The sequence below is a fragment of the Bradyrhizobium sp. UNPA324 genome (assembly GCF_006658635.1).
Taxonomy (GTDB): Bacteria; Pseudomonadota; Alphaproteobacteria; order Rhizobiales; family Xanthobacteraceae; genus Bradyrhizobium; species Bradyrhizobium nanningense.
This window is the reverse complement of record NZ_LFJD01000004.1, coordinates 2,107,638-2,162,214: the sequence shown is the minus strand read 5'-3', so window position 1 is coordinate 2,162,214 and position 54,577 is coordinate 2,107,638. Positions and strand designations below refer to the sequence as shown.

General features: G+C 65.5%; 53 protein-coding genes, 1 other RNA gene, 1 pseudogene and 1 riboswitch. Of the genes and pseudogenes, 24 read left to right on the top strand and 31 right to left on the bottom strand.

Annotation, left to right across the window (positions count from 1 at the left end; all coding sequences use genetic code 11):
- The 9 genes from UNPA324_RS10500 to UNPA324_RS10460 form a co-directional block, all read right to left on the bottom strand.
- Nucleotides 1–468 (bottom strand): glutathione S-transferase family protein (locus UNPA324_RS10500; protein ID WP_181769655.1); only part of this gene is annotated, 468 nt, incomplete at its 3' end.
- A gap of 260 nt (nt 469–728) precedes the next feature.
- Nucleotides 729–1,241, bottom strand: a complete 513-nt coding sequence (locus tag UNPA324_RS10495) for a mismatch-specific DNA-glycosylase (protein WP_181769351.1) — start codon at nt 1,239–1,241, stop codon at nt 729–731.
- 88 nt (nt 1,242–1,329) lie between these two features.
- Complete coding sequence (locus tag UNPA324_RS10490) at nt 1,330–1,896, bottom strand: hypothetical protein (protein ID WP_210246761.1); 567 nt, start codon at nt 1,894–1,896, stop codon at nt 1,330–1,332.
- A 218-nt stretch (nt 1,897–2,114) separates the two neighbouring features.
- Complete coding sequence (gene thiC, locus UNPA324_RS10485) at nt 2,115–4,013, bottom strand: phosphomethylpyrimidine synthase ThiC (protein ID WP_141934630.1); 1,899 nt, start codon at nt 4,011–4,013, stop codon at nt 2,115–2,117.
- A 186-nt stretch (nt 4,014–4,199) separates the two neighbouring features.
- Entirely contained in the window at nt 4,200–4,808 is a 609-nt protein-coding gene (locus tag UNPA324_RS10480) for a thiamine phosphate synthase (RefSeq protein ID WP_141934629.1), read from the bottom strand.
- Nucleotides 4,795–5,577: a thiazole synthase gene (locus tag UNPA324_RS10475; RefSeq protein WP_141934628.1), complete on the bottom strand. Its 783-nt coding sequence runs from the start codon at nt 5,575–5,577 to the stop codon at nt 4,795–4,797. Before UNPA324_RS10475 ends, UNPA324_RS10480 begins: the two co-directional genes overlap by 14 nt.
- Before the next feature lie 178 nt (nt 5,578–5,755).
- Entirely contained in the window at nt 5,756–5,953 is a 198-nt protein-coding gene (gene thiS / locus UNPA324_RS10470; protein WP_128917328.1) for a sulfur carrier protein ThiS, read from the bottom strand.
- Nucleotides 5,944–6,954, bottom strand: a complete 1,011-nt coding sequence (locus UNPA324_RS10465) for an FAD-dependent oxidoreductase (protein ID WP_141934627.1) — start codon at nt 6,952–6,954, stop codon at nt 5,944–5,946. Before UNPA324_RS10465 ends, thiS begins: the two co-directional genes overlap by 10 nt.
- A riboswitch (TPP riboswitch) is annotated at nt 6,942–7,070 on the bottom strand. (Overlaps the previous gene by 13 nt.)
- Nucleotides 7,071–7,295: 225 nt before the next feature.
- The gene (locus UNPA324_RS10460) at nt 7,296–7,853 is read right to left on the bottom strand and encodes a lytic transglycosylase domain-containing protein (RefSeq protein WP_141934626.1); all 558 of its coding nucleotides are present in this window, start codon (nt 7,851–7,853) and stop codon (nt 7,296–7,298) included.
- Between the two features lie 237 nt (nt 7,854–8,090).
- Between UNPA324_RS10460 and UNPA324_RS10455 the strand changes: the two genes are divergently transcribed.
- On the top strand, nt 8,091–8,291 hold the full coding sequence (locus UNPA324_RS10455) for a hypothetical protein (RefSeq protein WP_128917325.1): 201 nt from the start codon (nt 8,091–8,093) through the stop codon (nt 8,289–8,291).
- Nucleotides 8,292–8,300: 9 nt separating this feature from the next.
- On the opposite strand, the gene UNPA324_RS10450 is transcribed toward UNPA324_RS10455, so the two are convergent.
- On the bottom strand, nt 8,301–9,626 hold the full coding sequence (locus UNPA324_RS10450; RefSeq protein ID WP_141934625.1) for an ATP-binding protein: 1,326 nt from the start codon (nt 9,624–9,626) through the stop codon (nt 8,301–8,303).
- Nucleotides 9,627–9,640: 14 nt separating this feature from the next.
- Entirely contained in the window at nt 9,641–10,441 is an 801-nt protein-coding gene (locus UNPA324_RS10445) for a response regulator (protein ID WP_141934624.1), read from the bottom strand.
- Between the two features lie 181 nt (nt 10,442–10,622).
- Between UNPA324_RS10445 and UNPA324_RS10440 the strand changes: the two genes are divergently transcribed.
- Nucleotides 10,623–11,195, top strand: coding sequence for a hypothetical protein (locus UNPA324_RS10440; protein WP_141934623.1), 573 nt, complete (start codon nt 10,623–10,625; stop codon nt 11,193–11,195).
- Nucleotides 11,196–11,423: 228 nt separating this feature from the next.
- On the top strand, nt 11,424–11,951 hold the full coding sequence (locus UNPA324_RS10435) for a PRC-barrel domain-containing protein (RefSeq protein WP_128917321.1): 528 nt from the start codon (nt 11,424–11,426) through the stop codon (nt 11,949–11,951).
- 119 nt (nt 11,952–12,070) lie between these two features.
- Here the strand turns inward: UNPA324_RS10435 and UNPA324_RS10430 are convergent, their stop codons facing one another.
- From UNPA324_RS10430 to UNPA324_RS10400, 7 genes are all read right to left on the bottom strand, one after another.
- Nucleotides 12,071–12,898, bottom strand: coding sequence for an ABC transporter permease (locus tag UNPA324_RS10430; RefSeq protein WP_164935966.1), 828 nt, complete (start codon nt 12,896–12,898; stop codon nt 12,071–12,073).
- On the bottom strand, nt 12,895–14,157 hold the full coding sequence (locus tag UNPA324_RS10425; RefSeq protein ID WP_141934622.1) for an ABC transporter permease: 1,263 nt from the start codon (nt 14,155–14,157) through the stop codon (nt 12,895–12,897). Before UNPA324_RS10425 ends, UNPA324_RS10430 begins: the two co-directional genes overlap by 4 nt.
- Nucleotides 14,158–14,415: 258 nt before the next feature.
- Nucleotides 14,416–15,474, bottom strand: a complete 1,059-nt coding sequence (locus UNPA324_RS10420) for an ABC transporter substrate-binding protein (RefSeq protein WP_141938806.1) — start codon at nt 15,472–15,474, stop codon at nt 14,416–14,418.
- A gap of 67 nt (nt 15,475–15,541) precedes the next feature.
- Nucleotides 15,542–16,651: an ABC transporter ATP-binding protein gene (locus UNPA324_RS10415; protein WP_141934621.1), complete on the bottom strand. Its 1,110-nt coding sequence runs from the start codon at nt 16,649–16,651 to the stop codon at nt 15,542–15,544.
- Nucleotides 16,652–16,989: 338 nt separating this feature from the next.
- Entirely contained in the window at nt 16,990–18,558 is a 1,569-nt protein-coding gene (locus UNPA324_RS10410) for a DUF4403 family protein (protein ID WP_128917318.1), read from the bottom strand.
- A gap of 345 nt (nt 18,559–18,903) precedes the next feature.
- Nucleotides 18,904–19,542 carry a Vgb family protein gene (locus tag UNPA324_RS10405; RefSeq protein WP_128917317.1) on the bottom strand — a complete coding sequence of 213 codons (639 nt, stop codon included), beginning with the start codon at nt 19,540–19,542 and terminating at the stop codon, nt 18,904–18,906.
- Nucleotides 19,543–19,567: 25 nt separating this feature from the next.
- A complete protein-coding gene (locus UNPA324_RS10400) occupies nt 19,568–20,788 on the bottom strand; it encodes a helix-turn-helix domain-containing protein (RefSeq protein ID WP_141934620.1) in 1,221 nt (406 codons plus the stop codon).
- Nucleotides 20,789–20,930: 142 nt separating this feature from the next.
- On the opposite strand from UNPA324_RS10400, the gene UNPA324_RS10395 reads away from it, so the two are divergent.
- Both UNPA324_RS10395 and UNPA324_RS10390 read left to right on the top strand, forming a co-directional pair.
- Nucleotides 20,931–21,722, top strand: coding sequence for a DUF899 domain-containing protein (locus UNPA324_RS10395; protein WP_430641899.1), 792 nt, complete (start codon nt 20,931–20,933; stop codon nt 21,720–21,722).
- Nucleotides 21,715–22,038, top strand: coding sequence for a hypothetical protein (locus UNPA324_RS10390; protein WP_141934619.1), 324 nt, complete (start codon nt 21,715–21,717; stop codon nt 22,036–22,038). Before UNPA324_RS10395 ends, UNPA324_RS10390 begins: the two co-directional genes overlap by 8 nt.
- A gap of 43 nt (nt 22,039–22,081) precedes the next feature.
- Here UNPA324_RS10390 and UNPA324_RS10385 read toward each other — a convergent pair.
- The 3 genes and pseudogenes from UNPA324_RS10385 to UNPA324_RS10375 all read right to left on the bottom strand — a co-directional run bounded on the left by UNPA324_RS10385 (nt 22,082) and on the right by UNPA324_RS10375 (nt 23,870).
- Nucleotides 22,082–22,419: pseudogene (locus UNPA324_RS10385) on the bottom strand (GIY-YIG nuclease family protein).
- A gap of 200 nt (nt 22,420–22,619) precedes the next feature.
- Entirely contained in the window at nt 22,620–23,051 is a 432-nt protein-coding gene (locus UNPA324_RS10380; RefSeq protein WP_128917313.1) for a c-type cytochrome, read from the bottom strand.
- Nucleotides 23,052–23,153: 102 nt separating this feature from the next.
- Complete coding sequence (locus tag UNPA324_RS10375; RefSeq protein ID WP_128917312.1) at nt 23,154–23,870, bottom strand: L,D-transpeptidase; 717 nt, start codon at nt 23,868–23,870, stop codon at nt 23,154–23,156.
- A gap of 274 nt (nt 23,871–24,144) precedes the next feature.
- Between UNPA324_RS10375 and UNPA324_RS10370 the strand changes: the two genes are divergently transcribed.
- From UNPA324_RS10370 to UNPA324_RS10360, 3 genes are all read left to right on the top strand, one after another.
- Entirely contained in the window at nt 24,145–25,197 is a 1,053-nt protein-coding gene (locus UNPA324_RS10370; protein ID WP_141934618.1) for a glycosyltransferase family 4 protein, read from the top strand.
- 33 nt (nt 25,198–25,230) lie between these two features.
- Entirely contained in the window at nt 25,231–25,920 is a 690-nt protein-coding gene (locus UNPA324_RS10365) for a class I SAM-dependent methyltransferase (RefSeq protein WP_128917310.1), read from the top strand.
- 110 nt (nt 25,921–26,030) lie between these two features.
- Nucleotides 26,031–26,690 (top strand): hypothetical protein, encoded by a 660-nt coding sequence (locus UNPA324_RS10360; RefSeq protein WP_141934617.1) that lies wholly within the window; start codon nt 26,031–26,033, stop codon nt 26,688–26,690.
- Nucleotides 26,691–26,833: 143 nt separating this feature from the next.
- Here UNPA324_RS10360 and UNPA324_RS10355 read toward each other — a convergent pair whose 3' ends face one another.
- The gene (locus UNPA324_RS10355) at nt 26,834–28,498 is read right to left on the bottom strand and encodes an aminotransferase class III-fold pyridoxal phosphate-dependent enzyme (RefSeq protein WP_141934616.1); all 1,665 of its coding nucleotides are present in this window, start codon (nt 28,496–28,498) and stop codon (nt 26,834–26,836) included.
- Nucleotides 28,499–28,533: 35 nt separating this feature from the next.
- Between UNPA324_RS10355 and asd the strand changes: the two genes are divergently transcribed.
- Both asd and UNPA324_RS10345 read left to right on the top strand, forming a co-directional pair.
- Nucleotides 28,534–29,397, top strand: a complete 864-nt coding sequence (gene asd / locus UNPA324_RS10350) for an archaetidylserine decarboxylase (RefSeq protein WP_128917307.1) — start codon at nt 28,534–28,536, stop codon at nt 29,395–29,397.
- A 67-nt stretch (nt 29,398–29,464) separates the two neighbouring features.
- A complete protein-coding gene (locus UNPA324_RS10345; protein ID WP_141934615.1) occupies nt 29,465–30,022 on the top strand; it encodes an NUDIX hydrolase in 558 nt (185 codons plus the stop codon).
- 301 nt (nt 30,023–30,323) lie between these two features.
- Here UNPA324_RS10345 and UNPA324_RS10340 read toward each other — a convergent pair whose 3' ends face one another.
- Nucleotides 30,324–31,751: a FecR domain-containing protein gene (locus UNPA324_RS10340; protein ID WP_181769654.1), complete on the bottom strand. Its 1,428-nt coding sequence runs from the start codon at nt 31,749–31,751 to the stop codon at nt 30,324–30,326.
- Nucleotides 31,752–32,066: 315 nt separating this feature from the next.
- Nucleotides 32,067–32,849 (bottom strand): DUF2147 domain-containing protein, encoded by a 783-nt coding sequence (locus UNPA324_RS10335; protein ID WP_141934613.1) that lies wholly within the window; start codon nt 32,847–32,849, stop codon nt 32,067–32,069.
- 96 nt (nt 32,850–32,945) lie between these two features.
- On the opposite strand from UNPA324_RS10335, the gene UNPA324_RS10330 reads away from it, so the two are divergent.
- From UNPA324_RS10330 to UNPA324_RS10320, 3 genes are all read left to right on the top strand, one after another.
- Nucleotides 32,946–33,278: a DUF2147 domain-containing protein gene (locus UNPA324_RS10330; RefSeq protein WP_245471712.1), complete on the top strand. Its 333-nt coding sequence runs from the start codon at nt 32,946–32,948 to the stop codon at nt 33,276–33,278.
- 218 nt (nt 33,279–33,496) lie between these two features.
- Nucleotides 33,497–34,699, top strand: a complete 1,203-nt coding sequence (locus UNPA324_RS10325; protein ID WP_128918529.1) for an extensin family protein — start codon at nt 33,497–33,499, stop codon at nt 34,697–34,699.
- A gap of 101 nt (nt 34,700–34,800) precedes the next feature.
- Nucleotides 34,801–35,382, top strand: a complete 582-nt coding sequence (locus tag UNPA324_RS10320) for a histidine phosphatase family protein (protein ID WP_128918528.1) — start codon at nt 34,801–34,803, stop codon at nt 35,380–35,382.
- A gap of 42 nt (nt 35,383–35,424) precedes the next feature.
- Here the strand turns inward: UNPA324_RS10320 and UNPA324_RS10315 are convergent, their stop codons facing one another.
- The 3 genes from UNPA324_RS10315 to UNPA324_RS10305 are packed head-to-tail and all read right to left on the bottom strand — an operon-like array spanning nt 35,425 to nt 37,638.
- The gene (locus tag UNPA324_RS10315) at nt 35,425–36,618 is read right to left on the bottom strand and encodes a lanthionine synthetase C family protein (protein ID WP_141934612.1); all 1,194 of its coding nucleotides are present in this window, start codon (nt 36,616–36,618) and stop codon (nt 35,425–35,427) included.
- Complete coding sequence (locus UNPA324_RS10310) at nt 36,615–36,959, bottom strand: DUF6665 family protein (protein ID WP_141934611.1); 345 nt, start codon at nt 36,957–36,959, stop codon at nt 36,615–36,617. Before UNPA324_RS10310 ends, UNPA324_RS10315 begins: the two co-directional genes overlap by 4 nt.
- A 43-nt stretch (nt 36,960–37,002) precedes the next feature.
- Entirely contained in the window at nt 37,003–37,638 is a 636-nt protein-coding gene (locus UNPA324_RS10305) for a TetR/AcrR family transcriptional regulator (protein WP_128918526.1), read from the bottom strand.
- A gap of 196 nt (nt 37,639–37,834) precedes the next feature.
- On the opposite strand from UNPA324_RS10305, the gene UNPA324_RS10300 reads away from it, so the two are divergent.
- The 4 genes from UNPA324_RS10300 (at nt 37,835) to UNPA324_RS10285 (ending at nt 44,487) form a co-directional block, all read left to right on the top strand.
- Nucleotides 37,835–39,148: an HlyD family secretion protein gene (locus UNPA324_RS10300; RefSeq protein ID WP_141934610.1), complete on the top strand. Its 1,314-nt coding sequence runs from the start codon at nt 37,835–37,837 to the stop codon at nt 39,146–39,148.
- 148 nt (nt 39,149–39,296) lie between these two features.
- The gene (locus tag UNPA324_RS10295; RefSeq protein WP_128918524.1) at nt 39,297–40,883 is read left to right on the top strand and encodes a DHA2 family efflux MFS transporter permease subunit; all 1,587 of its coding nucleotides are present in this window, start codon (nt 39,297–39,299) and stop codon (nt 40,881–40,883) included.
- A 336-nt stretch (nt 40,884–41,219) separates the two neighbouring features.
- Nucleotides 41,220–43,019 carry an ABC transporter ATP-binding protein gene (locus UNPA324_RS10290; RefSeq protein ID WP_181769349.1) on the top strand — a complete coding sequence of 600 codons (1,800 nt, stop codon included), beginning with the start codon at nt 41,220–41,222 and terminating at the stop codon, nt 43,017–43,019.
- Between the two features lie 67 nt (nt 43,020–43,086).
- A complete protein-coding gene (locus UNPA324_RS10285; protein WP_181769348.1) occupies nt 43,087–44,487 on the top strand; it encodes an MATE family efflux transporter in 1,401 nt (466 codons plus the stop codon).
- 112 nt (nt 44,488–44,599) lie between these two features.
- Here UNPA324_RS10285 and UNPA324_RS10280 read toward each other — a convergent pair whose 3' ends face one another.
- On the bottom strand, nt 44,600–45,343 hold the full coding sequence (locus UNPA324_RS10280) for a sulfite exporter TauE/SafE family protein (RefSeq protein WP_128918521.1): 744 nt from the start codon (nt 45,341–45,343) through the stop codon (nt 44,600–44,602).
- A 218-nt stretch (nt 45,344–45,561) separates the two neighbouring features.
- On the opposite strand from UNPA324_RS10280, the gene UNPA324_RS10275 reads away from it, so the two are divergent.
- A complete protein-coding gene (locus tag UNPA324_RS10275) occupies nt 45,562–45,825 on the top strand; it encodes a hypothetical protein (RefSeq protein WP_164936127.1) in 264 nt (87 codons plus the stop codon).
- A gap of 1 nt (nt 45,826) precedes the next feature.
- Here UNPA324_RS10275 and UNPA324_RS10270 read toward each other — a convergent pair whose 3' ends face one another.
- Complete coding sequence (locus tag UNPA324_RS10270) at nt 45,827–47,197, bottom strand: aminotransferase-like domain-containing protein (protein WP_128918519.1); 1,371 nt, start codon at nt 47,195–47,197, stop codon at nt 45,827–45,829.
- Between the two features lie 48 nt (nt 47,198–47,245).
- Here UNPA324_RS10270 and UNPA324_RS10265 point away from each other — a divergent pair, with 48 nt between their 5' ends.
- The gene (locus tag UNPA324_RS10265) at nt 47,246–47,710 is read left to right on the top strand and encodes a DUF983 domain-containing protein (RefSeq protein ID WP_164936126.1); all 465 of its coding nucleotides are present in this window, start codon (nt 47,246–47,248) and stop codon (nt 47,708–47,710) included.
- Between the two features lie 101 nt (nt 47,711–47,811).
- Here UNPA324_RS10265 and rnpB read toward each other — a convergent pair.
- Nucleotides 47,812–48,237, bottom strand: an RNA gene (gene rnpB, locus UNPA324_RS10260) — RNase P RNA component class A.
- Nucleotides 48,238–48,385: 148 nt separating this feature from the next.
- On the opposite strand from rnpB, the gene UNPA324_RS10255 reads away from it, so the two are divergent.
- Both UNPA324_RS10255 and UNPA324_RS10250 read left to right on the top strand, forming a co-directional pair.
- Nucleotides 48,386–48,739, top strand: coding sequence for a YciI family protein (locus UNPA324_RS10255; protein WP_128918517.1), 354 nt, complete (start codon nt 48,386–48,388; stop codon nt 48,737–48,739).
- Between the two features lie 22 nt (nt 48,740–48,761).
- On the top strand, nt 48,762–49,994 hold the full coding sequence (locus UNPA324_RS10250) for an RNA polymerase sigma factor (protein ID WP_141934607.1): 1,233 nt from the start codon (nt 48,762–48,764) through the stop codon (nt 49,992–49,994).
- 116 nt (nt 49,995–50,110) lie between these two features.
- Here the strand turns inward: UNPA324_RS10250 and UNPA324_RS10245 are convergent, their stop codons facing one another.
- Nucleotides 50,111–50,893, bottom strand: coding sequence for an N-acetylmuramoyl-L-alanine amidase (locus tag UNPA324_RS10245; RefSeq protein WP_141934606.1), 783 nt, complete (start codon nt 50,891–50,893; stop codon nt 50,111–50,113).
- A gap of 512 nt (nt 50,894–51,405) precedes the next feature.
- On the opposite strand from UNPA324_RS10245, the gene rsmH reads away from it, so the two are divergent.
- Genes rsmH through UNPA324_RS10230 form a run of 3 tightly spaced genes read left to right on the top strand, consistent with a single transcriptional unit; the run spans nt 51,406 to nt 54,530 of the window.
- Nucleotides 51,406–52,395, top strand: a complete 990-nt coding sequence (rsmH, locus tag UNPA324_RS10240; RefSeq protein ID WP_181769347.1) for a 16S rRNA (cytosine(1402)-N(4))-methyltransferase RsmH — start codon at nt 51,406–51,408, stop codon at nt 52,393–52,395.
- A gap of 3 nt (nt 52,396–52,398) precedes the next feature.
- Complete coding sequence (gene ftsL, locus UNPA324_RS10235; RefSeq protein WP_128918513.1) at nt 52,399–52,791, top strand: cell division protein FtsL; 393 nt, start codon at nt 52,399–52,401, stop codon at nt 52,789–52,791.
- Nucleotides 52,788–54,530, top strand: a complete 1,743-nt coding sequence (locus UNPA324_RS10230; protein WP_141934604.1) for a peptidoglycan D,D-transpeptidase FtsI family protein — start codon at nt 52,788–52,790, stop codon at nt 54,528–54,530. Before ftsL ends, UNPA324_RS10230 begins: the two co-directional genes overlap by 4 nt.
- The last annotated feature ends 47 nt before the right edge of the window (nt 54,531–54,577 follow it).

The window sequence follows — 54,577 nt, the reverse complement described above, 5'->3', positions numbered from 1 at the left end:
GGCGAGCCAGTCGGCATCGCTGATGTGGCGGGACAATTCGCCGAGCCTTATACTGACGCGATCCTGCAGCATGGGGAGCCGCTCCGCATACCAGCTCTTGTCGCGCTCGAACAGCATGGCCATGGTGAGCTCGACGATCGGCGGCTCCATTGTGCTGAGCGCGGCGAACATCCACGCGATCGCGCGGCTCCTCGCGTTGGCGTCCTTCGGCAGCAAACCATCGTGGCGCTCGGCAATATGCAGCACGATCGCCCCGGACTCGAACAGGGTGAGATCGCCGTCCTCATAGGTCGGGATCTGCCCGAACGGATGCAGCGCGCGATGCGCGGGCGCCTTCATCGCCGCGAAGGAGAGGAGGCGAACGTCGTAAGGTTGGCCGACCTCTTCCAGTGCCCAGCGCACGCGCATGTCGCGCGCCTGTCCCCGGCCGCGGTCGGGCGAGGTTTCGAAGGCGGTGATGGTGGGCATTGGGGACTCCGGGGGCATGGTGCTTCGTCTGCAGAGGACGAACGACGAGGGTGGATTCCGACAACGTTCGTCTCTTCCAAGCGTGCCGCCAAACCAACGGTGTCGTCCCGGCGAACGCCGGGACCCATACCGCGTGATCTATCTGTGCGTTTAGTCTCAGTACCGAAACGCCGAGTCTCCGCCAAACTACTCCCTGGGGTTATGGGTCCCCGCGTTCGCGGGGACGACAGCGGAATGTGACGCGCTATTGTTCGCCGAACCTACGCAGCGATCCACACCGCAAGCTCCCGCCATGGCTCCAGTGTCCAATGCCCGGAGGCTGCGCCTGATGGCGACGGCAGCACAAAAATCTCCGGCCAGCTTGCATCGCGCTTCTGCCGCCCGAGCGTAATCCCGCTCGACGGCCTGCCGTAAAACAAGCTCGCCGCCTTCTTGCTCGTGAACGCAATCGTCCGCGGCCGATACGTCTCCATCTTGGCCCTGAAGCCTGATACGTCGATCGTCTCCGCCGAGATCTGGTGATCCATCCCGGCGCCCGTCTTGGAGAGATCGGTGAAGCCGATCCCGAGCTCGATCAGCGCGGCGAACTCGCTTGGCTGATAGCGCCGCGGCGTGATCCCGACCTCGTGGATCGCGCGCCAGAAGCGGTTGCCGGGATGGGCGTAATAGTGCCCGAGCTCCGCCGAGCGCGTCGAGGCGGCGGTGCCGACGAAGACGAGGCGGAGGTTGGGGCGGAGTTGGTCGGGGAGGCGGTGAGAAGAGGCTTCGGGCAAGTCGATGAACCACGTGTAGCTCGCATGAGCGGCGATAGGTGGGACGGCAGAGCCCAGGATGTCGCTGCATTCATCGACGCTCCGCTTACTACGAACTGTCGTCTTCGTGCGAAGGAAACAGAGTTGGATAGTGGCTTCTCAATCTGTCCACTACGCGTACGACAGGTTCGACGTTCGTCCAGCAATAACCTTCGGCCGTCTTGTCGACGTAGCTGATCGAAGCTAGAGCATCCAGAACGGGCGTCAGTCGGCCATTGCGTCCGAATGGATCGCCGATCTCGCTCGAAAAGTCGTGATATTCCTTGCCGTAGTTTTCAAAATGAAAGATGAACGTCTCGAGCAATTCCGGCAGGCTTGGACCATGCTCCCAGGTTTGCTGGGCGACATGGTCGGCCTCCTTCACGTCGCACTCGAATGCAAAGTGATAGGCATAACCCTTCCCGGTATCGTCAAGTGGCCGGAGAATGCGGAGCCGCCATAGGTCACGCCCGAGATACTTAAAGACAGATTGTCTGAAGATTGGTCGCGGCGCATCGGGGAAATGGGAAGCCAACGATGCTGCAAACGTAGCCGACTCCCCCTCTGCAATTGAGAAGGCAATCTTTGCGAGTGCCTGTGCGATCTTGCCGTATGCGCGCAGTTCCAAATCGTTCATGGGTCCCTGGGACATCGATAAATCCACTCTCGGCAAGCTCGTGACCAGCGAGCATACAGGAAACTTGTCTCAGCCGCATCGGCAGGGGCCGGTAGCAGAATGATCGCCAGCGACTCGCGAACCCGCGCTCAGCCCTCCGCTGCGTTTGCTCGAAGAAAAAGCCGGGCTCTCGCCCGGCCTTGGCCTTTCTCGGTCTTGTGATACGCGGAGAGGACCCCTCACAACACCCGATTGCTCTCCTTCACCTTCTCCGCATCCAGATACACACTGCTCCCCATCTCCTTGAACTTCGCGCTCATCCTGGCCATGCCGTCCTCGGCGGTGCCGGCCAGCGACATGCCGACGCTGTTCGGATCGTTCAGCGTCGCCGCGTAGTCGCGCACGTCCTGCGTGATCTTCATCGAGCAGAATTTTGGGCCGCACATCGAGCAGAAATGGGCGACCTTGTGGGCTTCCTTCGGCAGGGTCTCGTCGTGGAAGTTCTTCGCGGTGTCGGGGTCGAGGCCTAGGTTGAACTGGTCGCTCCAGCGGAAGTCGAAGCGGGCGCGGGAGAGGGCGTCGTCGCGCAGTTGCGCGGCGGGGTGGCCCTTGGCGAGATCGCTGGCGTGGGCGGCGATCTTGTAGGTGATGACGCCGGTCTTGACGTCGTTGCGGTCGGGCAGGCCGAGATGCTCCTTCGGCGTGACGTAGCAGAGCATGGCGCAGCCGAACCAGCCGATCATGGCGGCGCCGATGCCTGACGTGATGTGGTCGTAGCCCGGCGCGATGTCGGTGGTCAGCGGTCCAAGTGTATAGAACGGCGCCTCGCCGCACTCCTTGAGCTGCTTGTCCATGTTGATCTTGATCTTGTGCATCGGCACGTGGCCGGGGCCTTCGATCATGACCTGGCAGCCCTTGTCCCACGCGATCTTGGTGAGCTCGCCGAGCGTCTCCAGCTCCGCGAACTGCGCGCGGTCGTTGGCGTCCGCGATCGAGCCGGGACGCAGGCCGTCGCCCAGCGAGAACGAGACGTCATACTTGCGCATGAGGTCGCAGATCTCGTCGAAGTGGGTGTAGAGGAAGCTCTCCTTGTGATGCGCCAGGCACCACTTCGCCATGATCGAGCCGCCGCGGCTGACGATGCCGGTGACGCGGTTGGCGGTGAGGTGGATGTATTGCAGGCGCACGCCGGCGTGGATGGTGAAATAGTCGACGCCCTGCTCGCACTGCTCGATCAGCGTGTCCTTGTAGAGCTCCCAGGTGAGCTGCACCGGATCGCCGTTGCACTTCTCCAGCGCCTGGTAGATCGGCACGGTGCCGATCGGCACCGGCGAGTTGCGCAAGATCCATTCGCGGGTGGTGTGGATGTTGCGGCCCGTCGAAAGGTCCATCACGGTGTCGGCGCCCCAGCGGATCGCCCACACCATCTTCTCGACCTCTTCCTCGACGGAAGACGTCACCGCCGAGTTGCCGATATTGGCGTTGATCTTGGTGAGGAAGTTGCGGCCGATGATCATCGGCTCGAGTTCGCTGTGGTTGATGTTGGAGGGGATGATGGCGCGGCCGCGCGCGATCTCGTCGCGGACGAACTCCGGGGTGATGAAAGCGGGCACGGAGGCGCCGAAGCTCTCGCCGTCGGCGAGGGCGGCTTCGGCGCGCTCGAGCTGTTGCTTGCGGCCGAGGTTCTCGCGCGCGGCGACGTAGATCATCTCCTTGGTGATGATGCCGGCGCGGGCGAATTCGAGCTGGGTGATCTTGTGGCCGTCGAGGCCGCGCAGCGGCTTGTGATAGGCCGAGAAGGCGCGCGCGGCCTTGTCGGTGGAGACGCTGCCATTGTCTTCCGGCTTGATCTGCCGGCCCTCATATTCCTCGACGCCGCCGCGCTCCAGCACCCATTGCTTGCGGTTGCGCGCCAAGCCGGCATTGACGTCGATGGTGACGCTGGGGTCGGTGTAGGGCCCCGAGGTGTCGTAGACCGGCAGGTTCGGCTCGCCGGCGCCTTCGGACAGGATGATCTCGCGCAGCGGCACGCGCAGATCGGGCGCGGCATCGGGGGACGCGAAGATCTTGCGCGAGGAGGGAAGGGGACCGGTGGTGACGGCGGGGATGGTCTTGTCGGGGTTGGAGCGGATGTTCATGGGATCCTCCGTTTTAATTCGTTCATGTCGCTGCGCGAGAGAGGCAAATACCGCTGTCATCCACGCGAAAGCGGGGATCCAGTATTCCAGAGGCGGTGCGGCTAGAGCCGAGAAGCCGCGGCGTACTGGATCGCCCGGTCAAGCTGGGCGATGACAGTGGAATGTGGGGTGGGAACGGGACATGCATCACGCAGCCTCCGTGGACAGGCCGAGCCATTGCCGCACGCGCGCATCCGGATCGGCGTTCTGCGTGACGTCGCTGACAACAGCGATCGAATCCGCGCCCGCCGCAAAAATCTCCGCGGCGTGCTCGAACTTGATGCCGCCGATGGCGACCAGCGGGATGGTGCCGATGCGCTGCTTCCATTCGGTGATCTTCGGAATGCCCTGCGGCTCGAAGCGCATCGATTTGAGCGTGGTGAAGAAGATCGGGCCGAGTGCGACGTAATCCGGCTTTGCTGCGAGCGCGGTCTCGAGCTCGGCATCGTCATGGGTGGAGATGCCGAGTGACAGGCCCGCTTCGCGGATCGCCTTGAGATCGGCGGCGGCGAGGTCCTCCTGGCCGAGATGCAGATATTTGGCGCCGGCGACGATCGCGGCGCGCCAATAATCGTTCACGACCAGCTTGGCTTGCGTGCCCTCAGTGATCGCGAGTGCATCGGTGACCATCTGCAAGGCCTGCCCGTCGTCGAGCTCTTTCGCGCGCAGCTGGATGGTGCCGACGCCGAGCTTGGTCAGGCGCTCGACCCAGCCGAGGCTGTCGACGACTGGATAGAAACGATCAGGATACGGCATGCCAGAACGGGGTCCCAACGACAGGGGTGGAAGGGGAGGCGAAGTCGCGGGCGTTCATCAGCCCGGCCTCGAAGGCTATGCGGCCGGCATCACAGCCGAGGCGGAAAGCCTTGGCCATCGCGACCGGGTCGGCGGCTTTGGCGATGGCGGTGTTGAGCAGCACGGCATCAAAGCCGAGCTCCAGCGCCTGCGCCGCGTGGCTGGGCGCGCCGAGACCAGCGTCGACCACCAGCGTAATGTCAGGCAGCCGGTCGCGCAGCAGCTTCAGCGCATCGCGGTTGGTGATGCCCTTCGCGCTGCCGATCGGCGCTGCCCACGGCATCACGACCTTACAGCCGACATCGACCAGGCGGTTGGCAACAGAAAGATCCTCGGTGCAATAGGGGAACACTTCAAAGCCGTCCTTGACCAGGATGGTCGCGGCCTCGACCAGGCCGACCACGTCCGGCTGCAGCGTGTCGTTGTCGGCGATCACTTCCAGCTTGATCCAGGACGTCGCGAACAATTCGCGCGCGAGCTTGGCCGTGGTCACGGCCTCGCGCACGCTGCGGCAGCCGGCGGTGTTCGGCAGCACGGTGACGTCGAGCTCGCGGATCAGCTTCCAGAACGCGTCCCCGGTCTTGCCGCCGGCGGATTCGCGCCGCAGCGACACGGTGACGATGTTCGAGCCGGAGGCGCGGATCGCCGACTGCATGATCGCCGGCGAGGGATAGAGCGCGCTGCCGATCAGCAGGCGCGAGGCGAAGGTTTTGCCGTAGAAGGTCACCATGTGCGAGGTGTCTCCTTTGATTGCGGTGTCATCCCCGCGAAAGCGGGGATCCGGTACGCCGCGGCAGGGTGGCTAGAACCGTGAAGCCGCGGCGTACTGGATCGCCCGGTCAAGCCGGGCGATGACAGCGGAGTGTTTGGCGGGCGTCGCGGCGACAAATAGAGTGCCCTCATCATCCTCACCCTCCCTGCCGCGGCGTGATGATCTCGATCTCGTCGCCGGCCTTCAGGCTCGTCTCGGCCCAGCGGCTCTTCGGCACGACGTCGTAGTTCAGCGCGATCGCGAAATGGCTACCCTCGTAATCGAGCTCGGAGAGCAGCGCGTCGACGCTTGCGGAATTCACCTCGCGCTGCTCGCCGTTGACGATCACAAGCATTGCATCACCTCGTTGTCGATCTGGCCGCGCTCGACATAGGCGAGCGTCAGCTCGGCGAGCGCGGGGGCGATCAGGAAGCCGTGGCGATAGAGGCCGTTGACGGTGATCCTGCGGCCGCGAATGTCGATGCGCGGCAGATTGTCGGGATAGGCGGGGCGAAGCCCCGAGCCGAACTCGACGATGCGGGCTTCGCCGAAGGCCGGGTGCACGGCATAGGCCGCGCCCAAGAGCTCCAGCGCGGAGCGGACGCTGACGCCGGTGTCCTCGGCCTCGATCGAGGTCGCGCCCAGCATGAACAGATTGTCCTCGCGGGGGATCACGTAGAGCGGCCAGCGCGGATGCATCAGCCGCACCGGGCGGGCAAGCTGCACCTCGCTCGTCTCGATCAGGATCATCTCGCCCTTGACGCCGCGAAGCTCGCTCTGCTCGTCGCGCGCGCCGAGGCCGCGGCAGTCGATCACGATGCCGTCGAGATCATTCGCGGTGACGTCGCTTTCGAACTTGATGGTGCCGCCGGCGGCGCGGATGCGCTCGTGCAGCTGCGGCAGCACGCGGCGCGGCTCGACATGGCCCTCGGCCGGGAAGAACAGCGCGTCGCGGAAGCGGCCCTCCAGCGACGGCTCGAGCTCGGCGAGGCCGGCGGCGTCGAGCCGGCGGTGGTCCTCGGTCATGCGGGCAAAGCGCTCGAAATCGTTGCGTTCGCGCGGATGGGCGACGACGAGCGAGCCGTTGAACGGCGTGTCGGGCAGCTCGCGCCGCCAGATGTCGAGCGAGCGCAGCCCCAGGCGGCTGATGATGGGTTCGGCGACCTCGGCCTCGCAATAGGGCGCGAGCATGCCGCCGGCCCAATGGCTGGTGGCGTCCGTCATCGCCTCGTCACCGCGCTCGTGCAAGGTCACGGCATGGCCGGCCTGCGCAAACAACAGGGCTTGCCAGGCTCCGGCAATGCCTGCGCCGATGATGGATACCGGTGAATCCGGTCGCTTGGTGTTCTGCAACATCCCTGTCCCTTCGCCGGCATGACCCGGATCAGGTTCAAAGGGTCACCGCGGTCCTGGGCGGTATTGCCCATTTAGCGGTATCTCAGCTCCTCCTCGGAGCACCCCTCGGAACGGCTCTAATGTAGGACAGCGGGGCGGGGTGGTCAACGCGTTAGGTGGGAACCGCAGCTGTGCCCCGGACGCGATGCAGCGCGCCCCTGGCGATGCGAAGCATCGTCCAGCGCGGCGTGATGCGTCGCAGAGCCGGGGCCCATGCTTATGTGGGACGCTCTTATGTGGGACGCTGGGTCCCGGCTCTGCGCAGCAGCGTTGCACGCTGCCGCTTGTCCGGGACACGACAGTCACTTCATCGCCTGCGCCCGCGCGTTGCGGAGGCGCTGGGCGAGCTTCCGATGCGGCACGTTGCCGAACATCGGCTGCGGATTGCCGTTCGGTTCGAGCCAGGGGTGGCCCATATTGCCCATATTGGTGTCGCCCATGCTGGCGACCTGCACGGCCTCCTGCCGCTGGCGCTTGGCGGCGTAGTAATAGCCGCCGGCGAAATAACGCACGGCGCGGGCGTGGTCGCCGTTGGCGGCGCGATAGGCGCCGGCGAGGTATTTCACGGCATAGGTGAGGTTGGTGTTGGGATCGCGCAGGCCCGCGGCATCGCCGGTGTAACCAACCCCGCGGGCGGTCGCGAGCTTGATCTGCATCAGGCCGATGGTGCCACCGCGGCCGACGAGGTGCGGCTGATAGCGGCTCTCGCGCATGATCACGCGATGCACCAGCGCTTCCGGCACGCCGTTGGCGCGGGCATGGGCCGCGACCATCTCGGCATATTCGGCTTCGCCGGCGAACGCGGCCTGCGGCAATGTCAGTCCGGCCGCGAGCAGCGCGGCAATGCGTAAAATTTTCATCAGATATCCCTGAGGCCCCTTAAATGACCTGCGCCCGGCTGCCGTTAGGCCTTCCGAACGCGGCGATGATGTGACCAAACGCCGCCGCTTGCGATTTTGCGGCGCCGAGCCGTTGTTACGACGCAATGCCGGCGTATCGGTTCCCTCAGGGCGCGGTCCGCTCGCGGCAGCAAAGCTGTCTATTCGCGCGGGCGCGCGAAAGCGAGTAGGAAGACGCCGCAAATCGGGAGAGGTGCCATGACAAAAGCAATCCTCAGCGACATCCCTAGGCAGAATCCCTGTGCCCAATGCGGCGCGCCGATCCCGCAGCCCGACTGGATCGAGCCGGGCGAGGGGTGCGTCCGCTATCTCTGGACCTGCCACGCCTGCAATTACCGCTTCGAGGCGGTGGCCATCTACGACGAGGTGGCCGTCGAGCATCCGCCGCTCGCAGCGTAAGGGGCGATCTTAAGCCGCCGCAAGCCTAGGCTGCTGCCAGAGCGGCAATTGCATCCGCACGATCAGTCCGTGCGGGGCGCGGTCGTGCAGGGACAGCTCGCCGCCATGGGCGAGCGCGATGGCGCGCGCGATCGACAGGCCGAGCCCGAAGCCGGTGGACTCGTCCATGGTGCGCGCATCGTCCCCGCGCACGAACGGCTCCAGCATCTCCTGCTTGCGCGCATCCGAAATGCCGGGACCGTCGTCCTCGACGTCGATGACGAGCCTGCTGCCCGAGACGTCGAGGCGGATCGTCACCTCGGCGCCGAAGCGCACCGCGTTCTCGACGAGGTTGGTGACGCCGCGATGCAGATCGTCGGGCCGCGCGGCGGCGGTCGCGGACGCCGGTCCGTCATAATGCACGACATGGCCCATGTCGCCGAACTGGTCGGCGACGAGCTGGAGCGTGCTGGCGATGTCGACCAGCGTCACGGCTTCGACCTTGCGGTCGTTGCGCAGCAGCGACAGCACGCTCTCCAGCATCGCGCGCATCTGGTCGAGGTCGATCAGCATGCGCTTGCGGTTGGTCTCGTCCTCGATGAACTCGGCACGCAGGCGCAGACGCGTGATCGGGGTGCGCAGATCGTGGCTGATCGCGGCCAGCATGCGGGTGCGATCCGACATCAGGCGGGCGATCCGCTCGTGCATGCGGTTGAGCGCGCGCGCCACCGAGCGGATCTCTTCCGGACCGCGCTCGGGCAGGGGTTCTGCCCCGCCGTCCAGGCTGAAATTCTCGGCGGCCTTGGCAAAGGACGACAGCGGAGCGGCCAGCGCCCGCGCCGCCCACAGGCCGAGCACGGAGACGCAGATGAAGGCGGTCATCAGCGCCATCAGCCAGGGCGCCCCCCAGAACCATGGCCGCGGCCCGCCGTCGACATGCCCGGCGATCATGGTGCCGTCGGGCAACTCGACGCCGACGCGGGATTGGGGGCCGCTCGAGGCCAGCTGGACCGCCTTGTAGCCGCGTCCGAGATGACGGCGCATTCCGCGCAGGGGCTGATTGTCGCTCTCCTCGACGCTTACGGTGCCAGGGGCGAGCAGTTCGATGCCGAGCTTGGGAAAGGCGCGCGCGAGATCGGCGACGAGGCGCGGCCGCTCGCCGGCCTCGGCCGAGCCGAGCAGCAGCGCGGCATCGGTCAGTTGATGCGCGCCATCCGGCGGCATGTCGGAGCGATCCGGCCGGCTGATCAGGAAGGCGGTAGTGACGACGAGATGGAGCGCGACGGTCGAAGCCAGCACCAGCGCGGCGATCTGCCCGCCGATCCCCTTGAGGTGAAAGAACCCGAACGGCCTCATCGTCGGCGTCCCCTTCAATTGCTCAGGGGCGCCGCAACCGCTTCAGTGCTCGCTGCTTGAGGGCTTGCCGCTTGAGAATTTGCCGATTGAAGGACTGCGACCTGCGTTCGCGGCGTGAACAGATAGCCGCCGGAGCGCACCGTCTTGATCAGGGTGGGATCGGCCGGGTTGGGTTCGATCTTGCGGCGGATGCGGCTGACCAGCACATCGATGGAGCGCTCGAACGAGCCGGTGTTGCGGCCTTGCGTGAGGTCGAGCAGGCTGTCGCGCGACAGCACGCGGCCGGGCCGTTCGCAGAACGTGCGCAAGAGATCGAATTCGGCGCTGGTCACCGCGACGCGCGCACCTTCCGGATTGCGCAATTCGCGCAGCCGCAGATCGATGTGCCAGCCCTCGAAGGTGAGCGTGGAGGCGCCTTCGATCGAGCTTGCCGCTTGCGCCGCGGCCTGGCGGCGCAGCACCGCGTTGATGCGGGCGAGCAGCTCGCGCGGGTTGAAGGGTTTGGGCAGATAGTCGTCCGCGCCCATCTCGAGGCCAACGATCCGATCGACGTCCTCGCCGCGCGCGGTCAGCATGATGATCGGCGTCTGTGCCTCGGCACGCACCTTGCGACACAGGCTGAGGCCGTCCTCGACGGGCAGCATGACGTCGAGAATGATGAGGTCGATGCGGTGATCGGCCATGGCGCGTGACATCTCGCGGCCGTCGCTCACGGCGGTGACGTTGCAGGCGTTGTTGCGCAGGTACTTCGCAATCAACGTCCGCGTTTCGCGGTCGTCCTCGACGACCAGGATGTTGGGATTGGGAATGGCCATGCGCTTTGTTTGTCCAAGATTCGGGCCAAATGGCGAAGATTTTTGTTTCGGATTGTTTCTGCCCGGCTTCCCGCAACAGGCGGCAATCGCGCGCCTGCGGAGCGGCAAGGTCTCGTTAAGTCCGTTAACCATACCGTGGCGTGGTCCGCGACGAAACCCCGCAATATCCACGGAGCCATCCATGACCTCGATTTCGGCGGCCTCCGCCGGCAACTACCAGTCGCCGCTGCAGCGGTTGCAGCAGGAATTGCAATCGGAAGTGTCCGCCGGCACGATCTCGTCGTCTGATCAGTCCGCGCTCTCGACGGCGCTGACCGACATCGACACGGCGCTCCAGCAGGGCCGGTCGAGCGACCAGTCGAGCGGCACGCGCCCCTCCAAGGAGGACATGCAGTCGAAGATCGACGACCTCATCTCGAATGAAGTGTCCAACGGGACGCTGACCTCGGACCAGGCCGAAGCGCTCAAGGGCGTGTTTCAGTCCGCCTTCGCGAGCGGAGCGGGTGGAGCGGGTGGCCCCGGCGGCGCAGGCGGACCTCCGCCCGGCCCGCCGCCGGACGACAGCTCCTCGGATTCGTCGTCCTCCACCGACACGACCAGCAGCACGTCCAGCGACCAGACCACCGCCGAGATACTCCAGCAATTCCTCCAGGCGCTGCAGCAATCGCAATCCTCGGCATCGTCCTACGGCGCCAACGGCAGCTCATCCGGCGGCTCCGACTTCTCCGCGCTTTTGATCGACTACAAGAGCTGACCCCGAGCGACGCGGGTCGGCGCGGTCCTCGCCGCGATCTTGCTTCATCCAGGGTGCCTGATCGTCGGCGGGGAACCGTGCGCCGCAAAATGTTCCTGAGTGACGCAGGAACATTCCTTGCGGGTTTTTCGCACTCGCGCATCGCGCGACGAAATTGCCGCGCGCAAGGAACTGCGTGTGATCAGCGCTGTTTTCTCCACACGAGTTTCTTGTGAAGGAGAGGACAACATGCTGACGAAATCGATCGCCGCCGGCCTCGCCGGCACCGCACTGCTTGCAACCGTTGCGTTCGCGCAATCGCCGACCGCCACCACCGACAAGGCGCCGGCCGCGGCGGCCACCACGACCACCACCACGGCGTCGGGCGAATGGCGCGCCTCGAAGATGTCGGGCCTGAAGATCTATAACGAAGCGAACGAGAACATCGGCTCCATCAACGATCTGTTGATGGACAAGAGCGGCGCCATCAAGATCGCCGTGATCGGCGTCGGTGGCTTCCTCGGTATGGGCGAGCATCTGGTCGCCGTGCCCTATGAGAAGCTGAAGTTCGTCAATGAGGCCGTTGCCTATACCGGCGCTGCCACGAATCCGGGCGCGAAGCCCGCGGCGACGACGACCACGGGCGCTGCGACCGGCACCGACAAGACTGCGACGACCACGACGTCGTCCTCGTCGAAATGGTATCCGGATCACGCCGTGTTCAATGCCAGCAAGGACGAGCTGAAGAACATGCCGGAGTTCAAGTATTCGGAGTAATGCGGTCCTGAGCGAGTAGACGAAGCGCGTCCGGTTTTCACCGGGCGCGCTGTCGTGTCTGTTTCACCTCGCCCCGCTTGCGGCCGCAGGCGGGGAGAGGGAGAAGTTGCACCGCCGCTTCAGCCGCCGGCCTTGAGCCGTTCGTTGCGGCGGCGCAAGGCTTCCATGGTGGCGAGGAGGATGACCGACACCGTAGTCAGGATCAATGCCGCGGCGGTGATGGTCGGGCTGATGTTCTCGCGGATGCCGCTGAACATCTCGCGCGGCAGGGTGCGCTGCTCGGGACCCGCCATGAACAGCACGATCACCACCTCGTCGAAGCTGGTCGCGAAGGCGAACAGCGCGCCCGATGCGAGGCCAGGCAGGATCAGCGGCAGGATCACGCGGCGGAACGCCTCAAGCGGCGAGGCGCCGAGCGAGGCGGCGGCGCGCGCCAGATTGGTGTCGAAGCTTTGGAGGGTCGCGCCGACCGTGATCACAACGAAGGGCGTCGCCAGCGCGGTGTGGGCGAGGATGAGGCCGAGATAGCTGCCGGTCAGTCCGATCGGCGCGAAGAAGAAATACAGGCCCACGGCGGTGATGACGCCGGGCACGACGACCGGCGACAGCACGAAGGCCAGAACGAGCGGTTTGAGACGGCTCTTCCACTGCGCCAGCCCCAGCGCGGCCAGCGTGCCAAGCACCATGGACAGTGCCGTCGAGGCCACGCCGATGATCACGCTGTTCTTCAACGAATTCATCCAGCGCGGCGACGTGATGAAGTCGTCGTACCAGCGCAAGGACAGGCCCGGCAGCGGATAGGTGAGGTACGAGCCCGAGCTGAACGACAGCGGCATGATCGCCAGGATCGGCGCGATCAGGAAGATGAACACCAGCGTGGAGACGACGATGGTCGCCGTCCACGCGATGCGCTGGCTCTGTGTGCGCAAGGAGGAATTGTCGCTCAATTCTTCATGCCCCCCGTGACCTGCTGGCCCTGCACCAGCTTTCCGTAGACGAGCGCCAAGAGAATGGTGGCCAGCAGCAGCACCGCACCGAGCGCCGAAGCAAGACCCCAATTGGCCGTTTCGGTCGTGTAGAGCGCGATGAAATAGCTGATCATCTGATCGGCGGCGCCGCCGACGAGCGCCGGCGTGATGTAGTAGCCGAGCGCCAGGATGAAGACGAGCAGGCTTCCCGCGCCGATGCCGGGCAAGGTTTGCGGCAGGTAGATCCGCAAGAAAGCGGTGAGGGGTGGTGCGCCGAGCGAGGCGGCGGCCCGCAAGTAAGCTGGCGAAATGGCCTTCATGCTGCTGTAGAGCGGCAGGATCATGAAGGGCAGGAGAACGTGGGTCATTGCCACGCAGACGCCGAAGCGGTTGTAGATCAGGCGCAACGGCTCGTCGATGATGCCAAGCCAGCGCAGGCTGTCGTTGACGACGCCCTTGCTCTGCAGCAGCACGATCCAGGCGCAGGTGCGGACCAGAAGCGACGTCCAGAACGGCAGCAGGACGAAGATCATCAAGAGGTTCGACCGTTCCGGCGGCAGCGTCGCCAAGAGGTAGGCGACCGGGAAGCCGAGGATCAGGCAGAGCAGGGTGACGCTGAGGCTGATGATGAAGGTGCGGGTGAAAACCTGGCGGTAAATGGCCTGGTCCGGCAACGCCGCGACGATCGCGCCGTCCGCATTCCGCGTCAGATCGAGCGCCGCCAGAAGGTAGAAGCCCGTGATGGGACCGCTGGCGTCCTTGATCGTCGTCCAGGTGGCGCGTTCGCGCCAGGCCGGATTGATCTTGCCCAGAGTCTCCTTGGCGGTGCCGGGTTCGGGCGCGGCCTTCAGATTGCGGGCGGTGCTGGTCAGGATCGTGCGAAAACCGTTCAGCGCGTAGTTCAGCCGCTTGGCCGCAATCGCAATGGTGCCGGCGGCGCGTGCCGCCAGCACGTCGCTTGCGAGCGCCGCGTACGCCTTTTCGTTCGGCAGGTCCTTGCCGTCCCAGTCGGCGAGAGCAGCTATGGTTTGAGGCAGGACCTGACGCACCTCGCGGTCATCGACCGCGCGCCACAGCATGCCGGCGATGGGCCCGGCGAAGGTGAAGAGCAGGAAGACGAGGAGCGGCGCGACCAGCGCGAGCGCCTTGAGCTGCCGTGCCCGCTCGGCGCGCCTCAATCGCCGCTTCAGCGGCACCCCGGTCGGCGCGCTGGCGCTGGTCAGGAGCCCATCCGTCACGGCGCCAGCCTCTTTGGCCGTACATCCCTCGGCGCTTCAGGTTTGGAGCGGCCCGAGCGCGCGCTTCGTCCTTCGAGACGACCGCTTCGCGGTCTCCTCAGGATGAGGCTCCTCGACATCGGTGCGTGTAGAATCGCTGCCACAGACTCAGACCTCATCCTGAGGGCCCGCCGTAGGCGGGCGTCTCGAAGGATGCGCGACGGGCGAGGTATCCGCCACGCATCCTCTACTTGCTCCCTGCACCATTTCGGCCGCGCGCTACTTCGCGGCCCATTTGTTGAAGCGCTCGGTCAGGCGGTCGATGTTCTCGAGCCAGAACGCGACGTTGATCTCGACCGCGTTCTTGATGTTGTCGGGCGCGGTCGGCAGGTCCTTCAGCACGGCGGGCGAGAGCCTGCCGGCTGCGTCCTTGTTGGAGGTGCCGTAGGCGATGTTCTCCGACAGTTTCGACTGGTTCCCCGCCTTGCCGACGAAATCCAGGAACTTGTAGGCGGCGTCCTTGTTCGGGCTTCCCTTCAGAATGACCCAGCTGTCGAGAGTGAAAAGCGCGCCGTCCCACACCATGCCAAAGTTCTTCTTCTCGTTCTTGTTGGCGGTGTCGATGCGGCCATTGTAGACCGAGGTCATCGCCACCTCGCCGGAGGCGAGCAGTTGCGGCGGCTGGGCGCCGGCCTTCCACCAGACGATGTCACCCTTGATGGTGTCGAGCTTCTTGAAGGCGCGCTCGACACCCTCGTCGGTCGCAAGCACCTTGTAGACGTCCTTCGGTGCGACGCCGTCGGCCATGAGCGCGATCTCCAGCGTGGTCTTCGGGCCCTGACGGAGGGCGCGCTTGCCCGGAATCTTCTTGGTATCGAAGAAGTCGGCCCAGCCCTTCGGGGCGTCCTTCAGCTTGTCCTTGTCGTAGCCGAGAACAAAATCGTAGAGGATGGCGCCGACGCCGCACGGATTGACCGATGGCGGGATATAGGCGGCCTCGCCGCCGATCTTGGTGTAGTCCAGCTTCTCGAACAGGCCTTCCTCGCAGCCGACCGCCAGTTCGTCGCTCTCGACCTGGACGACGTCCCAGGTGGCGGCGCCGCCCTGCACCTTGGCCCGCAGCACGCCGACACCGCCGTCCCAGGACTCGTCGTTCATGGCAATTCCGGCCGCCTTCTTGAACGGCTCGAAATAGACCTTCTTCTGGGCCTCCTGGTACGCGCCGCCCCACGACACCACGGTGAGGTCACGCGCCTGTGCGACCGTCGCCAGCGCGGCGCTGGCACCGAGCGCGGCGGCGAAACCCAGAGCAATCTTGCCAATCTTGCGCTTCAGCATGGTCTTGGTTCCTTCTTTCATGTGAGTGGCGTTGAGGTTGATTGTTCCCAGGCCCGCTTGCGCTGGATCAGACGGGATCGAGGGCGAGGCAATCGTCCGGGCGGAAGCTGATGAAGACGCTTTCGCCATGTGTGAGATCATGATGCGCCCCCGGCTGAAGCTTGACCATGAACTCGGCGTTGCCGGCGACGTCGAGCACGGCCAGCGCATGGTCGCCGAGATAGATGGTGTTCTGCACCTTCGCCGGCAGGCGGTTTGCTCCGTCGCTGGAGCTGCCGTCCGTGACAATGGCGATCCGCTCCGGCCGTACCGACAGCGAGGTCGATGCGCCCGGGCCCGATACATTGATCGCCCGGGCGGTCACGGCGCCGCCGCCGGTCAACGCGACGCGGCAATAGTCCTTGTCGACCGTCTCGACGGTGCCGGCCAGCACATTGTTCTCGCCGATGAAATGGGCAACGAAGCTGTTCACCGGATGCTCGTACAGCGCGTCGGGCCTGTCGATCTGCTGCACGATGCCGTCGTTGAACACGGCGATGCGGTCCGACATGGTGAGCGCTTCGCTCTGATCGTGGGTGACGTAGACGACAGTGATGCCCATCCTCTCGTGCAGTTGTTTGATCTCCAGCTGCATCTGCTCGCGCAGGCGCTTGTCGAGGGCGCCGAGCGGCTCGTCCATCAGCACGAGCTGCGGGTTGAAAACCAGCGCACGGGCCAGCGCCACGCGCTGTTGCTGGCCGCCGGACAGCTGTCCGGGCCGCCGGTGCGCCAGGGCTTCCATCTTGATCATGCGCAACGCCGATTTGACGCGCTCCTGCGCTTCCGCCTTGCTCGTCTTGCGAACGGATAGCGGGAAGGCGATATTCTCGGCGATCGTCAGGTGCGGAAACAAGGCATAGTTCTGGAACACCATGCCGATGTCGCGCTTGTGGGGCGGCATGTTCTTGATGGGCCGTTCCGCGAGGTAAATCTCGCCATGGGTCGGCACCTCGAAGCCGGCCAGCATCATCAGCGTGGTCGTCTTGCCCGAGCCCGACGGGCCGAGCAGGGTGATGAACTCGCCCTTCCTGATGTCGAGATCGAGGTTTTTCACCACGAGGTGCTCGCCATCATAGGTCTTCTGAATGCCGGAAAAGCGCACCAATGCCGGCGCGGGCGTGACCATGCCGGCTTCCATGTTGTCCTCGGCTTGCCGCTACAATGCTTGTCAGAACCTCGTTCGAGGTTGCGAGGGGCAGCTTAGCATCCTCCGATGAGAATGCCAGCGGCGCAAGCGATGAAGAGGCGCGGGAGTGCAGGCTATCGCATACGATTCGCGGCGGCAGCTTGTGCGCCTCGTCCTTCGAGACGACCGCTTTGCGGTCTCCTAAGGATGAGGCTAAGCGGCATAGGTGCTCGTTGAAACGGCTGCCGCACACTCCAGCCTCATCCTGAGGGCCCGCCAAAGGCGGGCGTCTCGAAGGATGGGCGCAGGGACAGCTCTCAAATGCGACAGCCATGCCGTGAGCGCGCGCGCTACATTCCCGACAGCTTGCTCACATACACATTCAGCGAGCCGCCGGCCTCCGCGACCACGCGCAACGTTTTGGAATCGAAGGCGATGTCGGCCAGCGTCAGGCTGTCGATCTTGGCGTCGACCTTGAGGCCGTCCTCACTCTTCTGGTAATCGGCGATCGCGGCGGCGATCTTCTCGCGGGCGTTGGCGGCGATCGGCTTCAGGTCGAGCGTCGCCTTCTGCAGCAGCGCCTGCTGCATCTGCGGCACGACGGCGCGCGCCGCGGCGCCGAGCAGGCCGAACGCAGCTTCGGATTCCACCGCGAGCTGGATGTCGGTGAGCCGCAGCGTCTGTTGCGCCTGATCGAGCACCGGCCGCCCCCAGATGTGGACGGTCGCCTCGGCGCCGAGGCCGAGCCAGCTCTTCTTCTCCTTGGCGCGGACCAGCAGCGAGATCAGCAGCCGGTCGCCCGACGGGATCACGTTGGCGCTCTTCACGGTGACGTCGACCGGGCCGGAGCCGTCCTCGGGATAGGTGCGGCCGACCATCTGCGCGCTGATCAGCTTGTTGATCTCGGTGAAGGGCACGTCGATCGGCACGCCGATGTTCACGCCGGTGCCGGTCGGCGGCACGATCGAGATCTTGTCGGGAAACGGACAGTCCGGCTTGGTCGGCGTCGAGGTGACGCGGGTCTCCGCTTCCAGGCCCATCAGCAGCGTCACCGCCTGCGCGTCGACGCGCGGCTGCGCGGCGATGGCGCGGATCGGTTTCATCTCGAGCCAGAGCGGCGGAAGCGTGGCCGAGGAGCTAGATCCCTGCAGCGGGATCGAGCGGCACGCCTTGGCCCATTGCAACTTCGCATTCTCGCGCAGGCTCGGATCGTTGCGGATGCGTTCGGAGACGATGTTGATCTGCTCGCCGACATTCTTGTCGATCAGCGGCTTGACCTGCGCCGGCACGTTGACCTTGGCGCCGGCCACCGCAAGGTTGGTGTCGCCGAGATTGACCTGGGCGCCGAGATTGGGCTCGAGGTGCCAGTTGGCCGCGAGCTTCGGGCGGGAGGTGACGACCACGTTGCCCTTGATCTCGGCGCTGGCATTCAAATTCTTGATGTTGACGGCGCCGATCCGTTTCGCAGCATCACCGCCGAGCACGCTGCCGAGCGCCTCGCCGAGCGCGCCCGTGGCCTTCGCCGACAGCGAGCCCGTCACGTTCAGCTTGCCGGACAGCGGCGTCGAGATCGTGAGCACGTCCTTGTCGCCGGCCGCCGCCATCGGCCCGCGCACAGCGGACCAGCCGATGTCGGCGTTCTCCAGGATCTGCGAGATCGGGTTGTCGGCCTTCCCTGAGAAATTGCGTGGCGCGGCCTTCTCGGCCTGCTCGCGGATCGCCGAGATCGCGATGGCGACCGGCGCGATCACGATCGAGCTCTTCGCGACCGGCGGCAGCGGCGGCAATTGCGCGACCGGTGGCGCCGAATTCGTCGCGCGCGGCGACAGCCAGTCCATCGCCTTCAGGCTGACGAAGAACGACGCCGCGAGCACGGCGACGCCGACCAGGATAGTCTTCAGATTCAACGTTAGCCGCATCAATCCCCCAAGCCGCCCCGGCCGGGATTCTACAGGGCGAGCGAGAAGGGCGCTAGAGCGCACCGATGGGGTGGAATTGCGGCGAATGGGTTAACGGCGCCGGTTTGAGGTTCTACACAGGTGCTTCGCTTGCAGGGAGCCCTGTCCCGCAAGCCGGGCAATCGCACATAGCCGCGATCTCGACTGTGGCCATCCTTCGAGACGCCCGCCGTCGGCGGGCCCTCAGGATGAGGACCGAGCGGGCGGCGCCAGTTTCAACGAACGCCGATGTTGCTTAGCCTCATCCTGAGGAGACCGCGAAGCGGTCGTCTCGAAGGACGAGGCGCGCGCTCATTTCACCGTGACTTAGCTGCGCCTGGGACGGCGGACTGCTCTCACCTTGCCGGCGGCGCCGCCGCCGCAGAACAGGCGATCGCCGCCATCGGATTCCAATCCTGAAACCATCGTCCCGGCCGGCAGGTCGAGCTGCTCGAGCACCTTACCCGTCTCAGGGTCGATCCGTCGCACGTCGCTCTCTTCGTTCTCCCAGGTGCCGTGCCAGAGCTCGCCGTCGACCCAGGTCACCCCGGTCACGAAGCGCTTGCTCTCGATGGTGCGAAGAACCTTGCCAGTGTCCGGATCGACCTGATGGATCTTGCGCTCGCGATATTGCCCGACCCACAGCGATCCCTCGGCCCAGGCCAGGCCGGAATCGCCGCCGCCGCCGGGCGCCGGAATGGTGGTGAGCACCTTGCCTGAGGCCGCATCTATCTTCTGGATGCGATCCTCGGCGATCTGGAACAGGTGCCTTCCGTCGAATGCCGTGCCGGCATGCGCGGCCACGTCGATGGAGCGCGCGACCTTGCCGCTGGCCGGGTCGACCGCGTTCAATTTGTCGCCGGATGCGAACCAGACATGGCTGCCGTCATAGGTGACGCCATGCACGGCCTCGACGCCCTCAAACGGTCCATACTCCCTGACGATTTCGGCGGCTGAACGCTTCATCTGCTCGTTCCCTGTGATCTTAACGTTACATCTTCAGCAGCGGCGCGGGGAGTAACAAGCCTGTCGGGAAACCCGGGACGGGCGGCGTCATCCAGCGCCGCGCCCGGCCATGTCCGAAGCATTGCACCTTGTTCGACCGCGCCAGTTCGTCGAGGGCCCGCTGCACCGTGCGCGCGCTCGTTCCGAGCGCCAGCGCGAGCGCCGAGCTCGACCAGGGCTCGCCGTCGGAGAGGAGCGCGAGGATAGCGGCGTGCTTTTCCTCCACCGGCCGCGCCAGCACGAGGATTTCGCGCGTCTTGCGCGGCGCCAACGCAAACCCCTGTTTCGTTGCGCAGACGTCGGCGAGCGGTTTGAGCTTGGTGCGGAGCCGTCCGATCTCGACGCGCAACCGCGCGCGATGCGATTCATCGAAATGTTTGGCGTGAAACGCACCTGCGATCAGAATCTGCCGCGAGACGTCCGCAGGCCAGGCCTGCGCCAGGATGCGAACGAGGGCGAACAGCACCGGCCGGGTGCCGAGCGGCACGACGGTGCCGCGCCTGCGGACCGAATGATGGAAGGTGTCGACGACGAGCGCCTCGGATGCTGCGAGATTCTCGATTCCCTCCAGCAGCAGGGGCCGCTCGTCGCCGTGCACGATCAGGCGTGCCGCCGGCGTGTCGAGCACGCGGCTTGCGCTTTCGACCTCGGCCGTGAGCGCGGGGATATCAGCCAGTTGCGCCGCGCGGGCTGCCCGCGCGAGCGCCGCGCGCGCATCCTTGGTTCTGAGCCGCCGTATGGCGATGCCGGCCAGCACGAGCTCGCGAACGACTTGTGAGGTGGGCGGGAGCGGGGCGGGGTTAAGCTCGGCGAGCATATGCTCTGCCTCGTCGACATGTCCGAGGAGGAGAAGACGCCGCGCCGCAATGTGTCCGGCATGCGCCGCGTTGGCGAGATCGCCATGCTTTTCGAGAGCCGCCCGTGCCGCGGCGAGCGCCTTGTCCGGCCAGCTTAGATCGCGCGAGACCAGCGCGATCTCGGCTTCGGCGACCACGCATCTGGCGCGCGCGACCGCCTCGCGCGGGCCGAACGCGCGCGCGGCGCTTCGCAGCAGCGACTTGGCCTTGGCGAGATCGCCGAGCTGCGCCATCGCGATGCCGCGCAGCGCCAGCGACGGCGCGTCGTTGCGCAACGCAACCCGGTTCAGCGCGCCGAGCGGATCACCGGCCTCGAGCGCGCGCGCGGCGGCCGTGATCAGAGACTCCATTCAAATCCCGCCACACTTGTTACTCCCACCGCGCAACCGCGCGGTGCCAGAAATCGTTGTCGAACCGACCATGTGCGGTGAGGGGCGAGCGGTTCTGGAAGACGCAGGCCGATCGCCCATGCAGGAGATTTGGAGAGTCATGATGACATTAGCCCAAAACGAACGGAATAACGGACAGGCTGGCATGCAAACACCGCCGGTGGTGTCGCCGCAGGACTGGGAGGCAGCCCGTCAGCAACTGCTCGTGAAGGAGAAGGCGCATACCCGTGCCCGCGACGCCCTGGCCGCCGAGCGCCGGCGCATGCCGTGGATGCAAGTGACCAAAACCTATGCGTTCGAGGGGCCCGGCGGCAAGCTCAGTCTGCTCGACCTGTTCCAGGGGCGGCGGCAGCTGATCGTCTACCGTGCCTTCTTCGAGCCGGGCGTGTTCGGCTGGCCCGATCACGCCTGCCGCGGCTGCTCCATGGTGGCCGACCAGGTCGCCCACGTCGCGCATTTGAATGCCCGCGACACCACGCTGGTGTTCGCCTCGCGCGCGCCGCAGGCCGATATCATCAGGCTGAAGCAGCGGATGGGCTGGATCATGCCGTGGGTCACCGTCACCGACAGTTTCGATGCCGATTTCGGCGTGGACGAATGGCACGGCACCAACGTGTTCTACCGCGACGGTGACCGAATCTTCCGCACCTATTTCGTCAAGAGCCGCGGCGACGAGCAGATGGGCGGCACCTGGAACTACCTCGACATCACCCCGCTCGGCCGTCAGGAGGTCTGGGAGGACTCGCCCAAGGGATATCCGCAGACGCCGACCTACAAATGGTGGAACTGGCACGACAGCTACACGGAAGATGCGGCGCCCGACAAGAAGTGGGTCGAGATTTCCGAGGCCGGCGAGAAGGCCTTTCGCAAAGAGGCGGCGGAAGGACGTGACTAGTCCCGTCAGCGCAACCGCCGGCGCCGGCCGCAAGGGCGTTGTGGCCGCGCGCCACCTCGCCCGATGGCTGGCCTTGGCGGCCACGCCGACCTTCGCGACCATGGCCGTGTTGACGGCCGTGGCCGGGAGTGGGCCGGCGGACATGCTTTGCGCCGCCGGGCACGGCTCGGTGCTCGGCGGGATGGTGCCGATGTATCTCCTGATGAGCGCGTTTCATTCGGCGGCATGGCTGAGGCTGATCGCGGAGCGGCGAACTTCCGCCGGTGTGAACGCCTCGTCCTTCGAGACGCGCGCAAGGGCGCGCTCCTCAGGATGAGGCTAACTGGCATCGGCCCCGCGGCGAAATTGCTGCCGCGCGTTCAGCCCTCATCCTGAGGGCCCGCCGCAGGCGGGTGTCTCGAAGGATGATTTGATCCGCGCTTTGCCAACTCATGCAGCTCGGCAAAATCGCCGCGCACGAAGGCTCCTTTTTCGCGCGGCTCCACTTCTTGAGCTTGCGCTCGCATTCGATCGCGTCGGTGATGCGATCGAACCATTGCGAGAACGCCAGTGTCACAGGGCGACGCGACCTCGTGTAGCCCTCGAACGTGCCGGCGTTGTGCTGCACGACCCTGATCTCGAGCTCGGTGCGCGTCGTGCCGATGTAGTAGCTGCCATCGGCGCATCTAAGAATGTAGAGATACGCTCCTTCGGTCATCCTGAACGCCTCGTCCTTCGAGACGACCGCTACGCGGCCTCCTCAGGATGAGGCTAACTGGCATCTGCGACTTGGTGCAAGCGCTTCGTGTGGATTGGTGGTCACACACTCAGCCCTCATCCTGAGGGCCCGCCTCAGGCGGGCGTCTCGAAGGATGCGCCGCGACTTCCGATGCAAGCCCAAAGCCGGCGCAGGTGCCGCTATTGCGATCCTGCCGCCTGCAAATACGCAACCACCTTTGCCGCTTCCTCCGCCGAGATGCCGCCATAGGGCTGCATCTTGTTGCCCGACACCACCTCGTCCGGCTTGACCATGAAGCGCGTGAGCTTGTCCTGGTCCCAGACGAAGCCGGCTTCCTTCATTGCGGACGAATAATTGTAGTCCGGCAGCGAGCCGGCCTTGCGCCCGACGATCTTGTTGAGGTTGGGGCCGAGACGGTTGTCGCCTTCTTTCGCCGAGTGGCAGGTGCGGCAGGAATTGTTGAAGGCCTGGTGGGCCGCCTCATCGCTCGCCGGCTGCTGTGCGAGCGAGGAGGGAGCGGACAACAGCAGCGTCAATGCTCCGGCGCCGGCGATCGCGCGCGGCCATGTGCTTGGCAAGACGAGCAGGCGTGATTGCATCTGCGCCTCCATTGGGGATCGCGCCGCAGCAAGCGCGCGCATCGACATGTCGAGGGCAAACGAAAGCGGCCCCGGTGGGTTCCGGGGCCGTTTGCGTCACAATGTCCTGCCAATTCAGCGCGTCGCGGTTCCGAGCTCGGCGCGGCGCTCCGTCATCGGCAGCACCACGACCTTGGTGCCGACGTTGACGCGCGAATAGAGGTCGGTGACGTCGTCGTTGGTCATGCGGATGCAGCCGGAGGAGACGTGCTTGCCGATGGTCTCGGGCGCGTTGGTGCCGTGGATGCGGTAGATGGTGCCGCCGAGATACATGGCGCGGGCTCCCAACGGATTGCCGGGGCCTCCGGCCATATGGCGCGGCAGATAAGGCTGGCGGGCGATCATCTCCGGCGGAGGCGTCCAGTCCGGCCACTCCGCCTTCTTGGTCACCGACTGGATGCCGGACCAGGTGAAGCCATCGCGACCGACGCCGATGCCGTAGCGCAGCGCCTGGCCGTTACCGAGCACGTAATAGAGATAGGTGTTCGGCGTATCGATGATGATGGTGCCCGGCGCCTCGCGCGTGGCGTAGGAGACGGTCTGGCGGCGGAAGCGCGCCGGCATCTCGACCTGGTCCTGGTCCTCGGACGGCGCGGCCTGATAAGGCGTCGTCTGGTAGGGCTGATAGGGCTGCAGCGGCTGCGGCGCGGCCATCGGCGGCAGTGGCTGGAAGAACGGGAAGAGCTGCACCGGCGCGGCCTTGGCCGAACCCGAAAATGCGATTGCGGAGATCGCGACTGCGCCGAGAGCAACGGCGCGCGAAAACGTCTTGAACGTATCCCGATTGAACATGTGATCGCCCCTGTTTGCTCGGTGGTCTCGGCCACCGCGGCACCGTTTCGGTGCTCCGTTGCCTGACTTCCTAACGGCAAAACGTTTCGGGACATTTGCGCGGAAAACCGAAAACGGTTTCACGGCGGCAAGGATTGTTTCATGACAGTTTCGTGGCCGTGCCGGCCCGTTAACGAACAAAACAGCCCGCCGACACTTCTATGACGTCACACGCCTGAAATATCCTTCGTTGATGGTCGATGCCTGAGAATCATCAAACTCTCAGGATTTTCCCATGCGGGTATTAATCGCGACCGATGCCTGGCATCCGCAGGTCAACGGCGTGGTCCGGACGCTGACCTCGCTGGCGAATGCGGCGAAGGGTCTCGATGTCGAGATCGACTTCCTCACCCCGGACGGCTTTCCGTCCTGGCCGCTGCCGACCTATCCGGGCCTGCGCTTTGCGCTGCCTTCGGGACAAGAAATCGCGCGGCGGATCGAGAAGGCCGCACCTGACGCGCTGCACATCGCGACCGAAGGTCCGATCGGCTGGGCGGCGCGGGCCTATTGCCGTCGCAACCGGCTCGCCTTCACCACCTCCTACACGACGCGCTTTCCCGAATATGTCGCGGTGCGGACCGGCATCCCTGCCGCCGTCGGCTATGCCGTGCTGCGCCATTTCCATGATGCCGCCGCCATGACCATGGTGGCGACGCCGTCGCTGCGGCAGGAGCTGTCCGAGCGCGGCTTCAAGCGGCTCGGCTTCTGGACCCGCGGCGTCAACACCGAGCTGTTCCACCCTGACGCGCCGGCCAGGCTCGACCTGCCGCGTCCGATCTTCATGACCATGGGCCGCGTCGCGGTGGAGAAGAATCTCGAAGCGTTCCTCTCACTGGATCTGCCCGGCACCAAGGTCGTCGTCGGCGACGGTCCGCAGAAGGCGGCGCTCGAAAAGAAATATCCTGATGCCGTCTTCCTCGGCGAGAAGAAGGGCGCCGATCTCACCGCGCATCTCGCCGCCGCCGATGTGTTCGTGTTTCCGAGCCTGACCGATACGTTCGGCGTGGTGCAGCTCGAGGCGCTGGCCTGCGGCACGCCGGTTGCTGCGTTTCCGGTCACCGGCCCGAAAGACGTCATCGCCGATCATCCGATCGGTGCGATCGACCACGATCTGCGCGCCGCGTGCCTGCGCGCACTCACCATGTCGCGCGAGACCTGTCGCAATTTTGCGCTGGAGCGCTCCTGGGAGAACAGCGCGCGCCAGTTCGTCGGCAATTTGACCTCACTTCAGCCCAGCCGCGTCCTGCGCGCCTCGCCTCGCATGGCGCGGCGGCCGGTGCGCGGTTGATCTTTCATCAGAACCACAGCGAGAACCTCATCGATGGCCAAGATCATGAACCTTGACGGCACCCAGCAGCTCGACCTTACCCGCGGCACGGTCGAGCAGGCCTACGATCGTTGGGCGCCGGTCTACGACCTCGTGTTCGGCGGCGTGTTCGCCAAGGGCCGGCAGGCGGCGATCGCGGCCACCAACAAGATCGGCGGCCGTGTGCTCGAGGTCGGCGTCGGCACCGGCATCTCGCTGCCGCTCTACGCGCCGAACCTGCGCATCTTCGGCACCGACATTTCGGAAGCGATGCTCGACAAGGCGCGCCGCCGCGTCGCCGCAGGCAATCTGAAGAACGTCGAGGGTCTCGCGGTGATGGACGCCGAGAAGCTCGAATTCCCCGACAACTCCTTCGACGTCGTCATGGCGCAATATGTCGTTACCGCGGTGCCGAACCCCGAAAAGGCGCTCGACGAATTCGCCCGCGTGCTGCGCCCGGGCGGCGAGCTCATCATCCTCACCCGCGTCAGTGCCGACACCGGCATGCGCCGCTTCATCGAACAGAAGCTGCAGCCGGTGGTGCGTCCGCTCGGCTTCCGTACCGCCGAGTTCGCCTGGTCGCGTTATGCGAAGTGGCTGGCCGGCGCCCACGGCATCGAGCTCGCCGAGCGCCGTTTGATCCCGCCGCTCGGTCATTTCTCGCTGGTGCGCTTCCGTAAGGTCGACATCGCCAAGGCGGCGTGACGTCGTGCGCCATCGCGCCGCTACGTGCCGTCACATGACAAGATGACGTTGTCACACGGCGTACATCGAATCTATTTAACCCCGTATCCGAAAGCATCTTGGGGAAGAGCATGATCAAGAATTATCTCGAGCAGCTGCGGATCCAGCGCTGGGACGACCATCGCTACTATCACCACAGCCGCATCAATCAGAGCCTGCACTTCGTCAGCGCGCTGAGCTTCCTCTTCGCCTATGTCTGGCTGTTCGTCGATCCCGTGATCTCCGCGCTGGTCGGCTGGCTGGTCTCGATGACCTCGCGCCAGGCCGGTCACTTCTTCTTCGAGCCGCATACTTACGACCACATCAACCAGGCGACGCATGAGTACAAGGAAGAGATCAAGGTCGGCTACAACCTTCAGCGCAAGGTCGTTCTGATGGCGATCTGGGCGGCCTCGCCCCTGGTGCTGTTCCTCGACCCGACGCTGTTCGGCCTGTTCTCGCCGTGGGTCAGCGCGACCGACTTCATGCGGCAGGTCGCCAAGATCTGGCTCCTGGTCGGGGGCGGCGGTCTGTTGTTCCGCACCGTGCACCTGTTCTTCATCCGCGACGTCGAGACCGGTCTCGTCTGGATGACCAAGATCCTGACCGATCCGTTCCACGATTTGATGCTCTACCGCAGTGCTCCGCTTGCCCTGATGCGCGGCGAGCTGATGGATCCCGGCCTGCACCTCAACCCCGAGCACACGCTGGGTCTCATCGGCGAGCCCACGCTCGAAGAGCAGCACGCCTGATACGGCCCCTGCCCAGATCGCGAATGTGTACGGTCTACGTCATGCCCGGGCTTGTCCCGGGCATCCACGTGTTGGAGCCATCGTGCGGAGACGCGTGGATGGCCGGGACAAGCCCGGTCATGACGGCTTCGGAGTATGGAGCATCAGCGCCCAAAACGCTTGGTCAGCATCTCTTTCAAAATCTGCCGCTTGATCTGCTTGTTGGTGAGCACGCCGTCGTGCCACCAGAAACCGTCGGCCTTCATCTTCTGCGTGGCGCGGACGAAGCGGTCGGCGACCTCTCCGAAATCGGCGTCGGTGTAGTTCAGGCTGAAGATCAATCGGCCGGTGCCGACCCAGCTCAGCGCCAGGCCTTCGGCACGCAGATAATATTGCAGCATCCAGTTGTAGCGGGAGGGCGTCGTGTATTTCACCGTCCAGATCGACGAGACGTTGGCGAACCGCACCGGCAGGTCGGCGTCTTCCATCATCCCGTTGAGCTTCTTCACGCGGCCGTTCCAGGTCTCCTCGAGGCCCTCATAGATCGCACGGAAGTTCGGGCTGGCGAGCCGGCTCAAAAACTCGTCCATCGCCGTCATGACGTAGGGATGCGAGTTGAAGGTGCCGCGGGCGAAGCAGATGTCGGCGGGACGATCGTCGCGGAAGCGGCGCATCAGCTCGCGCTTGCCGCAGACGACGCCGACCGGCAGTCCGCCGGCGAGGCTCTTGCCGTAGGTCACCATGTCGGCCTTGACGCCGAAATATTCCTGGGCGCCGCCGGCGGCGAGGCGGAAGCCGACGAACACCTCGTCGAAGATCAGCACGATGCCACGCTCGCTGCAGACTTCGTGGAGCTTCTTCAGCCATTCCGTGTAGGCCGCGCGATCGAAATGGCCGCCGCGGGAGGAATCAACCAGCGCGGAATCGCCGGGCGCGTTGGCGTTGGGATGCAGCCCCTGCAGCGGATTGACCAGCACGCAGGCGATGTCCTTGCGCGTCTTCAGCACGTGCAGCGTCTTCTCCGACATCTCGGCGAGGGTGTAGGTCTCGTGCGCGGCAATCGGGTTGCCGACGCCGGGCTGCACGTCGCCCCACCAGCCGTGATAGGCGCCGGCGAAACGGACGAGATGCGTGCGCTTGGTATGGTAGCGCGCCAGGCGCACCGCCTGCATGACGGCCTCGGTGCCGGACATGTGGAACGAGACCTCGTCGAGGCCCGAGATCCGGCAGAGCCGCTGCACGTTCTCGAGGATGACGGGATGGTAGGGGCCGAGCACCGGACCGAGCGCATGCGCGCGCTTCTCGGCGCCCTCGATGCATTCCTTGTAGAAGTCGTTGCCGAAGATGTTGACGCCGTAAGATCCCGTAAGATCGTACGAGGTGTTGCCGTCGACATCCGTGACGGTGACGCCGCTGGACGATTCCACGAAGGTCGAGGTGCCCAGATGCTCGCGGACCAGGCGCGAGAACTGGAACGGCACGCGGTAGCTCTCGGTGAAGTTCAGGTCGGAGATTTTGTCCGCGGCCTCCTTCGTCATCGCGCGGCCCTTCGGGTAGCGCTTGGCGTAGAGGGCGGCGAGACGGAAGAAGCCGTCCTTGCGCTGCGCGGCGATGTTCGCCGGCGCGCCGTCGCACGAGAAGTAGTCGTTCTCTCCAAACTCGTAGAACGGGAGCAGCTTTGCCACCCGTCGCGACATCTTGGAGTGCCCGGCCAGCGAGCGATGCTTGGCGCGGGACAATTCGACCCGCGCCTTGATCTTCGGGAGGATGGCGGCAGCCGATGCTGCGGCGGCCACGGACATCGAGAGAATCGGGAGTGTCGTTTCCATGTCAACAAGCGCTAATACTGTGAGCTGACAGATTCATGACAGTCAAAGCCCTCATCGCCTCCTTCACCCAGCAGGAAGACCTCAACTTCCTGTTGACCAACCGCATCCCCCGCGCCGCGCTGACCCGCTTCATGGGCTGGTTCTCCAAGATCGAGAACCCGCTCGTGCGGGACTTTTCGATCGCGCTGTGGAAGCTGTTCTCCGACCTCGATCTGTCGGAGGCGCGAAAAGACCATTTCAAGAGCCTGCATGACTGCTTCACCCGCGAGCTGAAGCCGGGCCTGCGGCCGTTCGATCCCGATCCTTCCGTCGTCGCCAGTCCATCGGACGGCATTGTCGGCGCGCATGGGAAGATCGCCGACACCGAGCTGTTCCAGGTCAAGGGCGCGCCCTATTCGCTGCTCGACCTCGTCGGCGATTCCGCGCTGGTCGATCAGCACCGCAACGGGAGCTTCGTCACGCTGCGGCTGACCTCGAGCATGTATCACCGCTTCCATGCGCCCTTTGATGCGCATATCGAGCGCGTCACGCTGATCCATGGCGACGTCTGGAACGTCAACCCGATCGCCTTGAAACGGGTCGAACGTCTGTTCTGCAAGAACGAGCGCGCGGTGATCCGCACGCATCTTTCGACCGGAGAGGCCGTGACACTGGTGCCGGTCGCCGCGATCCTGGTCGCGAGCATCCGGTTGCATTTCCTCGATATGGTGCTGAACGCGCAGACGCGCGGCCCGGTCAACTTCCCCTGTGACGTCAACGTGGCCAAGGGCGAGGAGCTCGGCTGGTTCGAGCACGGCTCGACCATCATCATCCTCGCGCCCGGCGATTTCACCTTCTGCGACGGCATCGCCGAGGGTACGCGCATCCGTGCCGGCCAGGCGCTGCTCGGAAGAAAGTAGCCTTCAATCCGCCGTTCCCGCCGCCTATATCGTCGGCGGGGACGATGTGACGACGACGGATTTGGCAATGGTGCGAGCGCCGGTGATGGCGGCGGGTGGTATCGTGCTGCGGCGTGGTTCGACGCCGCTGATTGCGGTCGTGCGTCAGCGCAAGCGCAACGAATGGGTCTTGCCCAAGGGCAAGCTCGACGACGGCGAGACGCCGAAGGAAGCGGCGCACCGCGAAGTGCTGGAGGAGACCGGCCACGACGTCGCCATCCACGAATTTTTGGGCACGTTGGTCTACCAGTCCGGCGGGCGCTCAAAAGTCGTGCATTTCTGGCGGATGGAGGCCGACGGCGGTCCCGTCCGCAAGCTGACGAACGATATCAGGGCGGTCGACTGGCTCGCGCTGGACGACGCGATCGCGCGGCTGTCGCGGGAGTATGAGCGTGCGTTCCTGACCCAGACCGGCCCGATCGCGCTTGCGGCAGCAGGGCTGGCGGCGTCGCCGGAGCCGGCGCCTGCCGCTGACGACTTCGATGCAGCCTTGCAGACGCTGACACCCGCCGAAGCCGCCTCGGTCGACGAGTTGCGGCACGGCCTGTTGCAAAAGGTGAAGGCCTGGCTGCGCGGCGAGGCGTGATGTCTTGCGCCGCGCTGCTCGCGCGTCTGGAGACATCCACGAGTTGATATGCCTGTGGAACCGTGGGCTCCCTCCACGTCGTCATTGCGAGCGTAGCGAAGCAATCCAGAATCTTTCCGCCGAGGGGCTCCCGGATTGCTTCGCTGCGCTCCGCAATGACGGAGGAGAGAGCGGCGTGCTCGACGTTGACCCTCATGGTGAGGAGCGCGCATCGCGCGCGTCTCGAACCATGCGGCCCGACTGTGGCCTCGCCCTTCGAGACGCTTGCTTCGCAAGCTCCTCAGGGTGAGGGGCGGCATTGTCACCGCCGCTCCTTCTCCTTCGAAGCGGGCGCCGGTTTGCGCGGGGCTGCCGGGCGCTGTGCGGCCGGGAGGCGCTGCTGGAATCCGCCGGGGCGCTGCAAGCCTGGCGATTGAGCCGCGGGCGGCTGGCCGGGTTGCATGCCGGTCCGCGGCAGTTGCGGCTGTGGGCCCGGCTGCTGCGGCGGTACGACTCCTCCGGGCTGAATTCGTCCGCCGCGCGGCGGCTGGGTTTGCGGCGTGCCGTTGGGCGCTGTGCCCTGTCCCGTGCGCGGTGCACTTGGACGTCCGGCACCTTGCTGCTGACCGGGTTGCGGCTGACCCTGTCGCTGCTGGCCTCGCTGCGGCCCCTGACCCGCACGTGGGTTGCCCGGCTGCACCGCGCCGCCTTGCCGCTGCGGCTGGGCGCCTTGCCGGCCCGGCGCGCCCGGCTGCTGCTGACCCGGACGGTTGTTCTGGCCGGGCGGCCCGTCCGGTCGCTGTGGCTGCTGACCGGGTACGGTCGCCGGCCGCAATTGCTGTTGCTGCGGCGGCTGCGCCGGCCGCGGGATGCGGCTCTGCGCGGTCGGATTGGCGCGGCGGAAGTCGCGCTGCTCGGTGACGATCTGGCGGCCCGTGGTCTGCGCCAGATGGACCTGGCTGACGAAGCTGCGGTCGCGCGCGATCTGCTGCGCGGGAATCGTGATCGGCACGGCGGCGAAGCGCATGCCGCCCGCGCCGCCGGGCCGGATCGCAAAGCCGCTCGCGCCTTGCGTCAGCGCGCCGAGCCGCGTGCCGCTGGTGCGGTCGTCGACGTCGATGTGACCGACGCGGCCGTCGGCGTCGGGATAGAGCTTGATGTTGACGTTGCGCGCGCTGTTCGCGGCCGCGCCTTCGGGCACGTCGACGACGCCGGTGGTGCCGCGGATGCCGAGCGTCGCCGTCGGCGTCGTGATCTTCATGTTGCCGGTCTTCGCCACGGCAGCAGCAACGAAGGCGACCGTGCCCTTGCCGATGTCGAAGATTCCGGAGTTCTGCTTGCCGCCGTCCTCATAGACGTAATTGTCGATGGTGATCTTCGAACTGGCGGAGAGGTTGAACGTGGTGGCGTCGTTGAAGGTGATGCCGAGCGTGGAGTTCGACGAAGTCTGCACGATGTCGTTCAGGTAGATGTCGTCGCGCACGCGGAGCGGATAGGAGTTCTTGTCACGGATCACGGTTGCGATCCCCGTGACGGTCGCGACGTTGCCGATCGGCTCGACGGCGGTCGCTTGCGCGTCTGCCGCCGGAGCCGGCGAAGCCGAAGGCGTCGGGGAGGGGCCAGGCGCCGGCTCTGCCTGCGGCTGCGCCTGCGCGATCTCGATTGCATCGGATGCATACACCACGCTGCTGCCTGCCAGCGGTAATGCCAGCAGCGCAAGCGCGAACACGAAGCGGCGCCAAGCCAGCATAGATGTCACGAGGAAGTCCCGGTGAGAACGCGAGGCGAGATCGGCCGATTTCAGCCGGGGAGACCTGAATGGCGGATGAACGTGTGTCGCATGCGCTGGGCGAACGTCAGAGGCTAGGCGACGCTAGCGAATTGGGCTCGAAGATCTCTACGCCGTCATGGCCGGGCTTGTCCCGGCCATCCACGCCTTGTTTTGCGTCACTAAGAACGTGGATGCCCGGGCCTTCGCCTCGCCGAAGCGGCTTCGGCCGCGCAAGCGGGACAAGCCCGGGCATGACGAAGAGTTGTGGGTATCGTTGGGTTGACGCTCCGCCCTTCAGCTCACCCGCTTCCAGGTCTGGCCGCCGCAGAACATGCCGCCGAAGGCGCAGCCCTGCACGCGCATCGCATTCGGACCCTTCATCGCGATGGTCGAGTCGTAATTACGGCCCGAGTTGGGATCGTGGATGCGGCCGGTCCACTTCGCGCCCTCGGGCTTCATGTTGATCAGGATGCGCTCGTTGGTCTTCTCGGCGTAGCCGCAGAGATCGGCGCCGCACTGCTCGACGCGGACTTTGCCCTTGCCTTCTTCGGTCGCCCACACGCCGATCGGCGAGTTCGGCGTGGCCACAGGCGCGGCGGTCACTGGAGCCGGAGCGGGCGCGGGAGCAACCGCGACTGGCGCGGGTGCAGGGGCGGGAGCCGCAACCGGTGGGGGCTGCGTCGTCGTATCGACGGACGGCGCGGCGGCAACCGTCGCGGCCGGGGCGGGAGCGGCAGGCGCGGCCGGTGCGGTCGCCTGAAGCGGCGCCTGCTGCACGGGCTGCTGCTGCACCGGTGGCGGCGCGGGCTGCGCGGTCGTGGCCGGAGCCGGCGTGGTGTCGACGTCATCATCCTTGGAGCCGCCGAGGCCCTTGAGATTGATGTTGTTCAGCTTGATCGGCTTGTCCGACAGGCCCGGCGCGACGATGGTCACGCAATTGAGCGAGGCGCAGTTGCGCGGCGTCTCGATGCGGATGTGCTGGCCCTCGATCTGGAACGAGATCGAATTGCCGCCGGCATCGGCGGCGGCGGTCGACGCCAGGAAGAGCGCGGTGGCGGCGATGGCGAGCTTGTTCATGACAACCTCCGAAATGGCGTGGTCCCGATATGGACTGAAGTCGCTGGTCGATGACGCGCGGTTCGATCCTATGCCGGACCGGCCGGGCGTTCTGTGATGAACGTCACAACGCTGGCGCGCTGTCTGGGCGAGGCAGCGGGCGAGAGCGTGGTGGTCAACATGAAGCCGAAATCGCACGACGCCTGGACCGGCAGCATCTACAGCCGCTCCAGCGGCAACACCTATTGCGCGACGGTGACGCTGAAGAGCTTCGGCAGGCTTCAGGTCGAGGCCTGCGCGCTTGGCCGCTTCTGGTGCTCGGGCAACGACTGGACGCGGATCGAGGCACCGCGCGAGGGGAGAAGGGCGGGCCCGTGTGGTCGACTGCTGCCGTCTAGATCATGCCGAGCACGATGGCGCCGACGAAGGCCATGGCGAGGTAGGCGGTGACTACGCTCAGTCTCCCGGCGAACGTCATGAGGTCGCTCCCTCCACGCGCGCCAGTTTGCGCGCGAGCATCATAGTTAACAGAGAGACTCGTCGTGAAAAAGTCAGCCCTGCTGTCGCTCAGTTCTGCCTGGGTTCGGCAGGCGCGCGCCTACATGGTTAAAGATCGGTGAAATCAACGTGTTGAAGAGTCTTTAAGTAAATTCACCGAACCTGCGTGCATGACGCGCGGAGTTCGTTTGTATCTCGTCGGCTCCATCGTCCTTGTTTCGCTAGCGGGTTGCGGACGCGGCTTCTTCCAGGCCGAACGCGAACCGTGGCGGGCCGAGGCGGAAGCCGCATGCCTGAAATCGGGCGCGGTGAAAGAGGGGCCGGATCTCGTCCGGATCGACCCGATCTCCGGGCCCGGCATGTGCGGCGCCGAGTTTCCGCTGAAGGTCGCGGCCCTCGGCGAAGCCTCGGGCAGCTACGGCTTTGCCGATGAGGAGCTGCGGCCGCCCGGCAGCATCGGCGGCCAGCCGCGTTGGCCGGTGGCGCAGCGGCCGAATTATCCGCAGAGCCAGAATTATCCGGCGTCGTCCACTCCGCAACGGCCGAACTATCCCGAAAGCACGGTGGCCCAACCCGCCGGCTATGGTGCTTCGTCCGGGCCGATGTCGCTGAACGCGCCCGGCGTGGCGGCGCAGGAGGACGAGATCGACCTGCCGCCCGATGGCACCGACGCCGCAGGCGCGGCGCGCTACATGAATGCGCCGAGCTATCCGGCCCGGCCGGCGCCTTACTCGCAGGCGCCTGCGCAGCAACCGCTGCCGCGCCTCGGCCCCGCGCAGGGCAATCCCGTCACGGCGGTCGGTCCGGTCGCGATCAAGCCGACCGCGACGCTCGCCTGTCCGATCGTATCCGAGCTCGATCGCTGGCTCGCCGACACCGTGCAGCCTTCGGCGATGCGCTGGTTCGGCGTCCGCGTCGCCGAGATCAAGCAGATCTCCGCCTATTCCTGCCGCGGCATGAACGGCAATCCGCATTCTCATATCTCCGAGCACGCCTTCGGCAACGCGCTCGATGTTGCCGCGTTCGTGCTCGCCGACGGACGCCGCGTCACCGTGAAGGACGGCTGGCGCGGCATGCCGGAGGAGCAGGGGTTCCTGCGCGACGTGCAATCGGGCGCCTGCGCGCATTTCACGACGGTGCTCGCGCCGGGGTCGAACGTCTATCACTACGATCACATCCACGTCGATCTGATGCGCCGCGCCAGCCGCCGCCTGATCTGCCAGCCTGCCGCCGTCTCCGGCGAAGAGGTCGCTGCGCGTGCGCAGTCGCGCAGCCCCTATGCCAATGCGCGCGATCCGTCCGTCACCGGTTCGCTCGGCGCGCGCAAGAGCATGGCGCGCAAGCGCGAGGAAGACGACTACGCCGACGATTGAGCGGACGCGATTTGCCTTGTAGCCTGGATGAGCGCAGCGATATCCGGGACACGGTATTCCCGCATATCGCTGCGCTCATGCGGGCTACGATCTCAATCAAAATGTCCATCGTCCGCTATCTCACCCATCCGCAGGTGCAAATCGACCCCTCAGTACCGGTGCCGCAATGGGGCCTCAGTCCGGTCGGACGCGCACGAACTGAAGCGCTGGCGAACGCGGGCTGGCTCGCGAACACCACGCAGATCGTCGCGAGCAGCGAACGCAAGGCGATCGAGACCGCCGAGATCATCGCCGCCAAGCTCGGTGTCATGATCGAGACCCGCGAGGCCATGCACGAGAACGACCGCTCGGCGACCGGCTTCCTGAAGCCGGCCGAGTTCGAGCAGGTTGCCGATCAGTTCTTCGCCGAGCCCCATCTCAGCGTCCGCGGCTGGGAGCGCGGCGTAGATGCGCAATCGCGTATCGTGCGTGAGGCGGAAGCGGTGCTGTCGCGCAACCGTGCGGGCGACGTGCTTTTCGTCGGTCACGGCGCCGTCGGCACGCTGCTGTTCTGCCATTATTCCGGCCATCCCATCGATCGTGCCTACGATCAGCCGGCGGGCGGCGGCCACGTGTTCGCGTTCGCGCGCGAGACGCGCCAGATCCTGCATGGCTGGCGAAGACTGGAAGAGCTGACGCGGTAGCTCCGCGGAGCTAGAGCCGTATCTTGAGGTCGGCCTCGCAGATCAAAACACGTCGATTGTCGGGAAGCGCGGCTCTCCGGTGATGCAATCCCAAAGGTAGATCGCGAGGCCGACGTCGCCGGTCCAGAGCGAATAGCGTCCGCGGCCAACGGCGGCCTTGGTGCCGCGATACTGGACAATAGCCGTCATGGCGAATTGGCGTGCGCGATCGAGCCAGACCGGATCGCTCGTGCGGCGGTAAAGCTTGAGGAAGGCGTAGCCGTTCCCGCCAGTACCGTGGCATAGGTTCGAACCCTTGGTCAGCGGTCTGGCGGCCCAGGTGAACCGGCCGCCATCCAGGAGAAGTCCATCAAAGTCAGGTGTCGCAAACGGCGCGTCGGCAAATGTCGTCACCATGCCGGGAGCGCCGTGACAGTGTTGACACAAGGTCGGTGGCGTCCCGCGCTTGCTTCTCGCACCCCAATTCGTTCCGAGCTCAGACGGCCACGCATTCGCCGCTAGGGTCTTCGGCACGATATCGGCCACTTGCGCCTGCTGTGCCGGCGTCAACCAGTCCCATCCACGCAGCAACGGGATGATGTTGCCGGCGAAGCCATGCACTGGCCCGAGCCAGCGGTCCTTGGCGCCGTAGAGATCCTGGGTCCAGAGCAGGCCTTGCGACGTCTCCTCCAGATCATCCAGTAGCCGGGCTGCTTGCAATTCGAACAGGCCGCGCCATCGCGGCTCGCGCGTCATCTCGGTCATCTGGATCGCCGCCAGCATGGACCCGGGCATGCCCCACATCAGTTCACGGATGGGCAGCCCGCTATTGGCTTCGGCGCGCAGATAGACGAGATCGGCCAAGGCTGGCGTCGGATCAAGGCGCATGGCGAGAAGTGCGGCGCCCATGTCACCAAACAGCAGCGAGCCGTGTTTGGCGTAGCCGGCCGGCGCATTACTCTCGAACCTGGCGGTCGTCAGTTCGAGCAGTTTCGGCAGTACCGGGCGAAAGTCTTGTGCGACCAGGCTGGCGCCGACACGACGCAAATAATCGAGCGCCCAGATGACGCCTGCCGCGCCAAAGTAGAAGCTGGGGTTGCCGTCGCCCACCCCGTCGTCGCCGGGGTGACCGGGCCAAAACGCTTCGGGATCGAAATCCGCGACGGCGTCGGCGACGATGTCCGCGATCGCGGTGCGGACAGCCAACTCGCTCCAGGCGTCCTGCACAAGCGCGCGATGGCGTCCAAGCGTGATCATGATTTGGGTTTGGCGATGCCCGTTGCCGGCGCCAGCCCCATGCAGCGCTGCACCTCCCCCGGGACATTGTAGGTGCGCATGATGTGACGGCTGTCGCGCAAGCCGGTCGCTTCACGCTGCACCACGAACATCCAAAGAGCCTCGCCGGCTTCCAACACCAGCTTGCGCCTGGTCGGCTGCATCGAGGTTACAGTTCCCGTCGTGGCGTGGGCAGCGTCAAACTCGCGCAACCGCACCAGTGCCTGTTCGAGTGTGCGCCCCATCCGCCCAAGCGCCGAGGCCTGTTCCTGGACGATCTCGTAATGGAGAATATCGACAGGCGGGCGAAGATCACGGGACATGGGCGCAATATAGTGCGGCCGGCCCGGCCTGCGCAACGCGCGGCTACTTCGCCTGATACGCCGCCAGGAACATCCGCGTCGCGCTGTCGACCACCTCGGTCATGCGCTGTTCCGACGGTGCGGGGGCTGCCTGGAAAACGAAAGGCAGGAAGAGCGAGGCCTTGCAAAGCTCCATGAACTGGGAGGCCGCAAGATCGCAATCGTCGATTCTGAGATCGCCGGAGGCGACGCGGGCGTCGAGATAACCGGAGAGCCGGTTGATGCTCTTGTCCAGCACGCGCGCATAATAGCGGCGGCCGACATCGGGCATGCGCTCGGCGATCGCCATCACGGTACGGATCGCCGATCCGCCTCCGGGACGGCAGAGCAAGTGGATGTAGGCCCGGCCGAACTCCTTCAGCGTGGTCTCGGCATCGCGCGCGGGATCGAAATTGAACACGACCTGGCCGTGCTGGAGCGCCTCCTGCTCGAGGATCGCTTCGAACAGTGCGGATTTGTCGGCGAAGTAGACGTAGAGCGTGCCCTTGGAGACCTGCGCCGCGCGCGCGATCTCGCCCATGCTGGCGCCGTCGAAGCCGAGATCCATGAACACCTTGCGGGCACCGTCCAGGATCTGGCGACGTTTGGAGCCGTCCTCCTCTTGGACGACGTGCAGATGGTCGCTGGCAGCTACAACCATTGGTTCAGGGTCTCGGAAGGTTTTTGAGTCGGGTCCTGCGGCGATGAAACCCGAATAAAGGATTAGTCAGTAAGGGTCCGGCCGGGAATATTATGTATATTGACCGAACCGTTCGGTCAATGGTATTTAGATCAGAGAGCGGAGAGCGCGCCATTTGCGTGCCGTCTCCTGATCGCGCTTTTTTGGGGAGGCCTTGATGGCCGTATCGAGAGATCAGGCCGCGCGCGTCCTTCGCCAGGAAGCGGTGGAGGAGCACGCGGGCGATGCGGCTGCGGCCGAGACCTCTGGTCCCCTTGCCGAGCAGTTGCGCGTCCAAATGGTCGAAGAAGCCAAGCGCCGCAGCAGCGAGGCGCCGGAGAAGCCCGTGACCGACAAGCCGGCGGCACCTGCCCCGGACGCACCCGCTGCCAGCGCTCCCAAATCCGGCAAGCGCAAGTTCGTCCTGATGGGCGTCGGCCTGGTGCTCGCGCTCGCGGCCGCGAGCTATGCCGGCTATTACACCCTGGTCGGCCGCTTCTACATCTCCACCGATGACGCCTATGTCCGCGCCAACAACACCATGCTGGGCGCGCGTGTTGCCGGCCACATCTCCTCGATCCTCGCCGGCGACAACGCGACGGTGCGCGCCGGCGACGTCGTCCTGCGCATCGATGACGGTGACTACAAGATCGCGGTCGATGCCGCCGCCACGAAGATTGCGACCCAGCAGGCCACCATCGACCGCATCGGCCGCCAGGTCGCAGCGCTCGACAGCCAGGTCGCGCAGGCCAAAGCCCAGCTTGTCTCGGCCGAAGCCGGCCTCAAGCGCGCCGATCTCGATTACGAGCGCCAGCAGGCGCTGAGCAGCAAGGGGTTCGCCTCGCGCGCCACCTTCGAGAGCTCGGAAGCCGGACGCGACCAGGGCGCCGCCGCGGTCAAGGCCGCGCAGGCCGCTTATGACGTCGCCGTCAGCAATGTTGATGTCGCCAAGGCGCAGCAGGCCGAAGCGCAGGCCCAGCTCGCCGAGCTCAAGACCGCGCTCGCCAAGGCGGAACGTGATCTCGGCTTCACCGCGGTGCGCGCGCCGGTCGACGGCACATTCTCCAATCGCCTGGTCAACACCGGCGACTTCGTCGCGGTCGGCCAGCGCCTCGGCAATATCGTGCCGCTGGACGCCGTCTATATCGACGCCAATTTCAAGGAAACGCAGCTCAAGCGCATCCGTCCCGGCCAGCCGGTGACGATCAAGGTCGACGCCTACGGCATGCGCAAGTTCTCCGGCGTGGTCGACAGCATCGCGGCGGGCGCGGGCTCGGTGTTCACGCTGCTGCCGCCCGACAACGCCACCGGCAACTTCACCAAGATCGTGCAGCGCGTGCCGGTCCGCATCCGCGTGCCGAAGTCGGTGGCGAAGCAGAACCTGCTCCGCGCCGGCATGTCGGTCTATGCGACCGTCGACACCAACAAGGGCGCCGCCGACGCCGACAGCGAGGTCGACCTCGACGATCCCACCGCGATCCACCCGCAGTAGGTGCGGTGATATGAGTTGCGCTGCAGCCGCAAATGCAGGTGCGCTCCCTCTCCCGCTTGCGGGAGAGGGCCGGGGCCTTCGGCGCGACCTCTCCCGCAAGCGGGAGAGGTGTACCCAACTCGCAGCGTGCTCTAATCCGAGCTGAGACATGGCCAACGCCACCACCGCTTCACCTGCCATGATGGCGGCGCCGGCTTCGGAGCGCATCGCGCCGAAGCGGCTGTTCGCCTTCATCATCATGGTGTTCGGGATGTTCATGTCGATCCTGGACATCCAGATCGTCTCGGCGTCCTTGAGCGAGATCCAGGCCGGCCTGTCGGCAAGCTCCAGCGAAGTCTCCTGGGTCCAGACCGCCTATCTGATCGCCGAGGTGATCGCGATTCCGCTGTCGGGATTCCTGTCGCGCGCCTTCGGCACGCGGCTGTTGTTCGCGATCTCGGCGGCCGGCTTCACCGCCTCGAGCCTGCTCTGCGGCTTTGCCACCACCATCGAGGAGATGATCCTCTGGCGCGCGTTGCAAGGCTTCCTCGGCGCCGGAATGATTCCGACGGTGTTCGCCTCGGCCTATACCGTGTTCCCGCGCACGAAATTCCACATCGTCGGCCCCATCATCGGGCTGGTCGCGACCCTCGCACCCACGATCGGGCCGACGGTCGGCGGCTACATCACCGACCTGATGTCGTGGAACTGGCTGTTCTTCATCAACGTCGTGCCCGGCATCGGCATCACCGTCGGCGTGCTGGCGCTGGTCGATTTCGACGAGCCGCATTTCGAGCTGCTCGACCGCTTCGACTGGTGGGGCCTGTTGTTCATGGCCGGTTTCCTCGGCACGCTGGAATATGTGCTGGAGGAGGGGCCGCAATACGAATGGCTGCAGGACACCTCGGTGGCGATCTGCGCCTGGATCTGCGCGCTCTCGGCGATCGCCTTCTTCTGGCGCGTCTTCGCGGCGGCCGAGCCGATCGTCAATTTGCGCACCTTTTCCGACCGCAATTTCGCCGTGGGCTGCACGCTGCAGTTCTGCATCGGCATCGGGCTCTATGGCCTGACCTACATCTATCCGCGCTATCTCGCCGAGGTGCGCGGTTACAGCGCGCTAATGATCGGCGACACCATGTTCGTCTCCGGCATCACCATGTTCCTGGTGGCGCCGCTGGTCGGCCGGCTCATGGCGAAGCTCGACATGCGCTACATGATCGCGTTCGGTCTCGTCGTGTTCGCGCTCGGCTCCTACCAGATGACCTGGATGACGCGCGACTATGATTTCTATGAACTGCTGGTGCCGCAAATCCTGCGCGGCATCGGCATGATGTTCGCGATGGTCCCGACCAACAACGTCGCACTCGGAACGCTGGCGCCCGACAAGGTGAAGAACGCGAGCGGCGTGTTCAACCTGATGCGCAATCTCGGCGGCGCGCTCGGCCTCGCCGTCATCAACACCGTGCTCAACGACCGCACCGACCTTCACATCAGCCGCCTGCAGGAGCGCGTGACCTGGGGCAACGCGACCGCCACCGAAACCCTGAGCACGTTCATGCAGAAATTTCAGGGACTTGGCGATTCCACGCTGATGGCCATGAAGCAGCTTTCCCAGCTGGTTCATCGCCAGGCCGTGGTGATGAGCTTTGGCGATGCCTTCTTCATCCTGACGCTGTTCTATCTCTCTCTCAGCTTCCTGGTGGTGCTGCTGAACAGGCCGCCGTCGCCGTTCGGTGCTGGTGGCGATGCGCACTAATTTGCAACACTGGTCCGTGATCTCGCGCGAGCCCCGTTGCAAAGCGCGAGCGATGCATCTATAAAGCGTACCTCATCCAATCGAACCGGGAGGGATTTGCATGATTTCGTCGCATTCGCAGATCGTACGCCCGCGCTCGATGGTGTTCTGGCTCGGTATGTACGCGGCCTGTTAGAGGCCTCTTCCGCCAGCTTCGATTGGGCCAAGGTTTCGACCAGGCGTCCCGATCGCTCCGCTTCCCAAGTCAAAGTCAGTTTTGAGTGACGCCGTTTCGGCCCTCGTGGCCGGCCTGCGTCCATCGATGGAGCCGGCCCGCGCGTGCGGCCGGATGATGTCATGACCGCTCTGTCCAAGAAACCCGCCGCGATTCGCGTGGTGCTCCCCTTCGTGTTCCGGCACTGGCTGAAGCAGCCGGGGCGCGGCCTCATTGTGGCCGGCGGCCTTTTGGGTGCGACCATTGCCGATTTGTTCATGCCGGTGTTCTCGGGACATTTGGTCGACGCGTTGACGCGCGGCCCGTCCGATCTCGACGCGCGCCACGCGGCGCTGACGGCATTCGGCGCCATCGTGGCGCTGGGCGCGGCCTCGATGGTGCTGCGGCTCATCGGCCTTCAGGCGATCGTGCCGTTCACGCTGAAGATCATGTCTGACTTGGCACAGGATGCTTTCCTGCGCGTGCAGCGCTTCTCGACCGACTGGCACGCCAATTCCTTCGCCGGCTCCACGGTGCGCAAGATCACCCGCGGCATGTGGGCGGTCGATCTGTTGAACGACACCATCCTGCTGGCGCTGCTGCCTTCGCTGGTCGTGCTGATCGGATCGATGATCCTGCTCGGCGCGCACTGGGCTTCGCTCGGCGCGGTGATCGCGCTCGGCGCGCTTGTCTATGTCACGATGACGGTGCTGTTCTCGACCCGCTACATCGCGCCGGCCGCGCGCGTCTCCAATGCCTGGGACACCAAGGTCGGCGGCACGCTGGCGGATGCGTTGACCTGCAATGCGGTGGTGAAATCCTTCGGCGCCGAAGCGCGCGAAGACGCGCGGCTCGCCCGCGTCATCGGCCGCTGGCGGGTGCGGGTGCGGCGGACCTGGTTTCGCTACAACTACACCGCCATGGCGCAGCTCGCGCTGTTGCTGGCCTTGCGCGCCTCCGTGATCGGCGGCTCGGTGCTGCTGTGGATGTCCGGGCATGCCTCGCCCGGCGACGTCACCTATGTGCTGACGAGCTATTACATCATCCACGCCTATTTGCGCGACGTCGGCATGCACATCAACAACCTGCAGCGCTCGGTCAACGACATGGAGGAATTGGTGGCGATCCATGACGAGCCGATCGGGATTGCGGATGCTTCCGATGCGCGGCCGATAGCGATCGAGGGCGGCGAGATCGTGTTCGACGACGTCACGTTCCACTATGGCGGCCATCGCGCGCCGCTGTACGACGGCTTGTCGGTCAGGATCCGCGCCGGCGAACGCGTTGGCCTCGTCGGCCGTTCCGGCTCCGGCAAGACCACCTTCGTCAAGCTGGTGCAGCGGCTCTACGACGTCAGCGGCGGTCGCGTGCTGATCGACGGGCAGGACATCGCGCACGCCACGCAGCAATCGCTGCGCAGCCAGGTCGCGATCGTGCAGCAGGACCCGATCCTGTTTCACCGCTCGCTTGCCGAGAACATCGCCTATGGCCGGCCCGGCGCCAGCCTGGAGGCGATCGAGCAGGCGGCACGGCTTGCCAACGCGCACGACTTCATCCTGCGCCTGCCGAAGGGCTACGGCACGCTGGTCGGCGAGCGCGGCGTGAAATTGTCGGGCGGCGAGCGGCAGCGCGTGGCGCTGGCGCGTGCGTTCCTGGCGGACGCGCCGGTGCTGATCCTGGACGAGGCGACCTCGAGCCTGGATTCGGAATCGGAGGCGCTGATCCAGCAGGCGATGGAGCGGTTGATGAAGGGCCGCACCTCGATCGTGATTGCGCACCGGCTGTCGACGGTGAGGAGCCTCGATCGAATCCTGGTGTTCGACCGCGGTGAGATCGTCGAGCAGGGCACGCATGCTCTGCTGGCGGGCAAGCCGGGCGGCATCTATCGCGGCCTGTTCGAGCGCCAGGTGGTGGAGCTCGGGCATATCGTGGCAGCGGAATGAGGCACGCGGCAGCGGGGCGAACGTCCCGCTGTCACGCCGCCAAGGAATGCGTCAAGGATGGAATGAAATGAAGGACCTGACGAACGGCTCCATCGTGAGACACATACTGGCCATGGCTCCTCCGATCATGGTCGGCATGGTCACGATCATGATCTGCCAGCTGGTCGACCTCTACTTCGTGTCGGGCCTCGGCGATGCGGCCGTCGCGGGCGTTGCTGCGGCCGGCAATGCCGGTTTCCTCGTCAATGGGCTGATGCAGGTGCTCGGTGTCGGCGGAATGGCGCTGATCGCGCATGCCGTGGGACGCAAGGACCGGCCGGATGCGAACCTGATCTTCAACCAGGCGATGGTGCTGTCGGTGCTGTTCGGATTGTTGACCCTGGCAGCAGGTGCCGCGTTGTCGCGCGCCTACATGCATGCGGTTGCCGCGGATCAAGCCACGATCGAGGCGGGGACCACTTATCTGCTGTGGTTCACGCCGGCGCTCGCGCTGCAATTCGCGACCCAAGTGATCGGATCTGCGCTGCGCGCCACCGGCATCGTGCGTCCCACCATGCTGGTGCAGGCGTTCGCTGTTGTCGTCAATATCGCCCTGGCGCCGGTCCTGATCACGGGCTGGGGCACCGGCCATGCCCTCGGGGTAGCCGGCGCGGGGCTGGCGAGCTCGATCGCGGTGGTGATCGGCGTGCTGATACTGCTGGTGTATTTCCGCAGGGTCGAGCGCTATGTCGCCTTCAATCCGGCGCAGTGGCGTCCGCAGCCGCGCCATCTGAAGCGGATCCTCAATGTCGGCCTGCCGGCCGGCGGCGAGTTCGCGATGATGTTCATCCTCATGGCAGTGGTCTATTACGTGCTGAGCGATTTCGGTGCGGCGGCGCAGGCCGGCTTCGGCATCGGGCAGCGCGTGCTTGGCCTGATCCAGATGCCGGCGCTTGCAGTGGCGCTGGCGGCCGGGCCGATTGCCGGCCAAAACGTCGGCGCCGCCAACGGCGCGCGCGTGCGGGAGACCTTCGTCAAGGCCGCTATGATCGTCACGATCGTGATGGTCAGCTTCATGATCTTTGCGCAGATGAAACCGGAGCTGCTGCTTGCCGGGTTCTCGAACGACCGTGAGACGATGGAGATCGCCTTCCTGTTCCTGCGGATCATCTCGCTCAACATGGTCGCGCAGGGCCTGATCTTCACCTGCTCGAGCATGTTCCAGGGGCTCGGCAATACCAAGCCGGTGCTCCTGAGCTCGGCGACGCGTGTGCTCACCTATTCGCTGCCGGCGATTTGGCTTTCGACATGGCCGGGCTTTCGCATCGAGCACGTCTGGTATCTGTCTCTCGCCGCGACCACGTTCCAGGCGGGCTTGAGCCTGTGGCTGCTGCGCCGCGAGTTCAGGAAACGCCTGACATTGGCGCAGAAGGCCCTCGAGCAGGAGAGCTCCGAACCCATTGCGCCTCTCGCTCGCGAGCCTGCGTAACGACAGCTTGTTCCCCCTCCGGCCGCTCCGGCTAGCTTGCCGGGCGGTATGGATGGTGGGCTGCAGAAGGGCCGCGGGTCGCCGCGGCATGGCGCTCGCGCGGAGGGAAGAGCTAGAGCGCGCCGAGACTGTTCCAGACGAGGGTGAGGCCCGACAGGAATAACAGGCCGAGCACGACATCGCCAAAATGCTTGTCGTTGAGGGCGTGATAGACGCGTGCGCCAGCCCAGGCGCCGATCAAGGTGCCCGGAAAGGCGACCAACGCGAGCCAGACCACTTTGAGCTCGACGAGACCCGATGCGGTCTGCAGCACAAGTGCGGTGGCGAGCACCGTGAAATTGAACAGCTGGAAGATGCCGCGCCGCTCGTGCTTGTTCCAGCCGCGGATGTTGGCCCACAGGATCGGCAGCGGACCGGACAAACCGGCGAGGCCGCCAAGAATGCCACCGGCAAAGCCGACCGCGCCATCGGCGATCCGGCCGCCGAACTTGATCGCGAGCGGCCTCTTGTTCAAATACATCGCGCTCGAAAAGATCAGGATCAGCACGCCGACGCTCAGCTTGAACACTTTGGGGTCGGCCGAGGCGATCATCATGGTCCCCAGCGGCACACCGATCAGCCCTCCGATCAGGAACGGCCAGACCAGCGAAAGGTCGAAGCTCTTCCACATCGAGGGCAATGTCGAGGTCTGCGCGATCACCGAGCAGATCAGCACCAGGGGCACCGCGAGCGAGGGCGGCAGCACGTAGAGCCAGATGCCGAGCGCCATCAACGCCGTGCCGAACCCTGCCAGCCCCGAAACGAAGCCCCCGGCCAGCGCGCCGAACAGCAGCAGGACATAGGTGAGCGTTTCCAACAGATTGTCCCCTTCGCGGGGGCGATCCCGAACAGTTGATCGCCATCGCTCGCATAACACGCTTGCTGCCGTGCAGGTCAATCCATGCTGCACGCAGGCGTGATCTGCGGCATCGGGCATTCGCGGAAGACGCGCCTACATGACGGTCGTACTTCAATCCGGGCCGCTACCCGACGTGGTCGTCCGCTCGGTCCCGAATGCGATGACGGAGAATGACCATGACCCGCACCAAGATCGCCGTTGCAGCCGCGCTGTTGGCGGCAGTGCTGATGCCGACGATGGCCCAGGCGCAGTTGTCCGAGCCCGCGGCCTATCAGGCCGCTCATCCTGACCGCGATGTGCTCAATGGCGGCCAGCTTACGCCTGCGGCGCGTGCGGCTCTCGGCCAGCACGGAGCGCCTGATGATGCCTATGCGTCGCAGGCCTATCCGTCGTCCGCGGTGCCGGTCGTGCGCTCCGGCCATCGCCATCATCGTCGATGATCTAGACGATCTGTCTGGTCTCGGCGGGCTGCCGCAGTGCGCCGACCAGGATGCGCAACGCTTCCGTCAATTCGGATCTGTTCCGGGCCGCTCCCAGCGAGACGCGTGCCGCGTGCGTCGGTGTTCCACCGACTGTGAACGCATCGGCGGCGACGATCGCAAGTCCGTTCCGGAGCAGATCTGCGGCGACATCGGGCCGGCGCTCGGGCAGTCGCAGCCACAGATGATGCGCGGCGGGCCTGGCCAGGAACTGGAAGCCCTTCAGCGCGCGTTGCGCGAGCTGCTGGCGGCCGACTGCTTCGTTGCGGATGGCGGTGATGATGCGATCGGCAACGCCGCTTTCGATCCAATGCGTTACCAGCGCGACCATCAGCGGCGCCGGCATCTGCACGGTCGCCTGCAAGGACATACGCATTTCCCGCTGCGCGGCGCTGTCGGGCGTCACCAGATAGGCGACGCGCAGCGCCGGCGCGATGCATTTTGACAGCGTGGTCGCGAGATAAGTCCGTTCCGCAATGAGATTGGCGATCGGCGATGCCGAGCGGTCGAGCAGGCCGTAGGCGTCGTCCTCGATCAGGACCGTGGCGGCGTCGCGGATGATCTTTGCGATGGCACTGCGCCGCTCGGGAGAGAGCGTCGCCGTGGTTGGGTTATGCAACGTCGGAATGAGATAGACGGCCTTAGGCCGATGCGTGCGGCAGGCCTTTGCCAGCGCATCGGGCAGGATGCCGCCGTCGTCCATGGCGACGCCGACGAGCTTGATGCCGAGCCGCACTGCTGCCGCCTTGATACCGGGGAAGGTGAGGGCTTCGGTCAGCACGATATCACCAGGCCTCGCAAGGTGCGCGAGCACGTTGAACAGGATCGTCTGCGTGCCGGGAAAGATCACGAGCTTGTCGGCATGCGCGTCCGGCACCCGTGCACGCATCCAGCGCGCGGCGACGTCACGCTCATGCGCGCTGCCGCCGGGCGGCTGGTAGTTGAGATACGCCGTCAGGCCGGATTGCGCGCGGATGGAGTCCAATCCGGCGATGATGCGTTCGTCGAGCTGCGCCTCCAGCGGATGCGGCGGCACGTTCATCGACAGATCGATCGCGACGGGATGCGGCAGGTCGACCGCGCGGCGCGCGCTGGTCTCCGACACGAACGAGCCCTGTCCGACCCGCGCCTCCATGATGCCGCGCCGCCGCGCCTCGGTGTAGGCGCGTGTCACCGTGGTGAGATCGAGAGCGAGCGCCTTTGCCAGCGCGCGCTGCGTCGGCAGCTGCTGGCCGCGCACCAGCCGGCCGGCGGCGATGTCGGCCTCCATGGCCTCGACGATGCGCTGGTAGCGCGGGCCGGATAGCTCCGAGATTGTCGGGGTCCAATCCATGCAATTAGGCCCATATCCTTTGAATGTATGGATGCAAATTCTTATTGTATGGATCGTCGAAAGGGAAGAGGTGTGGTCATGGCGGCCGGTTCGGTCTCTCTGGGGAAGGCGATGTGGCGTGGCTTTGGCGGCAAGTGCCCGAATTGCGGCGAAGGGCACCTCTTCGGCCGTTTCCTGAAAGTCGCCCCCGCTTGCGATCATTGCGGCGAGGAGCTGTCTCACCAGCGCGCCGACGACTTTCCCGCCTATCTCGTAATGGTCGTGGTCGGCCATCTCGTGGTGCCGGCGATTCTCGCGGTCGAGACCGCCTACGCGCCGGCCGTCTGGCTGCAATTGGCGGTGTGGCTGCCGGTGACGCTGTTCGCCTCGCTCGCATTGCTACAGCCGACCAAGGGCGCCATCGTCGGGCTGCAATGGCAGATCGGCATGCACGGCTTCGAGGCGAGCAAGCAGCGGCGCGAGGCCGTCGAGCTTGCGCCCGTCCTCGTGAAGGCGGACACGCGCGCAGCCTGAGCAGACGCAGCATCGCGCGGGCTGCCGCTGAACTCCATCGTATCAACAGCAATGAAAATGGTGAGGGGCCCGGCGCAGTCACGCCGAACCCCTCGTTGCAAGATATCAGCCGGCCTGTAAGCCGGGTTCTGTAGGGCACCGCCCGCTTGCGCGAACGATACGTGACGGCCATTCCTCTGGGACCGTGTTTGCACACGGCCTCGAGCAACCTACCCGGACGGCGGGCCTGACATCGCCCCGCGGCGTTATCGCTTTCGCGAACAGCCCGCTACGCCGTCCCTATTCGGTCTTGCTCCCGGTGGGGTTTGCCATGCCGGCTCCGTTGCCGCAGCCGCGGTGCGCTCTTACCGCACCTTTTCACCCTTACCCCGCGAAGCCGAAGGCCAAGCGGGGCGGTTCGTTCTCTGTGGCACTTTCCCTGGGGTCACCCCCGCCGGACGTTATCCGGCACCGCATGTCAAGGGAGCCCGGACTTTCCTCCCCGGCGGCCTTTCGGCACCTGCCGGAGCGGCCGTCCGGCCGACTGACCGGTAACGCATGGGCATTTGTGACGGTTTCGTCAAGCCGATATCGCTGAGCACGCGGCCTGCAAATAATTTATCCTGAAGATGTCGTTTGGAGCGTGCCCCGTTCGACTGGATGCCGGCGACACAGCCGAACAACAGGAGTGAAGCGATGCAATATCTGCTGATGATCTACCAGAACGAGGCCGAGTACGCGAAGATTGACACGGGAACCAGCCAGAAGATGTCGGCGGAATATGAGGCCTTTACGCAATCCATCATCCGGAACGGCAATTTCAAGGCCGGCGATCGGCTCCGCCCGACCACGACCGCGACCACGGTGCGCGTGCGCGATGGCAAAACGCTGACGACCGATGGTCCGTTCGCGGAAACGCGCGAGCAGCTCGGCGGCTACTACCTGATCGAGGCCAAGGATCTCAATGCTGCGATCGAGATCGCCGCGCGAATTCCGAGCGCGCGTGTCGGCTCGATCGAGGTGCGGCCGATCTGGGTCTACGACAAGTGACGGCTAGCCTGCGCATTGACGCATGAATCCGGGCGAGATCGACAAGATCTTCCGCGACGAGGCGGGGCGAGCGCTGGCCACGCTGATCCGCCTCGTCGGCGATTTCGATCTTGCCGAGGACGCGCTCCAGGATGCCGTTGCGGTTGCGCTCGAACGCTGGGCAGCGTGTGGGCTGCCCGACAATCCGCGCGCGTGGCTGGTCAATGTCGCCAAGCACAAGGCGATCGATCGGGTGCGCCGCCAAGCGGTCTTCCGCGGCAAGCAGCAGGCGCTCGTGCACGAGCTCGAGCTGAACGCGCAAACGGTCGACGAGCCGCCCTCGATACTCGACGACGACATGCTGCGGCTGATTTTCACCTGTTGCCATCCGGCGTTCGCAGCCGAGGTCCAGGTCGCGCTGACGCTGCGTACCGTCTGCGGGCTGTCGACCACGCAGGTTGCGCGCGCCTTTCTCATCAGTGAGGAGGCGATGGCGCAGCGGCTGGTCCGCGCCAAGCAGAAGATCAGGCTCGCCGGTATCCCCTATGAAGTGCCCGAGCGCGACGCGCTGGCGCCGCGACTCGATGGCGTGCTCGCCGTGATCTATCTGGTCTTCACGGAAGGCTATGTCGCGACCGAGGGCGCGGATCTGATGCGACCCGATCTTGCGGCTGAGGCGATCCGGCTCGGCCGCCTGCTTGACCGGCTGGTGCCGGATCGCGCCGGCGTCAAGGGCCTACTGGCCCTGATGCTGCTGCACGATGCGCGCCGCGCCGGGCGCAAGACGTCGGCCGGCGATATCGTGCTGCTGGAAGAGCAGGACCGTATGTTGTGGGATCGCGCGCAGATCGAGGAAGGCCTGCGCCTGGTCGACGATGCGCTGCGGGTCCCCGGCCGACCGCAGCCTTATGCAGTACAGGCCGCGATCGCCGCGCTGCATGCGCGTGCGCCGAGCTTTGCGCAAACCGACTGGCGGCAAATCGCCGGGCTCTACGAGGTCTTGCTGCGCATCGGTTCCTCGCCGGTGATCGAACTCAACCACGCTGCCGTCGTGTCGATGGTCGATGGGCCGGCACGCGCGCTCGATCTCGTCGATGCGATCAGTGCCCGAGGCGGGCTCCGTGGCTATGAGCTGTTGCCCGCCGTGCGCGCGGATCTGTTGCGGCGGCTTGGCCGCGACGACGAAGCGCGCGAGGCCTACCGCGCGGCGACGCAGGCGACACAGCTCGAGCCGTTGCGGAGATTGTATGCGCGAAGGATGAGGGAGATGGGGTAGGGCTCTCGTGCGCTGCAGAGCCGGGGCCCATCCTGCAACGAGCCGTGGCGCCGACTGGGTCCCGGCTCGCACTTCGCGCGTCCGGGACACGAGAGCGAACCGCGGAGTTTACGCCGTCACTTCGATGCGACCGGCGTCCCCTCCGGCGGCAGGCTCGCCAGCAGCGCCTGCAACGTGGACAGCGTCGAGTGATCCGCGACCCCATCGAGCCGCGCCGGGCGGAAATGGCGCTGGAAGGCCGTGACGACTTCCATGGTCGCGGCGTCGTATTTGCCGGTCAGCGGCACGCCGTAGCCGTATCTGGCGAGCGCCTGCTGCATGCTCAGCACCTCGTCGCTGATGGTGCCGAGCATCAGAGTCTCGCCGCGCACGACGGGAGCGGGCGTAACCCAGTGACCGACGCCGGAATTGGCGAGCGAGTGCCACGGAAACTTCTCGCCGGGGTCCTTCTTGCGCGCCGGCGAGACGTCGGAATGGCCGAGCACCCGGTGAGGCGGCACCTTGCGGCGGAGCATGATGCCGCGGCACAGCGCGATCACGGCGGCGATCTGGCGCAGCGGAAACTCCGGATAGCCCCAATCATGGCCGCGATTGATGATCTCGATGCCGATCGAGCAGGAGTTGATGTCATCTTCGCCGGCCCACGAGGAAACGCCGGCGTGCCAGGCGCGCTTGGTCTCGGACACGCATTGCACGATGCGGCCGTCTTCCAGCACGACGTAATGCGCCGACACTTCCGTCCCGGCCGTGCACAGCCGCGCCAGCGCGCCCTCGACATCGGGCATGCCGGTGTAGTGCAGCACGATCATGTCGGGCTGCCGTCCCTTGTTGCGCTCGCCATAGTTCGGCGAGGGGATGATGTCGGAGACGATGGAGGAGTCCGGCTCGAACGTCCGCATGTTCGCCGCGGTCTTGGGAACCGGGAGAACGCGTTGACGCTTCGAATCGGATCCAGACGGCGTGGACGAACCGGATGGCGGCATAGGCAACTCAAGTCGGATGAGAATGGGCCAAGCCCTTCTCTTTACTATTCCTTTACCCTCCATTGTGCGCAACCGCGCGGCGCAGTTAATGGATCTATTTTGGCGTATGTGTGTGGATGGAGCATCACCACCGCGTCACCTTTCGACTTGTAACCAGCCGATCAACGCTTTCTTAACGCTAAGGGCCGTTACTGAGAGATGAAGAGCCGACCCGCGTCCGGAGGCGGCCAAAGCGTATTTTGGCTCGAAATCCCATGGCTGCCCGACAAATTCCACTGGCAACACTGGGTTTGCAACCCGGGATGACCGGGCTCGGTAACCATGCTGGACTGGGGCTTTGTCGTGGAACCGCCGCGACGCGGAATGATTCGAGGCGTTATGGGCAGTTACGCCCCCGATCTGGCTTGGTCGTTCGGCAGGCTTGGCGCATGAGCTCCGCCCCTCACATTCCCGTGCTCGGCCGCGAGGCCATCGATCATCTGGCGCCGCGCGCGGGCGGGATCTATGTCGATGCCACTTTTGGCGCCGGCGGCTACAGCCGCGCCATCCTCGACGTGCCTGGAACCCACCTGATCGCAATCGACCGTGACCGCACTGCCATCGCAGGCGGTGCCGAGCTGGTCCAGCGCTCCGAGGGCCGGCTGACGCTGGTCGAGGACCGCTTCTCCAATCTCGCCGATGTCTGCGCGGCGCAGGGCATCGACACCGTGGACGGCGTCGTGATGGATGTCGGCGTGTCCTCGATGCAGCTCGACCAGGCCGGCCGCGGCTTCTCGTTCCGCCTCGACGGTCCGCTCGACATGCGGATGGGGCAATCAGGGCCGACTGCGGCCGACATCGTCGCGCGTGCCTCCGAAGGCGATCTCGCCGACATCATCTATCAGCTCGGCGAGGAGCGGCATTCCCGCCGCATCGCCCGCGCCATCGTGGCCGACCGGCAGGAGACCCCGTTCACGACCACGCGTGCGCTTGCCGATCTCATCGGCAGGGTCGTGCGCTCGAAGCCCGGAGATATCCATCCGGCGACACGGACCTTTCAGGCGTTGCGCATCTTCGTCAACGAGGAACTCGATGAACTCAAGACCGCGCTGGCCGCCGCCGAGCGCGTGCTCAAGCCGGGTGGCCGCCTCGTCGTCGTCTCGTTCCATTCGCTGGAAGACCGCATCGTCAAGAACTTCCTGTCTGAGCGCTCGAAGATTGGCGGCGGCTCGCGGCATCTGCCGGAGGTGGCGCAAGCACCGCCGAGCTTCCAGCTGCTGACGCGGCGGCCCGTCGTCGCCGGCGACGACGAAGTCGCGCATAATCCGCGGGCGCGTTCCGCAAAATTGCGCGCCGCCGAGCGCACCTCGGCGCCCGCGCATCGGGATGACGAGCAATCGTCCTGGCCAAGACTCTCCGACGTGATGAGGGGTGGCTAGCGCATGCGCATCATTCACCTCCTCGTCATCGGCGCGCTGATCTTCGCGGCGGCCTATGTCTACCGGATCAAGATGGACTCCACGGCGCGCACCGAGAAGGTGCTGCGGCTGCATGCGGAGATCCGCGAGCAGCGCGACGCGATCGCGGCGCTGCGGTCCGAATGGGCCAAGCTCGATGCGCCGCTGCGCCTGCAAGGCCTGTCCGACCGGCATCTGCAGCTGAAGCCGGTCAACGGCACGCAATATGACTCGCTGAAGAACCTGCCAGAGCGTCCGCCACGGATGTTCAGGCCGGGCGAGCCCGATCCGATCGGGGCGATGCTCAACACCATCGAAGCCGCGAGCGATCCTGACAACGTAACGGGCTCCGTGCCTCAGCCCGAGGACAATCAATGAGCGCTGCGATTCCTGCCAAACCCGCGGAACCCTGGCGGCAGCGTCTGATCCGCAGCCTGCTCTACGGGCGCAACGTCGATCGCGCCGCGAAGGCGCGCGCGCGCGTTGGCCTCGCCATGCTCGCCTTCGCTTCGGTCTATGCCCTGATCGGCGGCCGGCTCGTGATGTTTGCGATCGGCGCCGATGCTCATGGCGCGCGCCGCGCCGCGGCGCAGGAGGTGGTGGCGACGGCGCGACCCGACATCGTCGACCGCAACGGCGCCATCCTTGCGACCGATGTCAAGGCGGCGAGCCTGTTCGGCGAGCCGCGCCGGGTCATCGACAAGGACGAGGCGATCGAGCTTCTCACCGCGACCGTGCCCGACCTCGACGAGGCCGAGGTGCGCGAGCGCCTGAGGACGCGCAAGGGCTTCGTCTGGCTCAAGCGCGAGGTCACGGCGCAGCAGCAGCAGGCCATCCACAAGCTCGGCATCCCCGGCATCGGCTTCCTGCGCGAGAACAAGCGCGTCTATCCGACCGGCAACGAGGTTGCCCATCTCATCGGTCTCGTCAACATCGACAACCAGGGCATCGCCGGCATGGAGAAGTGGCTCGACAATCAGGGCCTCGCCGATCTCCACCGCGCCGGATTTGCCACCGACCGGCTGCAAAAGCCGATCGAGCTTTCGATCGATCTGCGCGTCGAGCACGCTTTGCGCGACGAGCTTCTGAAGGCCAAGGACAAGTTCCACGCCAAGGCGGCCTCCGGCATCGTTTCGAACGTCAAGACCGGCGAGCTCGTGGCGATGGTTTCCTTGCCTGATTTCGACCCCAACAATCCGAAGGAAGCGCACGATCCCGATCGCATCAATCGCCTGACCACCGGCGTCTACGAGATGGGCTCGACCTTCAAGGCGTTCACGCTGGCGATGGCGCTCGATTCCGGAAAGATCAATCTGAACTCGTCGTGGGATGCGCGCGGAAACCTGCACTATGGCAAGTTCACCATCCACGACAGCCACGCGCTCGGACGCTTCATCAATACCAAGGAAGTGTTCACCTACTCGTCCAACATCGGCGCCGCGCGGATCGCGCTGAGCCAGGGCGTGGAGGCGCACAAGGCGTTCCTCGCCAAGATGGGCCAATTGACGCGGCTACGCACCGAGCTGCCGGAGAGTGCGGCGCCGCTGGTGCCGCGACGCTGGGGCGAGCTGAACACGGTCACCATCGCGTTCGGCCAGGGCATGTCGGTGGCGCCGCTGCAAGCGGTGATGGGCATCAATGCGCTGGTGAACGGCGGCTATCTGATTCCGCCGACCTTCTTGAAGCGCAGCGAATCCGAAGCCGCGGCGATGGCCAAGCGCGTGATCAAGACGGAGACAAGCGACAAGATGCGGTTCCTGATGCGGCTCAACGCCGAGATCGGCACCGCCAAGACCGCTGACGTCAAGGGCTACTATGTCGGCGGCAAGACCGGCACGTCCGAAAAGGTCATCAACGGCCGCTACGCCAAGAAGCGCGTGCTCAACTCCTTCACCGCGATCATGCCCTGCGACGATCCGAAATATCAGATCCTCGTCATGCTGGACGAGCCGCAGGCAATTCCGGAAACGAAGGGTTTCATCACCTCGGGCTGGAACGCCGTTCCAACCGGGGGCAAGGTGATCGAGCGGATTGCGCCGCTCCTGGGCGTCGAGCCACGGTTTGACCTGCCGCCTGCGGACCGCCTTATTCTTGCAGCATCCAGGACAACCCAGTAATCAACAGGGTAGGCCATCGCCGCTGCTGAGTCGGAATTTTCCCACAG

Bases quoted from the DNA above. Each gene is read 5' to 3' on its own strand.
- UNPA324_RS10375 (WP_128917312.1), bottom strand. From the start codon at position 23,870: ATGTTCAATCGGGATACGTTCAAGACGTTTTCGCGCGCCGTTGCTCTC.
- UNPA324_RS10295 (WP_128918524.1), top strand. From the start codon at position 39,297: ATGGCCAACGCCACCACCGCTTCACCTGCCATGATGGCGGCGCCGGCT.
- UNPA324_RS10335 (WP_141934613.1), bottom strand. From the start codon at position 32,849: ATGAACAAGCTCGCCATCGCCGCCACCGCGCTCTTCCTGGCGTCGACC.
- thiS (WP_128917328.1), bottom strand. From the start codon at position 5,953: ATGCTTGTGATCGTCAACGGCGAGCAGCGCGAGGTGAATTCCGCAAGC.
- UNPA324_RS10270 (WP_128918519.1), bottom strand. From the start codon at position 47,197: ATGGATTGGACCCCGACAATCTCGGAGCTATCCGGCCCGCGCTACCAG.
- UNPA324_RS10465 (WP_141934627.1), bottom strand. From the start codon at position 6,954: ATGTTGCAGAACACCAAGCGACCGGATTCACCGGTATCCATCATCGGC.
- UNPA324_RS10245 (WP_141934606.1), bottom strand. From the start codon at position 50,893: ATGCGGACGTTCGAGCCGGACTCCTCCATCGTCTCCGACATCATCCCC.
- thiC (WP_141934630.1), bottom strand. From the start codon at position 4,013: ATGAACATCCGCTCCAACCCCGACAAGACCATCCCCGCCGTCACCACC.
- UNPA324_RS10475 (WP_141934628.1), bottom strand. From the start codon at position 5,577: ATGGTGACCTTCTACGGCAAAACCTTCGCCTCGCGCCTGCTGATCGGC.
- UNPA324_RS10435 (WP_128917321.1), top strand. From the start codon at position 11,424: ATGCTGACGAAATCGATCGCCGCCGGCCTCGCCGGCACCGCACTGCTT.
- UNPA324_RS10370 (WP_141934618.1), top strand. From the start codon at position 24,145: ATGCGGGTATTAATCGCGACCGATGCCTGGCATCCGCAGGTCAACGGC.
- UNPA324_RS10490 (WP_210246761.1), bottom strand. From the start codon at position 1,896: ATGAACGATTTGGAACTGCGCGCATACGGCAAGATCGCACAGGCACTC.
- UNPA324_RS10445 (WP_141934624.1), bottom strand. From the start codon at position 10,441: ATGGCCATTCCCAATCCCAACATCCTGGTCGTCGAGGACGACCGCGAA.
- asd (WP_128917307.1), top strand. From the start codon at position 28,534: ATGACAGTCAAAGCCCTCATCGCCTCCTTCACCCAGCAGGAAGACCTC.
- UNPA324_RS10305 (WP_128918526.1), bottom strand. From the start codon at position 37,638: ATGGTTGTAGCTGCCAGCGACCATCTGCACGTCGTCCAAGAGGAGGAC.
- UNPA324_RS10460 (WP_141934626.1), bottom strand. From the start codon at position 7,853: ATGAAAATTTTACGCATTGCCGCGCTGCTCGCGGCCGGACTGACATTG.
- UNPA324_RS10395 (WP_430641899.1), top strand. From the start codon at position 20,931: ATGACATTAGCCCAAAACGAACGGAATAACGGACAGGCTGGCATGCAA.
- UNPA324_RS10230 (WP_141934604.1), top strand. From the start codon at position 52,788: ATGAGCGCTGCGATTCCTGCCAAACCCGCGGAACCCTGGCGGCAGCGT.
- UNPA324_RS10315 (WP_141934612.1), bottom strand. From the start codon at position 36,618: ATGATCACGCTTGGACGCCATCGCGCGCTTGTGCAGGACGCCTGGAGC.
- UNPA324_RS10450 (WP_141934625.1), bottom strand. From the start codon at position 9,626: ATGAGGCCGTTCGGGTTCTTTCACCTCAAGGGGATCGGCGGGCAGATC.
- UNPA324_RS10455 (WP_128917325.1), top strand. From the start codon at position 8,091: ATGACAAAAGCAATCCTCAGCGACATCCCTAGGCAGAATCCCTGTGCC.
- UNPA324_RS10415 (WP_141934621.1), bottom strand. From the start codon at position 16,651: ATGGAAGCCGGCATGGTCACGCCCGCGCCGGCATTGGTGCGCTTTTCC.
- UNPA324_RS10265 (WP_164936126.1), top strand. From the start codon at position 47,246: ATGGATCGTCGAAAGGGAAGAGGTGTGGTCATGGCGGCCGGTTCGGTC.
- UNPA324_RS10255 (WP_128918517.1), top strand. From the start codon at position 48,386: ATGCAATATCTGCTGATGATCTACCAGAACGAGGCCGAGTACGCGAAG.
- UNPA324_RS10340 (WP_181769654.1), bottom strand. From the start codon at position 31,751: ATGCTGGCTTGGCGCCGCTTCGTGTTCGCGCTTGCGCTGCTGGCATTA.
- UNPA324_RS10360 (WP_141934617.1), top strand. From the start codon at position 26,031: ATGATCAAGAATTATCTCGAGCAGCTGCGGATCCAGCGCTGGGACGAC.
- ftsL (WP_128918513.1), top strand. From the start codon at position 52,399: ATGCGCATCATTCACCTCCTCGTCATCGGCGCGCTGATCTTCGCGGCG.
- UNPA324_RS10410 (WP_128917318.1), bottom strand. From the start codon at position 18,558: ATGCGGCTAACGTTGAATCTGAAGACTATCCTGGTCGGCGTCGCCGTG.
- UNPA324_RS10480 (WP_141934629.1), bottom strand. From the start codon at position 4,808: ATGCCGTATCCTGATCGTTTCTATCCAGTCGTCGACAGCCTCGGCTGG.
- UNPA324_RS10275 (WP_164936127.1), top strand. From the start codon at position 45,562: ATGACCCGCACCAAGATCGCCGTTGCAGCCGCGCTGTTGGCGGCAGTG.
- UNPA324_RS10355 (WP_141934616.1), bottom strand. From the start codon at position 28,498: ATGGAAACGACACTCCCGATTCTCTCGATGTCCGTGGCCGCCGCAGCA.
- UNPA324_RS10345 (WP_141934615.1), top strand. From the start codon at position 29,465: ATGGTGCGAGCGCCGGTGATGGCGGCGGGTGGTATCGTGCTGCGGCGT.
- UNPA324_RS10380 (WP_128917313.1), bottom strand. From the start codon at position 23,051: ATGGAGGCGCAGATGCAATCACGCCTGCTCGTCTTGCCAAGCACATGG.
- UNPA324_RS10365 (WP_128917310.1), top strand. From the start codon at position 25,231: ATGGCCAAGATCATGAACCTTGACGGCACCCAGCAGCTCGACCTTACC.
- UNPA324_RS10330 (WP_245471712.1), top strand. From the start codon at position 32,946: ATGAACGTCACAACGCTGGCGCGCTGTCTGGGCGAGGCAGCGGGCGAG.
- UNPA324_RS10290 (WP_181769349.1), top strand. From the start codon at position 41,220: ATGACCGCTCTGTCCAAGAAACCCGCCGCGATTCGCGTGGTGCTCCCC.
- UNPA324_RS10320 (WP_128918528.1), top strand. From the start codon at position 34,801: ATGTCCATCGTCCGCTATCTCACCCATCCGCAGGTGCAAATCGACCCC.
- UNPA324_RS10325 (WP_128918529.1), top strand. From the start codon at position 33,497: ATGACGCGCGGAGTTCGTTTGTATCTCGTCGGCTCCATCGTCCTTGTT.
- UNPA324_RS10440 (WP_141934623.1), top strand. From the start codon at position 10,623: ATGACCTCGATTTCGGCGGCCTCCGCCGGCAACTACCAGTCGCCGCTG.
- UNPA324_RS10405 (WP_128917317.1), bottom strand. From the start codon at position 19,542: ATGAAGCGTTCAGCCGCCGAAATCGTCAGGGAGTATGGACCGTTTGAG.
- UNPA324_RS10400 (WP_141934620.1), bottom strand. From the start codon at position 20,788: ATGGAGTCTCTGATCACGGCCGCCGCGCGCGCGCTCGAGGCCGGTGAT.
- UNPA324_RS10310 (WP_141934611.1), bottom strand. From the start codon at position 36,959: ATGTCCCGTGATCTTCGCCCGCCTGTCGATATTCTCCATTACGAGATC.
- UNPA324_RS10300 (WP_141934610.1), top strand. From the start codon at position 37,835: ATGGCCGTATCGAGAGATCAGGCCGCGCGCGTCCTTCGCCAGGAAGCG.
- UNPA324_RS10285 (WP_181769348.1), top strand. From the start codon at position 43,087: ATGAAGGACCTGACGAACGGCTCCATCGTGAGACACATACTGGCCATG.
- UNPA324_RS10420 (WP_141938806.1), bottom strand. From the start codon at position 15,474: ATGCTGAAGCGCAAGATTGGCAAGATTGCTCTGGGTTTCGCCGCCGCG.
- rsmH (WP_181769347.1), top strand. From the start codon at position 51,406: ATGAGCTCCGCCCCTCACATTCCCGTGCTCGGCCGCGAGGCCATCGAT.
- UNPA324_RS10250 (WP_141934607.1), top strand. From the start codon at position 48,762: ATGAATCCGGGCGAGATCGACAAGATCTTCCGCGACGAGGCGGGGCGA.